Source organism: Paenibacillus sp. FSL R5-0914, assembly GCF_038004525.1.
GTDB lineage: Bacteria > Bacillota > Bacilli > Paenibacillales > Paenibacillaceae > Paenibacillus_AQ.
The window spans coordinates 519043-576713 of the sequence record NZ_JBBORH010000001.1; the positions used below are offsets into that span (position 1 = coordinate 519043).

General features: G+C 44.3%; 47 protein-coding genes and 1 pseudogene (2 of these 48 only partly in view). 10 read left to right on the plus strand and 38 right to left on the minus strand.

All coding sequences use genetic code 11. The features are described 5' to 3' along the window. From MKX60_RS02190 to MKX60_RS02230, 9 genes and pseudogenes are all read right to left on the minus strand, one after another. A protein-coding gene (locus MKX60_RS02190; RefSeq protein WP_042184258.1) for a tellurite resistance TerB family protein crosses the window boundary here: on the minus strand, nucleotides 1–29 show its start. It extends 418 nt beyond the left edge of the window; only the first 29 of its 447 coding nucleotides appear in the window; its start codon is at nucleotides 27–29; the stop codon falls past the left edge of the window. A gap of 157 nt (nucleotides 30–186) precedes the next feature. Next, nucleotides 187–357: pseudogene (locus MKX60_RS02195) on the minus strand (peptide ABC transporter ATP-binding protein); the annotation flags it as partial. 86 nt (nucleotides 358–443) lie between these two features. Continuing rightward, nucleotides 444–1319 (minus strand): N-carbamoylputrescine amidase, encoded by an 876-nt coding sequence (aguB, locus tag MKX60_RS02200; RefSeq protein ID WP_076285125.1) that lies wholly within the window; start codon nucleotides 1317–1319, stop codon nucleotides 444–446. A gap of 53 nt (nucleotides 1320–1372) precedes the next feature. Then, on the minus strand, nucleotides 1373–2401 hold the full coding sequence (locus MKX60_RS02205; protein WP_076299901.1) for an agmatine deiminase family protein: 1029 nt from the start codon (nucleotides 2399–2401) through the stop codon (nucleotides 1373–1375). A gap of 145 nt (nucleotides 2402–2546) precedes the next feature. After that, entirely contained in the window at nucleotides 2547–3095 is a 549-nt protein-coding gene (gene yfcE, locus MKX60_RS02210; protein WP_076299902.1) for a phosphodiesterase, read from the minus strand. 125 nt (nucleotides 3096–3220) lie between these two features. Beyond that, nucleotides 3221–4705, minus strand: coding sequence for a glutamate synthase subunit beta (locus MKX60_RS02215; protein ID WP_076299903.1), 1485 nt, complete (start codon nucleotides 4703–4705; stop codon nucleotides 3221–3223). A 295-nt stretch (nucleotides 4706–5000) separates the two neighbouring features. Beyond that, nucleotides 5001–6956, minus strand: coding sequence for a type I pullulanase (gene pulA, locus MKX60_RS02220; protein ID WP_076299904.1), 1956 nt, complete (start codon nucleotides 6954–6956; stop codon nucleotides 5001–5003). Nucleotides 6957–7077: 121 nt separating this feature from the next. Then, a complete protein-coding gene (locus MKX60_RS02225) occupies nucleotides 7078–7701 on the minus strand; it encodes a C39 family peptidase (RefSeq protein ID WP_076285120.1) in 624 nt (207 codons plus the stop codon). Beyond that, nucleotides 7701–9902 carry a PAS domain S-box protein gene (locus tag MKX60_RS02230; protein WP_341058998.1) on the minus strand — a complete coding sequence of 734 codons (2202 nt, stop codon included), beginning with the start codon at nucleotides 9900–9902 and terminating at the stop codon, nucleotides 7701–7703. Before MKX60_RS02230 ends, MKX60_RS02225 begins: the two co-directional genes overlap by 1 nt. 280 nt (nucleotides 9903–10182) lie before the next feature. Here MKX60_RS02230 and MKX60_RS02235 point away from each other — a divergent pair, with 280 nt between their 5' ends. Next, nucleotides 10183–10998 (plus strand): hypothetical protein, encoded by an 816-nt coding sequence (locus tag MKX60_RS02235; protein ID WP_076285118.1) that lies wholly within the window; start codon nucleotides 10183–10185, stop codon nucleotides 10996–10998. Here the strand turns inward: MKX60_RS02235 and MKX60_RS02240 are convergent. Then, on the minus strand, nucleotides 10991–11767 hold the full coding sequence (locus MKX60_RS02240) for a YheC/YheD family protein (protein WP_256716337.1): 777 nt from the start codon (nucleotides 11765–11767) through the stop codon (nucleotides 10991–10993). The genes MKX60_RS02235 and MKX60_RS02240 overlap by 8 nt on opposite strands. A gap of 182 nt (nucleotides 11768–11949) precedes the next feature. On the opposite strand from MKX60_RS02240, the gene MKX60_RS02245 reads away from it, so the two are divergent. Next, a complete protein-coding gene (locus MKX60_RS02245) occupies nucleotides 11950–13053 on the plus strand; it encodes a glycosyltransferase family 4 protein (RefSeq protein WP_076299906.1) in 1104 nt (367 codons plus the stop codon). 59 nt (nucleotides 13054–13112) lie between these two features. On the opposite strand, the gene MKX60_RS02250 is transcribed toward MKX60_RS02245, so the two are convergent. Continuing rightward, nucleotides 13113–14354 (minus strand): DUF445 domain-containing protein, encoded by a 1242-nt coding sequence (locus tag MKX60_RS02250; RefSeq protein WP_076285116.1) that lies wholly within the window; start codon nucleotides 14352–14354, stop codon nucleotides 13113–13115. A 273-nt stretch (nucleotides 14355–14627) separates the two neighbouring features. On the opposite strand from MKX60_RS02250, the gene MKX60_RS02255 reads away from it, so the two are divergent. Then, nucleotides 14628–15491, plus strand: coding sequence for a Cof-type HAD-IIB family hydrolase (locus MKX60_RS02255; protein WP_042184240.1), 864 nt, complete (start codon nucleotides 14628–14630; stop codon nucleotides 15489–15491). Nucleotides 15492–15592: 101 nt separating this feature from the next. Here the strand turns inward: MKX60_RS02255 and MKX60_RS02260 are convergent, their stop codons facing one another. From MKX60_RS02260 to MKX60_RS02275, 4 genes are all read right to left on the minus strand, one after another. After that, the gene (locus MKX60_RS02260) at nucleotides 15593–17821 is read right to left on the minus strand and encodes an amylo-alpha-1,6-glucosidase (protein ID WP_076299907.1); all 2229 of its coding nucleotides are present in this window, start codon (nucleotides 17819–17821) and stop codon (nucleotides 15593–15595) included. A 64-nt stretch (nucleotides 17822–17885) separates the two neighbouring features. Continuing rightward, entirely contained in the window at nucleotides 17886–18764 is an 879-nt protein-coding gene (locus MKX60_RS02265) for a carbohydrate ABC transporter permease (RefSeq protein ID WP_042184238.1), read from the minus strand. Nucleotides 18765–18782: 18 nt separating this feature from the next. Then, nucleotides 18783–19673, minus strand: a complete 891-nt coding sequence (locus MKX60_RS02270) for an ABC transporter permease (protein WP_042184236.1) — start codon at nucleotides 19671–19673, stop codon at nucleotides 18783–18785. 22 nt (nucleotides 19674–19695) lie between these two features. Then, a complete protein-coding gene (locus MKX60_RS02275; RefSeq protein ID WP_341059000.1) occupies nucleotides 19696–21408 on the minus strand; it encodes an ABC transporter substrate-binding protein in 1713 nt (570 codons plus the stop codon). Between the two features lie 253 nt (nucleotides 21409–21661). On the opposite strand from MKX60_RS02275, the gene MKX60_RS02280 reads away from it, so the two are divergent. Both MKX60_RS02280 and MKX60_RS02285 read left to right on the plus strand, forming a co-directional pair. Continuing rightward, nucleotides 21662–23230: a response regulator gene (locus MKX60_RS02280; RefSeq protein WP_341059001.1), complete on the plus strand. Its 1569-nt coding sequence runs from the start codon at nucleotides 21662–21664 to the stop codon at nucleotides 23228–23230. Further along, nucleotides 23208–24929: a sensor histidine kinase gene (locus MKX60_RS02285; protein WP_076299909.1), complete on the plus strand. Its 1722-nt coding sequence runs from the start codon at nucleotides 23208–23210 to the stop codon at nucleotides 24927–24929. The genes MKX60_RS02280 and MKX60_RS02285 overlap by 23 nt, the downstream gene beginning before the upstream one ends. A gap of 103 nt (nucleotides 24930–25032) precedes the next feature. On the opposite strand, the gene MKX60_RS02290 is transcribed toward MKX60_RS02285, so the two are convergent. From MKX60_RS02290 to MKX60_RS02300, 3 genes are all read right to left on the minus strand, one after another. Beyond that, a complete protein-coding gene (locus tag MKX60_RS02290; RefSeq protein ID WP_256716339.1) occupies nucleotides 25033–26394 on the minus strand; it encodes a sugar phosphate nucleotidyltransferase in 1362 nt (453 codons plus the stop codon). Nucleotides 26395–26405: 11 nt separating this feature from the next. After that, on the minus strand, nucleotides 26406–27242 hold the full coding sequence (locus MKX60_RS02295; RefSeq protein WP_076299911.1) for a DUF6492 family protein: 837 nt from the start codon (nucleotides 27240–27242) through the stop codon (nucleotides 26406–26408). A gap of 99 nt (nucleotides 27243–27341) precedes the next feature. Beyond that, nucleotides 27342–27728: a hypothetical protein gene (locus tag MKX60_RS02300; RefSeq protein WP_341059003.1), complete on the minus strand. Its 387-nt coding sequence runs from the start codon at nucleotides 27726–27728 to the stop codon at nucleotides 27342–27344. A 453-nt stretch (nucleotides 27729–28181) separates the two neighbouring features. Here MKX60_RS02300 and MKX60_RS02305 point away from each other — a divergent pair, with 453 nt between their 5' ends. Next, nucleotides 28182–30485, plus strand: a complete 2304-nt coding sequence (locus MKX60_RS02305; RefSeq protein ID WP_076285108.1) for a UvrD-helicase domain-containing protein — start codon at nucleotides 28182–28184, stop codon at nucleotides 30483–30485. A gap of 66 nt (nucleotides 30486–30551) precedes the next feature. Here MKX60_RS02305 and MKX60_RS02310 read toward each other — a convergent pair whose 3' ends face one another. The 14 genes from MKX60_RS02310 to MKX60_RS02375 all read right to left on the minus strand — a co-directional run bounded on the left by MKX60_RS02310 (nucleotide 30552) and on the right by MKX60_RS02375 (nucleotide 42059). Further along, nucleotides 30552–31133: a 50S ribosomal protein L25 gene (locus MKX60_RS02310; RefSeq protein ID WP_076285107.1), complete on the minus strand. Its 582-nt coding sequence runs from the start codon at nucleotides 31131–31133 to the stop codon at nucleotides 30552–30554. A 171-nt stretch (nucleotides 31134–31304) separates the two neighbouring features. Continuing rightward, nucleotides 31305–31577: a helix-turn-helix domain-containing protein gene (locus MKX60_RS02315; protein WP_076285106.1), complete on the minus strand. Its 273-nt coding sequence runs from the start codon at nucleotides 31575–31577 to the stop codon at nucleotides 31305–31307. Nucleotides 31578–31592: 15 nt separating this feature from the next. Next, complete coding sequence (locus MKX60_RS02320) at nucleotides 31593–31829, minus strand: DUF6953 family protein (RefSeq protein ID WP_042123499.1); 237 nt, start codon at nucleotides 31827–31829, stop codon at nucleotides 31593–31595. A gap of 109 nt (nucleotides 31830–31938) precedes the next feature. Continuing rightward, nucleotides 31939–32256: a hypothetical protein gene (locus MKX60_RS02325; RefSeq protein ID WP_042184217.1), complete on the minus strand. Its 318-nt coding sequence runs from the start codon at nucleotides 32254–32256 to the stop codon at nucleotides 31939–31941. A gap of 93 nt (nucleotides 32257–32349) precedes the next feature. Continuing rightward, complete coding sequence (locus MKX60_RS02330) at nucleotides 32350–33216, minus strand: alkaline phosphatase family protein (protein WP_341060261.1); 867 nt, start codon at nucleotides 33214–33216, stop codon at nucleotides 32350–32352. Between the two features lie 14 nt (nucleotides 33217–33230). Further along, a complete protein-coding gene (locus MKX60_RS02335; RefSeq protein WP_042184215.1) occupies nucleotides 33231–34274 on the minus strand; it encodes an ABC transporter ATP-binding protein in 1044 nt (347 codons plus the stop codon). Beyond that, nucleotides 34271–35074 (minus strand): ABC transporter permease, encoded by an 804-nt coding sequence (locus tag MKX60_RS02340; RefSeq protein ID WP_042184213.1) that lies wholly within the window; start codon nucleotides 35072–35074, stop codon nucleotides 34271–34273. The genes MKX60_RS02335 and MKX60_RS02340 overlap by 4 nt, the downstream gene beginning before the upstream one ends. Next, nucleotides 35071–35994, minus strand: coding sequence for an ABC transporter permease (locus MKX60_RS02345; protein ID WP_042184211.1), 924 nt, complete (start codon nucleotides 35992–35994; stop codon nucleotides 35071–35073). Before MKX60_RS02345 ends, MKX60_RS02340 begins: the two co-directional genes overlap by 4 nt. 92 nt (nucleotides 35995–36086) lie before the next feature. Next, the gene (locus MKX60_RS02350) at nucleotides 36087–37199 is read right to left on the minus strand and encodes an ABC transporter substrate-binding protein (protein ID WP_076299914.1); all 1113 of its coding nucleotides are present in this window, start codon (nucleotides 37197–37199) and stop codon (nucleotides 36087–36089) included. 194 nt (nucleotides 37200–37393) lie between these two features. Continuing rightward, nucleotides 37394–38170: an ABC transporter permease gene (locus MKX60_RS02355; RefSeq protein ID WP_042184207.1), complete on the minus strand. Its 777-nt coding sequence runs from the start codon at nucleotides 38168–38170 to the stop codon at nucleotides 37394–37396. 18 nt (nucleotides 38171–38188) lie between these two features. Beyond that, a complete protein-coding gene (locus MKX60_RS02360; RefSeq protein WP_341059004.1) occupies nucleotides 38189–38965 on the minus strand; it encodes an ABC transporter ATP-binding protein in 777 nt (258 codons plus the stop codon). A gap of 11 nt (nucleotides 38966–38976) precedes the next feature. Next, on the minus strand, nucleotides 38977–40008 hold the full coding sequence (locus MKX60_RS02365) for an ABC transporter substrate-binding protein (protein ID WP_341059005.1): 1032 nt from the start codon (nucleotides 40006–40008) through the stop codon (nucleotides 38977–38979). 22 nt (nucleotides 40009–40030) lie between these two features. Beyond that, nucleotides 40031–41485 (minus strand): aryl-sulfate sulfotransferase, encoded by a 1455-nt coding sequence (locus tag MKX60_RS02370; RefSeq protein ID WP_341059006.1) that lies wholly within the window; start codon nucleotides 41483–41485, stop codon nucleotides 40031–40033. 28 nt (nucleotides 41486–41513) lie between these two features. Then, the gene (locus MKX60_RS02375; RefSeq protein WP_042193136.1) at nucleotides 41514–42059 is read right to left on the minus strand and encodes a MarR family winged helix-turn-helix transcriptional regulator; all 546 of its coding nucleotides are present in this window, start codon (nucleotides 42057–42059) and stop codon (nucleotides 41514–41516) included. 406 nt (nucleotides 42060–42465) lie between these two features. Between MKX60_RS02375 and MKX60_RS02380 the strand changes: the two genes are divergently transcribed. Genes MKX60_RS02380 through MKX60_RS02390 form a run of 3 tightly spaced genes read left to right on the plus strand, consistent with a single transcriptional unit; the run spans nucleotide 42466 to nucleotide 44961 of the window. Next, nucleotides 42466–43209, plus strand: coding sequence for a metal ABC transporter ATP-binding protein (locus tag MKX60_RS02380; protein ID WP_218640868.1), 744 nt, complete (start codon nucleotides 42466–42468; stop codon nucleotides 43207–43209). After that, nucleotides 43202–44044: a metal ABC transporter permease gene (locus tag MKX60_RS02385; protein WP_042184200.1), complete on the plus strand. Its 843-nt coding sequence runs from the start codon at nucleotides 43202–43204 to the stop codon at nucleotides 44042–44044. Before MKX60_RS02380 ends, MKX60_RS02385 begins: the two co-directional genes overlap by 8 nt. Next, the gene (locus MKX60_RS02390; protein ID WP_076299916.1) at nucleotides 44041–44961 is read left to right on the plus strand and encodes a metal ABC transporter substrate-binding protein; all 921 of its coding nucleotides are present in this window, start codon (nucleotides 44041–44043) and stop codon (nucleotides 44959–44961) included. The genes MKX60_RS02385 and MKX60_RS02390 overlap by 4 nt, the downstream gene beginning before the upstream one ends. Before the next feature lie 54 nt (nucleotides 44962–45015). On the opposite strand, the gene MKX60_RS02395 is transcribed toward MKX60_RS02390, so the two are convergent. The 5 genes from MKX60_RS02395 to MKX60_RS02415 form a co-directional block, all read right to left on the minus strand. Continuing rightward, the gene (locus MKX60_RS02395; protein WP_341059007.1) at nucleotides 45016–46485 is read right to left on the minus strand and encodes a stalk domain-containing protein; all 1470 of its coding nucleotides are present in this window, start codon (nucleotides 46483–46485) and stop codon (nucleotides 45016–45018) included. A 34-nt stretch (nucleotides 46486–46519) separates the two neighbouring features. Next, nucleotides 46520–48337: a FecR family protein gene (locus MKX60_RS02400; RefSeq protein ID WP_341059008.1), complete on the minus strand. Its 1818-nt coding sequence runs from the start codon at nucleotides 48335–48337 to the stop codon at nucleotides 46520–46522. Further along, nucleotides 48334–50094 carry a CHASE2 domain-containing protein gene (locus tag MKX60_RS02405; protein WP_341059009.1) on the minus strand — a complete coding sequence of 587 codons (1761 nt, stop codon included), beginning with the start codon at nucleotides 50092–50094 and terminating at the stop codon, nucleotides 48334–48336. Before MKX60_RS02405 ends, MKX60_RS02400 begins: the two co-directional genes overlap by 4 nt. Before the next feature lie 16 nt (nucleotides 50095–50110). Beyond that, the gene (locus MKX60_RS02410; RefSeq protein ID WP_340973778.1) at nucleotides 50111–50329 is read right to left on the minus strand and encodes a hypothetical protein; all 219 of its coding nucleotides are present in this window, start codon (nucleotides 50327–50329) and stop codon (nucleotides 50111–50113) included. A 179-nt stretch (nucleotides 50330–50508) separates the two neighbouring features. Beyond that, nucleotides 50509–56307 (minus strand): S-layer homology domain-containing protein, encoded by a 5799-nt coding sequence (locus MKX60_RS02415; RefSeq protein WP_341059010.1) that lies wholly within the window; start codon nucleotides 56305–56307, stop codon nucleotides 50509–50511. Between the two features lie 255 nt (nucleotides 56308–56562). Between MKX60_RS02415 and MKX60_RS02420 the strand changes: the two genes are divergently transcribed. Continuing rightward, on the plus strand, nucleotides 56563–56952 hold the full coding sequence (locus MKX60_RS02420) for a hypothetical protein (protein ID WP_076299921.1): 390 nt from the start codon (nucleotides 56563–56565) through the stop codon (nucleotides 56950–56952). A gap of 122 nt (nucleotides 56953–57074) precedes the next feature. Here the strand turns inward: MKX60_RS02420 and MKX60_RS02425 are convergent, their stop codons facing one another. Further along, nucleotides 57075–57671, minus strand: the 3' portion of a protein-coding gene (locus MKX60_RS02425) for an AI-2E family transporter (protein ID WP_042184192.1). 420 nt of this gene lie beyond the right edge of the window; 597 of the gene's 1017 nt are visible here — the last part of the coding sequence; its start codon lies off the right edge, out of view — the gene reads right to left on this strand; it ends in the stop codon at nucleotides 57075–57077.

Here is a 57671-nt window from a genome sequence, read left to right on the forward strand (position 1 = left end):
GTGTTCAACCAGTTTTTAAATGTGCTCATCGTTTTCTCCTTCTATCACTGCAAGATTATGATAACAAAAGATATCCCAGAGCCTCCTCTCCACGTATCCGACAGAATTTTCATAGTAGATCCCTGAATCACGGTTTACTCTTCTAATATACCTGATAAAATAGCAATATTCTACTTTTCCAGACTTTTACAGTACTTTTGATAGAAAAGATTGTGTCCGATCTTGCACAGGAATTCCGAACAATTGCTCCGGACTGCCATCTTCCACGATTTCGCCCTGTTCCATGAACAGCATACGATCACCAACCTCACGCTCAAAGCCCATTTCATGGGTCACAACGATCATCGTCATTCCCTCACTTCTCGTTGAAACACCAAAAAAAGCATTGCCAGAGATTCTATCCTCTCTAGCAATGCCTTTAGCATATTTAACTGTGAAGTCTTTTAAAGAATGATGTCCCCATCATAAGAACCAATCATTTTGTACAGATCCGGTCGGCGATCACGGAAGACGCCCCACTCGATCCGTCCGACTTCCAAAGCATCCAGATCAAATTCGCTCACTATTACAGCTTGCTCGTCCCGGCCTGCTTCAACAATTTTATTGCCTTGCGGTCCCGCAATGAACGAAGAGCCGTAGAAATTAATGCTAGAATCTTCATCAATTTCTTCACCGATACGGTTGGAGGCAACGACTGGAATAAGGTTAGCCGCTGCATGCCCAAGCATACAAGTCTGCCAATGATCTTTAGAGTCGATCGATCCATCCTGCGGTTCTGATCCGATAGCGGTTGGATAGAAGAGAATTTCTGCTCCCATCAGGCTCATCACTCTAGCCGCTTCCGGGTACCACTGATCCCAGCAAATCCCTACACCAATCTTGGCATAGCGAGTGTTCCATACTTTAAAGCCAGTATCTCCCGGATTGAAGTAGAATTTCTCTTCATACCCTGGGCCATCTGGAATATGGCTCTTGCGGTATTTGCCCAGTATCGTTCCATCGGCATCGATTACAGCTAGTGAATTGTAACGTGCGTAGTTCTTTTTCTCATAAAAACTGATTGGCAGCACCACTTGCAGTTCCTTGGCTATTGCTGTGAAATGATTAATCGCTTTGTTATGCTCAAGCTCTGTTGCATATGCGTAATAATCAGCCTTCTCTTTCTGACAGAAATACGGAGTCTCGAACAGCTCCTGCAGCAAAATAATTTGTGCTCCCTGTGCCGCCGCTTCTCTGACCAATGTTTCAGCTTTGCTGATATTCTCATCAATATTGCTGGAACAGCTCATTTGCGTCGCAGCTACTTTTACATTTCTCAAGAATCTGTCCTCCTTATATATAAATGTCCCTTTGGACGTTTAGTTTCCTTCAATTATTGCTGAGCAGGCATTTGTTGCGTAGTGCAGTGAACGTTCCCGCCCTCGGTGATGACCGCCATACCGTTAACTGTACGAATCTTACGTTCCGGGAACAAACCAGCCAGTACTTCCTCGGCAAGTTTATCTGTTTCCACCGCTGTACCGCCAAACACAGGTAAAATAATTCCACCATTTACGAAATAGAAGTTCAAATAACTGAGCGTCAGACGGCTGCCGTCATGATCCATCCGTGGTGGTTGCTGAATCTTGATGATCTCCAGCTTACGCCCTTTGGCATCTTTGGCATTCTCCAAAATACGAAGATTCTCCTGTGTAATCTCAAAATTCTCGTCCTGCGGATCCTCACAGACCTGAATAATGACTTTACCTGGAGCAGCGAAGCAAGCGATATTATCCACATGACCATCGGTTTCATCACCACTTAGACCACGCTTAAGCCAGATAATAATTTCTGTACCTGTATAATTGCGCACGTACTCTTCAATATTCTCGCGCTTCAAATCCGGGTTGCGGTTCGTATTGAGCAGACATTCTTCTGTAGTAATCAAGGTGCCTTCTCCATCCGTATGAATCGAGCCGCCTTCCATCACAAGAGGCGCATCAAAGCGTGTCACTTGTGAGTGTTCGAGAATCTGTGGAGCTACCTCATCATCCAGATCCCAAGGTGAATATTTACCGCCCCAGGCATTAAACTTCCAGTTCACGCCTGCTAGAACGCCGTCTTTATTAACAACAAAGGTAGGCCCGTTATCACGCAACCAAGCATCGCTATGCTTTATAGGTAGTAGCGTTACATTCGGTCCGCTGACCAGACGTTCTACCTTTTCCACGTCCTCCGGGTTAACGATGACCGTAATCGGTTCAAACTCGGCAATAGCTGTAATAATGTCAGCATAACCTTGGCATACCGACTCGTGGTTGTCCGGGAAACACATAGATTCCTGCACCGGCCAGGAGATAAAAGTACGTTCATGCTTGCCCCATTCCGGTGGCATTGTATAGTTCAAATCTTTAGGATTCATGTGTTAACTACCTTTACTATTATATTTGGAGCCAGCCCTGCCCTAAAACTCCTACCTCATCATACAATAATATGTTCTAGTGCTCAATTCCCTAGAACACTAATAATGTTGGAAGGAATTCGGGCCACATGTGATCTGACTGAGCTTATAGTGTAATCCTTTTTACCACATCGCCCTCAAAATCCTTAACGATGAATTCTCCACCCTCAAGGATACCATAGGAATTCGGATTATTCTCTTTAGGCAGCGATATCGAACCGGGATTCAGCACGTATACGCCCTCTTTTACATCCGCAACGGGAAGATGGGTATGCCCCTGAATAAAGATATCCTTCTCAGATAATGCCGGTAAATTCTCAATGCTAAAGCCATGTCCGTGTGTAACATAGATTCGTCTGCCTTCATGCAGGAGCATGACATAATCACCCATCATCGGGAATTGAAGCAGCATCTGGTCCACCTCAGCATCGCAGTTACCACGTACTGCCGTTATAGGCTGCTTTTTGTTATATTCATTCAGTTTATTAGCAACACCCTGTGGGTCGTAACCCTTCGGCAGTGGATTTCTGGGACCGTGATATAAAAAGTCTCCTACGATAACAAGACTGTCTGGCTGTTCTTCCTCTACCTTTTCCAAAGCCCGTTCTAGCCAGAATAAAGATCCGTGAATATCGGAAATAAACATTAGCTTCATCATGTATTCTCCTTTTCGACTAAAGTAGATCATGTTCTTAGGTTACAATTTTAACCTTGAATAGGCCAACAACGCAAAAGCGGACGTCCCCCAAAAGGAACGCCCTGCTCTATATACCTCAATCCTTACGGTAAATTCGATGATCCCATCAAGAATCGGTCCACTTCGCGGGCTGTCTGACGCCCCTCATCAATGGCCCAAACTACAAGGCTTTGTCCGCGGCGCATATCACCTGCTGTGAATACCGCCTCTACATTGGTCGCTTGTGCTCCGAACTCCGCCTTGGCATTTCCGCGCTCATCACGTGCCACCCCAAGCTCACCTAGCACAATCTCTTCGGGCCCTGTGAATCCTAATGCGAGTAGTACCAGCTGTGCCTTTAGAACTTCTTCACTGCCTGGTACTTCAACCGGAACTATCCGTCCCTGTTCATTGCGAGTCCACTCAATGCGCACAGTATGCAGCTCCTGCACATGTCCACCATCGTCACCAACAAAACGTTTCGTCGAAACGAGATAACGACGTGGATCTTCCTTATACAGTGAAGCCGCTTCTTTTTGGCCATAGTCCACCTTAAGAACCTTTGGCCATTCTGGCCACGGATTGCTAGGCTGACGGGTCAGTGGAGCTTGTGGCATAATCTCAAGCTGGATCACACTACGACAGCCGTGGCGGATCGACGTAGCTACACAGTCTGTGCCAGTATCTCCGCCACCGATTACAACTACATCCTTATCTGCCGCAGACAAGTATTCACCATCAGCAAGCTCTGAATCCAGTAAGCTCTTAGTATTCAATGTCAGAAACTCCATCGCCTGATGAATGCCCCGCAGCTCACGGCCCTCTATAGGAAGCTCTCGTGCCTGCGTAGACCCGCCACACAAGACAACAGCATCGTGCTCCGCCTTGAGTTGTGACGCCGAGATATCTCTCCCAATCTCTGTACGAGTTACGAATGTAATGCCTTCAGCCGTCAGCAGGTCTACTCGGCGCTGAACCGTCTTCTTATCCAGCTTCATGTTCGGAATACCATACATCAACAAACCACCAATCCGATCTGCCCGTTCATACACGGTCACCGAATGCCCTGCCTTGTTAAGCTGAGCTGCACAGGCAAGACCTGCTGGACCCGAGCCCACTACAGCTACCTTTTTACCTGTGCGAGTAAGCGGGGGCTCAGGAACAATCCAACCTTCTTCAAAACCTCTATCTACAATCGACTTTTCAATCGACTTTATCGTTACGGGCTTGCCGTTCATCCCTACTGTACAAGAACCTTCACAAGGTGCCGGACACACACGTCCAGTAAATTCAGGGAAGTTATTGGTCTTATGCAGACGTTTCAGTGCAACCTCCCAGTTCCCACGATAAACCATATCATTCCATTCAGGAATCAAGTTGTGTAGAGGGCAGCCGGAAGCCATACCCGACAACAGACGTCCTACATGACAAAATGGCGTACCACAGTCCATACAACGTGCGCCTTGCTCGCGCAGATTCTCTTCATCCAGAGGAATCGAGAATTCATCCCAATTCTTAATCCGCTCCAGCGCCTCACACTCCGAAGGCGTCTGCCGTTCAAATTCCAAAAATCCGGTTGCTTTCCCCATCTCTCTCATCCTCTCTAAATATCCCCACAGATATATACTTCCTAAACCGTTAAAAAAGAAAAGTACGCGCTATGTTTGTCTGCTGCCAAGCCTATGCCACTCTAAAGCGCCAAAGTAAATGCCTTCATATTAACATCCAATATCATCATCGAAAATGAGTAATGTCACCTTTTTATGTAAAATGAAACAATCAAATTAAGAAAATGGAAAAACAAAAAAAAGCACACAGTGTACTGTACCTGATTAAAGTACGTTACTCCGCATGCTTTTCAATAATGATCTTGTAAAAGACTATTTATTTCGCCGTCAGGACTACTGTCCCAATTCCATTTACAGTTAGCTTATTTCCAGTCAGCTCCTGCGTAAGATCAGCCCCGAAGATGGTCTTCCATGCTCCAAGCTGCGGCAGAACCACAGTGGTCTGTTCAGCATTCGCATTAAAAAGAACATAAATATGCTTCGCTGCATCTCCTCCAGCATGGCCACGTAGCGTGTAAGCTACTGCACTTGCCGGTGCTTTTTCAAAAACCAAATGGTTCCGAATGTCCGCTGCTGTTCGCATACGGAAGGCCGGGTGAGCTTTACGCAGTTCGATTAACTGTTTCATATACGCCACATCTTCCTGATGCGCGGCGCACAATTCCCAGTCCATACGATTGATCTCGACCGAAGATTTATAGCTGTTCTCCACCCCGTCCTTCGTACGCATAAACTCCTGCCCTGCATGGATAAAAGGAATCCCCTGACTCATGAACACTATCGCAGAAGCTAGTCTGTGCATGGAACGGCGCTGAGTAATCGTCTCACCCTCGGTGGACAATACGATTTTATCCCATAAGGTATGATTATCATGACACTCCACATAATTAACGTTTTGCTGAGGCTCCTCGGCAAATTGCTTAATTCCTGGGCTGAAGTCAATTCCTCCCGCAATCCCCGCCTTGATCGCAGGCTCCAGACCCATCATTCCACTGATGAAGCCCGGCTGATCGTACAAAAAGATATTTCCTTTAATAGCATCCCTGAAATCATCATTAAAATGTCCGATTCCCGGCATAAGGGAGGCATTCTTCTGATGAGCGAGCCGTTCCATCGGTAGCTCAGTCCCCATCATCCAGCCTTCACCGATCGTCATGATAGACGGATCTATTCCATCCAGACGCCGCCGGGTTTCCCGCATCGTATCGACATCCATCAAGCCCATCAAATCAAAGCGGAAGCCGTCGATATGGTATTCTTTAGCCCAATAGACCACGGACTCCACAATGAAGCGGGACATCATCAAGCGTTCTGTAGCCACGTCATTGCCACAGCCTGAGCCATTCGACAGGCTTCCGTCTTGTTTATAACGCAAATAATAGCCAGGAACCAGTTTAGTGAAATTCACGCGATATCCGTCGTACACATGGTTGTAAACAACATCCATAATGACGCGGAGTCCACGATCATGAAGCGCTTGAATCATTGTTTTTAGTTCTTGAATGCGTAGTCCGGGCACATAAGGATCCGTAGCATAGGAGCCTTCAGGAGCATTGTAGTTCTTCGGATCATAACCCCAGTTAAAATGAGGCTCATCCAGCTTCGTCTCATCTACACTCTCTGTAGAATAATCATAAATAGGCAATAGCTGCACGTGGGTTACACCGAGATCTGCGATATGATCGAGTCCGGTGAGAATGCCCTCTGGTCCGCGGGTTCCTTCTTCCGCCAAAGCGAGATATTGACCCTTATGAGCCATACCGCTTGCTGGATGAATGGATAAGTCACGCAAATGAAGCTCATAAATAATAGCGTCTACAGGATCCTCAAACGACGGCTTATCTTCCGTCCACCGCTCAGGGTCCGTCTTGCGCAAATCTAGAATAGCACCTCTGTCCCCATTCACGCCGACAGCACGCGCGTAAGGATCAGCTGCTTCATTCCACTGTTCACCTAGACGCACTCGGTAGGTATAGAACTTGCCATCTAAATCACCGTCAACCGTAGCTCTCCACGTTCCCCGAATATCGCGAATCATAGCATATTTGGACCCCGCAGCTCCCTGCCATGAATCATAAATTACTAGCTCTGCCTCCTGAGCCGTAGGGGCCCACAAGCAAAATGATGAACAGGCCGATGAATATGTAAGTCCGAGATCATCCCCGTCATAACTAAACAACTGATCAAACTCCTGAGCGAATACGGAAATCCCTCTAGTAGTCGCAGGATCACCATAATAAATCGGTTCCTTCATTTCCTTTTGTACGGACAAAGCACCTATCCCCTTTTCCAGTTATTAACTGGATTATAGTATGATCCTCGAATTTGTGCAAACGTTTGGACTCAAAATAACCAGATCATTTTTCCAGGGTAATTGCATAGCTAAATCACGATTAACTAGGCGTTTCTATGATATTCATTCCCACCATTGTAATGATGTCTTTATTTGCATAATATGGGATGCGGTGTTCTTTACAAAGAGCAATCCTTCCATCCTTATACCTCACACCATTATCCTGAACGATGAGGATTGGAAGATCCCCGTTATCAGGTACTTCATATCCTATTCCTAATACCCAATGGTAATCGTAAGCAAAATTCCCTCTCCACCGAAAATTAAACCATTTATCAAATTTAACAGCTACTGGCCGACCTGCATCAATCTCCACTTTATACACATCAAAATCGTTAAAAGTAGAGACAGAAAGCTTATGTCCCCCTTTTGGCGAGGTTGAAGAGTGGATATAAGCTGTGATCCCCTTTACAAAACTACGTGTACTCATCCCCAAAGGGGTACCTCCGTGATGACTGTATATGTAATTAATATGAGCTGCTTTAGAGTGAAAATGACCTTTGCCACGAATAAAGTCCATTCCTAGCTGGGTATTCCAATACTCGGTTAAAGCTGCCAGCGTAGCTGGTCCACATGCAGAAGACGGGGATGAAACCCCAGCCTCCCACTGTGTGTATGGATCTACCGATAGTTTGTTACTGAGACTGGAGTTTCTATGCCTCATCAGGATGGTTCTCCCTTTGAAGAGTTCGGCTTAGAAGCTGAAAGGGCAGGGCCTTCCGGAAGTAAAATCACATTTTCACCGACATCCATAGATCCCTCTGAATTAGATCGTGATTCCATTTCCTGTGCGGGCTTCTGCTCTGCCTGGGCAATATCTTCCTCATCGCCCTCATATTTACTTTCAGGATTAATCTGTAGCGTGAAATAGAAATTAGAGCCGTTTCCTTCGCTACTCTCCACCGCAATGGCTCCGCCCATCAGCTCGACAAGCTTCTTGCAAATGGCTAGTCCTAAACCCGTCCCGGCATACTTACGATTAAACGAGGAGTGCAGCTGGTAGAATGATTGAAACAACTGATGCTGCTTTTCTAAAGGAATACCTATCCCCGTGTCTCTGACATTAAACTTCAAGGTCAATTTCTTTGAAACCACGGACAATTTTTGCTCCACATAAATACAGACTTTACCTCGGTCAGTAAATTTAATCGCATTACTGACCAGATTAACCAATACCTGACGTAATCGTCCCGCATCTCCCATAATGAACGTAGGAACTCCTGGTGCCATGCTGTAAGACAGCTCAAGATTTTTTTCCAAAGCCTTAGCCATAAATAGATCCGTTACACTGTCCATTACCTCTCGAAGATGTACGGGCTCATGTACGATCATCATTTTTCCGGCCTCAATTTTACTGTAATCGAGAATTTCATTCAGAATATATAGAAGAGAGCTACTGCTCTCCTTAATAATATTTGTGTACTCACGTTGTTCTTCATCTAGTTCTGTCTCGGCAAGCAGATCAGTCATCCCCACAATACCGTTCATCGGCGTGCGTATTTCATGACTCATAATGGCTAGAAACTCTGATTTAGCCTGGTCCGCTTTTTCCGCAGATTCCTTCGCCCGAATGATCTCCTTCTCATCTGTAATATCCCTGAACACGACTACAACACCCTTAGGTTCACCTTTATCAAAAAGAGGGGTTACTTGGTACTCCGCAAGAAAGCTTGTACCATCTTTACGCCATAAGACTGCATCCTTGCTCTGGTAAGATCCCCCTGACCTAATGGCTTTGATAAGTGGCGACTCCTCTGGCCGGTAATGGATCCCATCAAGCGCTGTCTGCTGAATATGATCTAGATAGGTATGACCCATGATCTCATCATGTTCATAGCCGAGCATATGCAAACCTGCAGGGTTGATGAAGGTCACCTTCTCCTCCATATCGAGTCCAAAAATACCCTCCGAAACTGCATTTAATATAAGGGTGTACTCATTGCTTAGCTTCTCAATTTGTTCTGTATATCTTATACGTTCCGTAATGTCACGGGAAATACCATATACACCAACCACTTGATCGTCTACAATGATCGGAATATTAGTGGTATTAATCTCTACAAGATGGCCTTCTTTATGAATAAGCGTCAGATCATAGCTTTGGGGATAGCCCTTAGCAGCTAAGTTAAAATGATACAGCGTCTTCTCCATGTCCTTCTCATGCACAACGGGACCAAAGTACATTCCGATCAGTTCTTCCAGCGAATACCCGGTCAGCTTCTCCAGATTCGCATTGGCTGTTAAATAATCCCCTTGCAAATTCATTGAGTACACAGCAGAGGGATTATATTCAAATAAGGATTTATAGCGCTGTTCATTCTCCTGAAGCTTGAATTCGAACTGTTTGCGCTCTTCAACTGCATGACGCGAGATTAAATCCAGCGAATTCTCGGACATCAATCTATAATTACGTTCACTTTGATAAATCTGTTCCTCTAGATCTCGTTGATCTGCCATTTGTTGATCTGCAATCTTTCGGTCCGTAATATCTTCGGCGTACACAATAATACACGAAGGGGCTTGTCCTGCTGTTCCAAATCCTGAGAATGTCAGGGAAAGCCATACCGGTTGATCCCCTTTGCGAAAGCATTCTTCCTTCTTCCAGCTCCCTGCTGGAGAATTCTGAAGCTCATCCATCACCAATCTATAGGAAAGCTCTTTCGAAGACGTCTGTCTATTTTCCATTTCTGCAAAAATAGCCCCAGCAAGAAACTCAGCTTCCGTAAAGCCAAGGAAATTGCAAAAAGCCGGATTGACCTTCAGCCAGTTACCCTTACCATCATTTAAAGACAGTACGGCTATTCCCTCTGGGGACCTCATAAATGCATGTTCCAACATTGTGCTATATTCTACCGCGTTATCCATCTACGCCAGACCTCCTTTGTTGCGAACGTTGCATCCTTTATTCCATCCTAAGTTCAGTATACGATAAGAGAAGTGAGTATAGAAATGCCCTCCGTATCATTTTGAATTGTGAATAGCTTAATTTTAAATATTGACTGGATGGCCTGGGGCAAACTATTATTAAACATAATAATATCGTTCGTGACCTATTACGCTGGAAGCACCCGTAATAAAGGCTTTTGCCTTTGCTACGGGTGCTTTTTTTTGTTGCCATTAGGTTACGACAATAGGAGGAGAATAAATGAAAATATTTAAGTCAGTGCCCTTACTACTGCTTACGATCCTGCTACTGCTAAGCACATCATCAGGAGCTATTGCTGCATCTACAACAGAATTAACCCCCTCTGTTAAAGCGGCTTTTGATCTGACGGCCGCAACGGCAGATGGTCCTGCCAGGGTTAAGCTGACTTCTCTTTACAATGATTTATCCACCTTAAAGCTGCAGTATGATCAGCGCGAGGAGCAAATCCGAATCCTTCACTACAATAATGAGCAATCGCTAGTTGGGGTTCGTCAACAAATTAAAGGGATTGATCTTGAAACAGTGACCCGATTGGAAGCCTCCGTTAAGAGTAGCAAGCAGCGCTATCAGCCTTTATTTGACCAGTATAGTACACTTAACAAGCGAATTAGTATCGCCAAGTCACTTAAGGACAAGACCTTGAATACCGTACTACGTGCCCAAGGTGATGCTATGAAGATCTTGGTTCAGTTGGCACGCCAAGAGATCAGTGACAAGCAGAATCAGCTGAACGCCGCGAAAAAGAAACGTTCCCAAAAGATAGCCGAAGCTCGTAAAACCTTGTCTGGCATTGAAAGTCCTCAAATCACGATCAAATCTAACAAGAGCGTGATCACCTCGTTAAACAAACGTGTCTCAGCAGATTGGACTGACTTTAAAGCAGCGATTCGCAAACAAAACCTTACTCTAACCACCCAGTCCTTAGCTGCACTGGTCTCCGGTTACCGTCAGATCGCAACCCATAAGCAAAAAATAATTGAGCTCGAACAAAAGGTTTCCCTTGTTATTGCGAATACGAAGAAGCAAATCAGTTAGCGGACTTCTTCTTCTCATTTGCTCTGCGGTAAGCCATCACTTTGCGGTACATGCTTTTATTAGAGAGATGTTTGAAAATATATGGATCTGGACTCGTATTCACTTCAATAATCCAAGGCGTCATGTGGTTATCTAATCCTACATCTACACCAATCTGTTTAAAGCCAGGATATTTCTTATGGTAGAAACGTCCGGTATCCTCACCTAGCTTTCGCAATATCTTAAGCATCTGAGCTTGTTGAGCATCGTTCAAATAAGGCGACAGCAGCTTCTCCATAGACATTAGCGTACCACCGTTATGATAATTGGTAACAATCTTGCCCTTCTCAGCTACTCGGCCAATCAATCCGGTAGTTTCCCATTTGCCACGCGGACTGAGCTGGACCATCACACGGATATCAAAACGATGCTTTCCGTGCTTTAGCAAAACAATCCCTCTCTGAATCAAGTAACTGCGTCCGCGTGTTGCTTTCTTAAGGGATGAATAAAAGGTGTCATAGGCTCCAAAGGTTTTTATCTTTGTTCCACTTTGGTATTTGTATTCTGTTCCATGAGAATCCTTACTCTGTTCAACCTTCATTACACCGTTACCATAGGTGCCATGTTCCGGCTTAACGTAAATCATCCCATATTTCAAGAGCATCGTTCTTAAGTTTGCTTTACTAAACTTCACTGTTTCTGGAATGAGCGGTGAAATCTCGGAACTTTGCATGAGCACCTTGGTTTTAATCCATTTGCTGGTCAACGCAGACTTTAACTTTGTTCCCAATTGCCCTCTCCCCTGTCACTCAAATAATGATCACAGCCTTGCTTAACCTTAGTATTTTATGCTCCGACTATATGAATGGAATGGGTTGAACGCCCTCTCCGCTCTCAGATGTATCTCTAGATACTCAAGCTGCATATGGTGGGAAGAGGATAACCATTAGCGGATCAGAGGAGGCATGAACCATGCATATTTGTATTATTGCGCCGGAACGTCTCCCGGTTCCGGGAGACGGGTCAGTAGAAATCTGCATTTGGGCCATTGCCAGAAGGCTGGCTGAGAAACATAAGGTTACCATTGTGAGCCGCAAAGTGCCGGGACTGCCCGATGCTTCCATATTGGAGCGGGTCAGAATCATTCGGTTGCCCGCAAGTACTCCCGTTCATTATCGTACTTCGGTATTAGACTACATTCAGAATGAGTCATTTGATATAGTTCAGGTCGATAATCGCCCTCATCTTATGTCTGCTGTAAAGAAACGGCTCCCTCATCTTCCGGTATTTCTATTTCTGCATTCTCTTACATTCACACCGGACACAGTTAAGACTGCTAGGGCCTTGGCTAGAGCAGATCTGATTATTGCGAATAGCCACTCTCTACAGCGAAGACTAACCCGTCGCTTCCCGCAATTGAACAATGAAATTCGTATCGTCCTGCTCGGAGCAGATCTTGATCGATTCACTCCTGTAGCGATACAGGAAAAATACCATCTTCGCAAACTTTACAGACTCCCGAGGATCTTTACCGTATTGTTCGTCGGTCGAGTCATTCCCCGCAAAGGCGTGCCCGTATTGATACGTGCTATGTACCATTTAAATAAACACCTTCCCGCTCATCTTGTAATTGCAGGCAAAGGGAAACCATCATATTTGCGACAGCTGAAGCTGCTTGCACGGCGACTAGGCGTATCCGTCTCCTTCCTTGGAAATGTAGCTCATGAGGATATCCATACCATTTATCAAGCAGCCGACTGCTTCGTATGTCCTTCTCAGAATCATGAATCCTTTGGGCTTGTTAATGTAGAGGCCATGGCCTCGGGACTACCGGTCATCGCTTCTAGCAATGGCGGTATCCGTGAGATTATCGACTCCGGCCATAACGGATATCTGGTGGAACGATATCGCGAGGCCTTGCCCTTTGCTAGAGATTTGCTGCGACTAGGCCGGAATCCGGAGGTAGCAGCAACCATTGGGAAACAAGGACGAGCGGATGCGCTTGAAACCTTCAATTGGCAACGTACAGCAACTGATTTGGAACGGCTTTATCAAGCTGCCTTCGTACAGCAATAGATCCCTACAATCATAAAAAAGTAGTCCGCCTCCATTCACTGGAGACGGACTACTTTGATTTAAATAAATTGAACAACTGTAAGTACAAGCCCTACAACAAAACCGCATAAGGCACCGTTCACACGAATCCACTGAAGATCTTTACCTACTTTATCCTCCAGCATATTCACTAGACTAGCATCGTCCATGCTATCCAGATTCTCCTTCACCAAAAGACCGATTCGGAAGTGGTTAGCCTCTACAAATGCAATCAATGAAGCGCGAATCCGCTCCTCCCAGCTACCGATCCACTCTTGTTCCTTACTAATACGGCGCATAAGAAGGGTGTATAGTGCAAATAGTTTTCGTCCGCCAGCTGCCCGGTCCTCTTCTAATAAGGAGAGTGCCTTACTACGTACGTTCTCCAATTGAGTATGCAGAAAAGCAGTTACTGCTTCTCCCTCAAGCTCTTGTAGTGCCCATTCTTTCACAGAAGTCATTCTAGCCTCATCATTAACAATCTGGAACAACGCCACCCGGATTTCCCGGATGATCTCTTCACGATAAGGGCTATCCTCTTCACGAAAATCGCGAATACCGGACTGCAGCATGCCTTGCAGCATTTCACCAAGCATATCCGCATCCATGAATCCAACGAAAGCCTGAAAAGCCATCCCTTTCAGTCCACCGAGCTTTACTTCAGCCAGTTTCTCGCTGGCGATCTTACCCAGCATAGCTTTCGTTTCAGGACGACCGCTCCAGTTAGATACCCCTTCCAGCGCATAATCCAGAGCCGCTACATCTTTTCCGTCGTTCATTAATTTAGTGACAATCTTATCAGCCGCAACTCCAAGCTCCGCTTCACGAATATAGTCAGAGGCTGCCTTTTGAAGAAAAGGTACAGCTTTCTCTACCGGAAGACGTGACACGAATTCGCTAAGTTGCTCTAGGATCTGGGCTCTCGCCTTCTTCTTGCTAAAGAACTTCGTCAGCAGCTTGGAACTCATAGACATAATGCCAAACTTGCGCAGCTTGTTCTCAATACTCTCTTTGTTCAGCAGCTCAGTCTCCATAGCGGTAATTAACGACTGAATAATCTTATCCCGATTCTTGAGCAGCAGTGAGGTATGTGGAATACGCAGCCCGAGCGGATGGCGGAATAACGCGGTTACCGCGAACCAGTCGGCAATCCCCCCAACCAGCCCAGCCTCAAAGCCACCTCTTAGTAGAATTACAGCGAGATTTTCAGGTAGAAATAGTGTAATCAGAAACCCACATGCCATAAAAGCTAGTGACATGGTGGCCAAGTTTTTGGATCTCACGATTAGTCCCCCTTACATACACAGCTGCCGATGTCCTTACGCAGGAAAAATACCGACGGATCACGTCCCACGAACATGAACTGACGATAAACTCGGCTAGTCGATTAGTTTAACAACTATTGTACCACGACTGAACTATATTCTAAAAATATACGATTAGACTAGGAATGAAAAGGTGTTTTTGGTTTTCAGAATATTAATGATAAGATACAATTAACGTTCTCACTAGCCCGCGAAGGGGACAACTATGACTGGATAAGGAGATCTTACATTATGCTGATTGCTTTAGATATGGATGGAACATTGCTGAACGAAGAAGGACAAATTAGCCCAAAGAACCGCGAGGCGATTATAAAGGCTCAAAATTTAGGTCATATCGTAATTATTGCTACGGGACGCTCTTTTATGGATGCGGAACGACAACTGCGGCTGGCAGATCTGGAATGCCCTGTAGTCAGTCTGAATGGCGCAGTGGTTACATTGTCTGACCACACGCTGGCAGCAAGTAAACCGCTGAAGAAGGAAGACATCATTCCTGCATTACGCTGGATGAACGAAATTCCGGATTTGTATTACGAGGTATACACAGAGGACAACGTATATGTGGAGCTCAATAAACGGGTACGATTAGAGAAACTATCTGCACTAAGTGAAGAAGAAGTACCTGAGGAAGTCAGCTGGCTGCTAAAAGCAATGATCGATCAGCAGTTTCAACAAGCGGCTGTAACTTACGTCGAAAGTATGGAAGAGATCTGGAGTAAAGAAGAAAACGTCATTTATAAAACATTAGCCTTTTCTCTAGACCGGGAACTGCTCAAAGAAGCCTCCACCCGCTTCGCCGCGATCCCTGGCCTTATTATTACAGCCTCCCATGTCAATAATATCGAAATTAACCATGAGGACGCCAACAAAGGCTCCGGTGTAGCTATGCTCGCCGCCCACTATGGCATCCCGCTAACAGATGTAGCCGTAATGGGTGACAGCTATAATGATCAACCGATGTTCGAGGTGGCAGGCTACCGGATTGCCATGGCTAACGCAGCACCGATTCTAAAGGAAATGGCTGAATTTGTTACAGTCAGTAATGCCGAAGATGGAGTGGCGACAGGACTTGAGCATCTTATGGCTAAATTCTGAACCAACATGCCTGGCTTAAATCATAAACTGCCAAAAAAACCTCTAACATCATCCTGAGGATGGGTTAGAGGTTTTTTTAAGATTGTCTTAACTAATTATAGCTACAGCTTTATACAAGGATGATTGTCCAAGCTCAATGGCTTGGCAAACTCAACGTCTTTTAATAACTCGTTATTCCGCTTATTGTGCATAACACGTGATTCGGATAGCACTGACTGAATCTCCTTGAGCATTTGACGATTCTCATCATATAAGGTAACTGCCAGTGTATGATCATCTTGTCTTACAACCAGCTCCATATTGGGCTTAACTTCAAGCGATACCGTTTCGAAAGGAGACATATCGATGATAACTTCCAGTCCCACATTCTTGAATGTATAGGCGTAAGTGATTTCAAGTCCACGGTTATACCTCGCTTCGATCTGTCCCTTTCCTATGTTCACATTATAAGTCAAGGATTCAAGCTCTTGCGGAATTCTTGGAGCAATTGTCAGTGTATTGTTAATCAGGTCTGGACGGATACCTAAGAAATATTGGTACCACACACGCAGGTGCTCAGCATTGGACCAAGCTTGCAGGTATGCACCCGTCAACTTCGCCCAGCTCTCACCTTCCTCTGGATAAGCATCCATATTCTCACAAAGTCCACCAACAACACCTAAATTCAAGGCCTGCCAGTTCATATTCTTGAATAGCTGATAGGCCGTTTCTTCCTGCCCTGCTTCAATCATACGCTGCATCGCAATACCATTAAGCCAAATCCAAACCGCACCGTTATGGTAAGCCTCGTCTTTCGGATAATGAGATGTTAAATGAAACGGACGAAACAATGGATGATGTCTATCTAGCGAAGCAACACCCCATGGATAGACCAACTCTTCCCACGCGGTACGAATCGCTCTAGCCTTAAAATCGTTATCATCAAACATTTCAAATGCAAATAACTGGTTTGGGCGCAGGGAGAATTCCGGCTTATCTTCTGCATCCAGTCTGTCTGCTAAATAAGGATGCGCTTGATCAATGAAATCGACCTCAAAATGGCGCTTCAAGGTTTCAGCAATGCCCTTCCATTTATCAGCATTCACCTTGTCATTCATATATTCAGCAAAGTAAACACCAGCAAGCAATTGGTTATACCAGAGTGCTTGAATATCGTTGGCACGGGTATCCCGAGGAGAATATGACTCCAAATTGCCATCCCGGGCATCCATCCAAGTTTCATTATCTGCGTGCTTCAAGTACCCTTTATCATCTACCCAATATTTTATGGAACCTTCAATACTATATTGTACATTGTGATACAGCTCTTTAATGATCGCTGTATCTCCTGAATACTTAACGTAATCCTGCAACTGGATAATGAATCGCGGCGTACCATCCGTTGTATGGTAATCCACTTTTCCAGGAGACAAGATATTTGGAATTCTACCAAAGTATTTAGAATCTTCGTCCGTATTCTGAAACTCTGCGAATGATAGCAAGATATTTCTAGCCGTTTCGAATTGCCCTGTAACGAGCACAGCGCCTGGAAGAGCTATGAATTGATCCCGTCCCCAATATTCGTTAAACCATGGTAGTCCTGCATAGATACCATCACCCTGCTGTCTAGTAACCAACTGATCCATTGTGATGTTCAACCAATTCATGGCTAAAGTAAACGTATCATCACTGCTGGTTAGATGGGCATTATGGTGTAAGAAATCTTCCATCCGCTTAACACGTTCATCTTTCAAAGTACTAATATCTTGTCTAGCTTTAAGGATTAAGCTTGCTGCTTCTTCGGATGTCTTACCTGCAGCGATATAATAACCCCCAGCGTTTGCATCGGCAATTAGAACTTCATTATCCATATGCAAAGGTGAAAGGTTGATAGCACTAACTGCAATCACCCAATCTCCCTCGATAGCGCTAAAGAACGCGAGATGATCCTGTTGGTTTATATAGCTAACATTCTCTCCCCTTAAAACGATGCCTATGTCTTCCTTAGCATTAGCGAGACTAATTTCTAATAGATTATGATAATCCAACAACCACAGCTCTTCTGTAAGATCGGCGTGCTTACGCACCATTTTATAAGGATAGGCCCAAACTTCAGCTTGTCGATTGTCTAGCTTCTGTTCACCTACGAATAAGGTGTATCCACCGAAAATTCTATTCTTAGCAATATTAAGTCCCTCAAAAAATGCATGTTCCACATGATCCGTATGATGGGATTGCGTAAAATAAAATGCTGCCTCTTTATTCGTAAATGAAATACTCCGATTGGCTTCTTGAGAGACAAATGTCTTCATGTCATCCAGAATTGATGTATGAACTTGATTACTATTCATTGTAAGCCTCCTACTTGAAAATAGTAGGCCGCTATGAAGCTTCATAGCGGCTGTCTACTAATATTTATTCTTTAACCGAACCAACGACAATCCCTGATACGAAATACTTTTGCATAAACGGATAAATCAACAACAATGGTAGCGTAGAAACTACGATTTTAGCAGCGTTCAAAGTCTTATTCGAAACTTTTGCTAATTCCAATAATTTTTCAGGATCCGTAATGTTTTGAACCTCAACGCTAAGCTGTTGGATATAGGTTTGCAATGGATAATTCGCCGTCTTATTAATATAAACCAGGGCACCAAAGTAATCATTCCAATGGCCCACAATAGTAAAGAGCGTAACGGTGGCAAGCGTAGGCAATACTATTGGGAGATAAATTGTCCCTAATATTCTCCACTGTGAAGCTCCATCTATATTCGCTGCTTCCTCTAGAGATTTCGGTACAGCGCGGAAAGCATTCATCAGCAAGATAACATTCCCTATCGGTACTGCACCCGGCAAGATCAATGACCAGATGGAGTCTAGAAGATTAAGCTCTTTGACTACCATAAAGGTTGGAATCAATCCGCCTGAGAATAACATCGCGAAGATAACGAGATTCATATAAACCTTCTGACCCGTGAATACTCGTGAACTTTTAGACAATGGATAGGCTGTAAGAATCATCAGTACCATATTCACAAGCAGACCTAACACTACCCGTTCTACAGAGATCATGAATGAACGCCAAAACTGGCTGTCAGACAATAATTTTTCATAGGAGCTAAACGTCGGATTAACCGGGAATATACTTACTAGATTTGCGGAAGCCGCCGCATTATCACTGAAAGAGATGGCTACTAAATTGACTAACGGTATGAGACAGGACAAGGCGAACGCTAGAACAAATACCCAGATAATAACATCTGCAATACGACCCTTGATGTTAGATGCGTAAATGGGAGAACCCCCCTTTCTTTAGAAAATACGATAATCCGTAAGTTTTTGGGCCAATTTATTCGCAGAAAGAATCAGTACGATACCAACGACCGACCGTAATAGGCCAACTGCTGTACCTAAGCTGTATTGTCTTTCTACCAGACCCACCCGATAAACGTAGGTATCAATAATATCCGAAGATTCATACACCAAAGGATTATACAGATTGAAGATCTGATCAAAACCAGCATTCAATACATTCGGCAAGTTCAAGGTTGTAACCAGCAAAATAGTTGGCATTAAGCCTGGCAACGTGATGTGCCACAGTTTCTTAAACCGGTTGGCTCCATCAATGGAGCCCGCCTCATAAAGTCCGGGATCAATGGATGTCAGGGAAGCTAGGTAGATGATTGAACCGTACCCAAAACCCTTCCAGACATCTGTTAATACTAGCATCGGTCTAAACCAGGTATTGCTGGCCATAAACAAGACCGGGTCAATCCCAAACCAACTTAACATGGCATTAACAGGACCTTCATAAGAGAAGATATTCATGACTACAGTAGCTAAGATCGCCCATGACAAGAAGTTCGGCAGATAAACAACCGTCTGTATGAATCGCTTAGCAAACTTTACCCGAATTTCATTTAATAACAGGGCAAACACGATGGATGTAAAAGTACCCACGATAATTTTCCATAACGCGATAACGATCGTATTACTGAAAATCTGTTTGCTGTCCGGAATTTGGAGCATAAATTTGAAATTATCAAGACCTACCCAGGATGAACCACTCATTCCCTTAGCCGGAACATAATTTTGAAAAGCCATTATAATACCGAACATTGGAATAAACGAAAAGATAATTAGGAAAATCATGCCTGGCGCCATCATGAGATGGAATGCTGTCTGATCTTTTTTATTTTTCATTTACGGATCATCTCTTTCAACATCATTTGGTTGCTATCGCTTCGTTAACTTCCTTAGTAATTACTTCGCCGCCAGTTTTATTCCAGCTTTCTACAAACTTATCAAATGCGTCAGGTGTTTGCTCACCTGTAATGATCTTCAAGTACATTTCAAGTTCCATTTTAGTAAGTGTCGGCCATTTCAACGTCATGGATGATGTACTTCCAAAGAATAATGGATTCACTTCTTTAATATTAGAGGCTTTCACCAAACTAGCTGTCGTAATACTGGAAGTATATCCAGCCCATGCATTGGAGTCTGGTGTTTCTCCATTCTTCTTACTATCAAGAAATTTCTTATAGGAGTTATAAGCCGTTAAATCCTCATTGCTAGTTAATTTACTTGTATCGCCTGTTTCTAATGCTTCTTTCATGATGTCAACGTTACGATAGAAAGCGTCATAATAATCGATATTAATGGCGAGCGGAGATCCGCCAACATTCATGCTCTTATAATCTTCAAATTCTTTCAAAGCTTTTTCATCTTTTTCTTGGTAACGCTGATAGTCATATTGAGCACTCACAAGCTTGGCTGCAAGTTCAGGATGTTCAAAGCCTTTGCGAACAACCAAATAACTGCTGGAAGGATTTCCAGTGAACATTGTAAGCGAGCCATCCTCTGATTGTGGGGCAACATAAGATACCCATTCCGCTTCTGGATTCAGCTTAAGTGTGTCAGCCACAGTCCAGCTTCCCCACCAGTTATCCATGAACGACCCACTTTTTCCGCTTGTAAGTAGCGCCTTGCGGTCATCACCAGTACGTACTGCAAACTGACGATCAATCAAGTTATTCTTGTACATTTCAGACAACTTGGTCAGTGCTGGCTTCATCTCTGGTTGAACAGATCCGTATACAGCCTTTCCACTTCCATCATCAATCCACTGTTTTGGATACGCACCATATAGTGAAAAGATATTATTAAATGAGAATTGTCCACCAGAGACACCGGCAACGTTTTCATTATCGACAACAAGACCTAGCGTCTTACCCGCTCCGTTACCACCTGGATCTTTTTCTACAAATTGCTTAATAATGTTCTCGACATCAGCCATTGATTTCGGCTCAGCAAGTCCCAATTTGTCCATCCAGTCTTTGCGAAGCCAGAGGATACCAGGACCATGTGAGATTTCAGTAGTTGGTATGGCCATCAGCTTGCCATCGAACTTTGCGCTATCCAGAACACGACCACCGTAGGAATCATAAATTTCCTTAATTCGATCGCTGGCAGTATTTTCATAAACCTCGGTCAGATCTGCAATCAGATCGTTCTCATAAAGCTGTTGCAATGTCGCGTAGTCAGGAACCACCATTAGATCAGGGATTTCACCGCTTACAATCGCCATCGAAACTTTCTGACTATAGTCTGTACCATCATTGGACTCAAACGAGGTCGTATTTTGAATGTTCAGCTTATCCTTGAAATATCTTGTCCACACATTGTTTGTGGCATTATCTTTCTCATAAGGCGTTCCTGCAAGTGCTGAATAGCTCGTTGCCACTTGTCCAACAGAATAAGTAACTGTTTCAGGATAGGCGCCAAATGGAGTCGTCTGTGCTTCTTTCCATGCAGGATCACTCGCATCTGTCTTTGGGGTAGATGCTGAAGAATTATTAGAACTTGAACAACCTACCATAGCAACAGCTAATAGTGATGCTAATATTATGGAGCTTGATTTTCTCAATTTATGTTTCATTATAAGAGCCTCCCTTTTTCTATAAAAAAACTCGTATTAGAAAACGATTTCAAAGCGCCGGCCAGCTTCAAAAAAAATTTATATTGTTACTTCCTTAAGTTTATAGATTATTGCTATCCATCGTAAACGCAAAAAAATTATGTTTTACACAAATAAATACTCATCATTAACGATAATATCGAGGAATAATTGCTACGGTCGAAGATGTTATACTACAATATCAATGTCACTACATGTCGAAAGGTGGTAAATAATGTTATCCATATTGGTGGTAGATGATCATAAGGAGGAGCGAGAGGGGATTGCTTTCCTCATTAAGGAGCTTGGCTTCCCCCTCCAATTGCATGTTGCAGAAAACGGTCGTAAAGCACTTGAATATGTAAGCGCACACTCTGTCGATATTCTATTTACCGATGTGCGGATGCCTATAATGGATGGATTACAGCTAACAAAGGAAGCATTAAAGTTGCACCCCAAATTAAAGGTGATTTTATTCAGTGGATTCGCTGAATTTGAGTATGCCAAAACAGCCCTCTCCCTGGGCGTATCCGAGTATCTTTTGAAACCGGTTAACATTGAAGCATTCCAAACTACTTTAGAAAAAGTTATTCAGGAATTAAAGAGCCAGCAACAAAAAGAAGAAGCGTCACAAAGAAAGCTAAGCTATGTGAGAAAACATCTACTCTTCTCTCTAGTCAATGGCATCGGAAGCCCGCCTCCTCTTCAAGAGCTGTCTATTGAATTACCCAGCCATTACAATAAAATGCTTTTGTTAGAATTCGATAAGCCATTTTTTGAATCTGTGGATTCGGAGTTCGAAGAGTTTGTTCTTGGTTTAGTAGACACATCTGCTGATTACTTAAATCTAAACGGATGTCAAAGTCTACTACTGTTTCCCGAGCAAGAGTCCCCTTCTTCCCAGTTTGATAATAATTCAGCGATGCACCTGCATCATTGTATCCTTGATAAATATAAAGTGAATTGTTATCTCGCTATGAAAGAGGAACTAACCTCAATACTAGATTTAGGTTCACTTTTGACTTCATTAGAAGAATTGATGGAATATCGTTTTTTTCTCCCAGATACCTTTGTGTTTAATACACAAAATGACTTACATTTCTCTGAGGCCTTGTATCCAGACCTTACAGATAGCCATCTACTAGATCAGATTCGAAATAATCTGAAGGATCAAGATATTTTTAGCTTACGAGCAAATACTGAGATTTTATATCAAAAATACGTACATCAAGTACAGTATTCACATTTATATGTAAAGTATATGTTTTCCACAATCTATCAAGAGATCATGACACAAGCTGCACCTATATCAGAAATGGAGCTGCAGACTGCCGTCGAGACCATATATGGATCTGAAGATTTGCGGGATATCAAAGATATCATATTTGAAGGTATCGCTCGGATTGATCAGAACTCCACCAACCATGAGCCTACTCAGAACCGTGATGTCGACGCCGTCAAACAATATATTGAACAATATTATGCAGATGATCTCAGTCTGGAAATGCTTGCTGCTAAAGTGTATTTGTCTCCACATTATCTTAGCTCCATATTCAAGAAGCAGACAGGCTGTGGGCTTAATAAATATATTAAGAATGTCCGCATGCAAAACGCAAAAGAGTTGTTAACAAATACGCATCAAAAAATATCAAATATTTGCACCGCAGTGGGCTATCGCAATATTTCATACTTCTGCCAAAATTTCAGGGATTTTTATGGGTACACACCAGAAAAATATAGACAGTATAATCAGAAGTCCTCTGTATATCGGGAGGAGCATTATGCAACTTTGGCGGACACTTAAGCAAAATATTCGCGACTTGAAGTTTCAAACCAAGATCATGCTTTCATTTATGTTAATCAGTATGATTCCTGTGATTGTATTGGGCAGCTTCTGCTATCAAGAAGCCAAATCATCCCTCATTAAGCAATCCAAATCTGATTTGAAAGCAGCCTTAAATCAAGGGGCTTTAGCTTTAAATAGTCATCTGGATGTCTACAATAAACTCATGAATTTCTTGAGTTTTAATCAGGAAATTATTAATTCAGCTAATCATACCTATACAAGTATGTATGAAATGTATGATCAGTTAACCCATGTGATTGACCAAAATTTCAATACGGCACGGTATCTAAATACAGGTGTAGAACAAATCACTCTGTATACAGGAACCAATCTTTTGGCACATGGCAATACCGTCCGAGCCCTAAATGATATTAAACAGGAACATTGGTACCCGCCGTTGATGAAGTCAGTCGATGTCCTGTGGTTTACAGATAATAAGGAGATTTTTGCTGTTCGACGCATTATTAATACGAAACAGAAAGATCCAAAAGAAAATGTGCTGTATGCACGTGTGAATTACGATTCGTTATTCACACCTTTTGACTCCCTACTCTCTCAAGGTTCAGAGATTCTCGTCAAAGATGCTTATGGAAAGTCGATCTATGCCTCGCCTGGTATAGAAGGATATATTCCTTCCAATAGCACAGATAACTTGGATACGCTGCAATGGAAAAATACAAAGTACACTGTACTGCAATCTGAAGTTCCTATATCAGGATGGACAGTGATGTTGTGCAAACCTACGAAGATGATTACGAATTCTGCTTGGAAAATCCTTTCGACAGTTGGGCTTGTTATTGTTGCCTGTATTGCTGCCGTTGCTATAACCGCCAATCTATTCTCTCGAAAGTTCAATTCACAAATTAAGCGTCTGCGCAATAATATGCGCACCGTAGAAGAGGGATCCCTGGAAGTCACCGTCACCAGCACATCCAAAGATGAAATTGGGGATTTAATCAGAGGCTTTGGCAATATGGTTGACAAAACAAAAGTGTTAATCGATAAAGTCTACATTGAGGAAATTTCACGAAAAGAATATGAAATGAAAGCCCTACAGGCTCAGATTAATCCTCATTTTCTATATAATGCTCTTTCGCTCATCAATTGGAGAGCCATTCGAATCCATGCAACAGATATAAGTGAAATGGCGCAGCTTCTATCCACGTTCTATCGGACTACGCTGAATAAAGGGAATAATATTATTTTGGTTTCAGATGAACTATTGAATGTACAATCTTATATACAGATTCAGCTTAACATGCATAGCAACAGCTTTGAGATAGAATATCAGATCGACGAGGCTATTCTCTCTTATTACATGCCTAACCTGATGCTTCAGCCTCTAATTGAGAATGCTATTATTCATGGTATTGAGAATAGAGAAGAAGAAGGAAGCAAAATTATTCTATCCGGAGAACTGGTGGAGGAGTGTATCATCTTCAAAGTAAAGGATAATGGCGTTGGCATCCCACAAGAACGACTCAATCTTCTGCTTAAATCCCAGTCTATAGGCTATGGGCTCAAAAATGTAAATGACCGGGCTATGCTAATGTACGGACCAGAATACGGCTTGTCCATTACCAGTATTCTAGGACTGGGAACGGAGGTCACATTTCGATTTCCATCCAAAAGATACGAAGGTGGCTCAGATCTATAACTCTTTTAAATGCAGTGATGTTAATTAGCTACACTCTAAAATTAAATTCAACCGGGACATGTACGCTGGATTAAACCCGGTTGATTTTTTTCAATCTATTGAATTACAAATGATCAGGAGCGCTTTCCTCCTCCACCCATTCGGCAGAAACACGTACATAATCCCCCACATCAGAAGATGTCACCAGTTCAATAATGATCAATTCGAGCGGCGTAATCGCCCGTAAACCATGTCTCGCACCGGCAGGTACTATAACTGTGTCTCCGGCTGCAACTGCGTGAAGAACGCCGTTCATACGGTACTCTCCATTCCCCGAAAGAAAAGACCATATTTCTTTGGTATGCCTGTGAAAATGATAGCTGGTGTGCTTCCCTGCCAACATCGTGATTTTGGAAGTCGTAACCTCAACTCCTGCTGCTGTTCGTGAGAAATCCAGAATGCGTGAGCTCCCCCACCGCTTTTCTTCAATCATCGGCTTCGCGGCATGACCCTCCAACTTCTGCTTAATCCGTTTCGCCTGCTCGATCCCAGCAACCAAAATACCATCCGCACCCGCCGCCACAATCAAACCTGGGGCACCGATGACATGTACGGGACAAGAGAGTTCGTTCACTAAATAGGTTCCTTTTGAATCCTCAGAAATGCTCCCCCTGCCAATTACCTTTTCCTGCAAATGAGGGGTAAGCGCATCCCAACTACCAATATCCGCCCAAACTCCGGTGTAAGGAATAACTACCGCTCGCTGCGTATGCTCAAGCACTTCATAGTCAAAACTTCGTTCTGGCAATTCGTCATAATGCTCCACTAGCTCCATGTAATCTGCTGAAAGATTCCGTTCCATCATAGTTGAGAGCAAGTATCCTAATGAGCAAGAGAACACCCCACAGTTCCATAGTCCTCCACAGGTAATGAACTCGGCCGCCGCCAGTTCGTCTGGCTTCTCTGCAAATTGCTTCACATTTAGAAAAGACGTCCCCTCTGAACCTTCACTCGGCAATATATACCCGAACTGTGTGGATGGGAATTCAGGCGTAACACCGATCAGGGCAATATCCGCTTGTGATTCGGACAGCACGCTGGGAAACTGCCGAAGCTGACTGAAAAAAGAAGCCTCCACATATGAATCCACCGGAATGACCACAACGATCTCTTCTAAGTTTATTTTCTTCACGGAATGTAAATAGCTCGCCGCCAATGCAACTGCAGTAAAAGTTCCCCTCTTCTGTGGCTCCGCCAGTAAAGCAACCTGATTGCCAACAGATTTGCGGGTAATTTCCACCTGACTGCGATGGGTTACAATGCAGCTTGAATCTAACAATCCTGCCTCATCCAGTCCTCTGCATACTCGCTCGATCATCGACTCCATGCCGCCATTTTCTGTTGGAAGAAGTCTTAAAAATGCCTTTGACCTGATCTCATTCGACAGCGGCCACAGCCTCTTCCCCGATCCCCCTGAAAGGAGCACGATCTGCAACGCTATCGCCCCCCTGCGCTGGACTTACTACTCGGTGTTCTCACATACCCCTTCCGTTTATGAAAAGACAATGATCTATACTTTTCCGCCAGCTCATTCAGCTTCTGCTTGGACAGCTGACCTGCATTCATATGGAGGCCTTTATTGCGTGCTTTTTGGATCTTCATGCCCCCACGATCCTTCGAATACAGGTAATTCCCATAAGTTTCGAATTCAGAAAAAGCAAATTGCTTAGTTCGGTTCATACTGTGTATAATCGCCGAATACCAAGGCTTCTGATGCTTTGCTTCAATCTCTCTTTTCATCTGAGTCAATTGGCTGCGTTCAAACAGCATATAATGCGTCACAAAAGAAGAAGCAGATGCCGCCTTCTTACCCATTAGCTTCCTATAGGTTGTAAAGTACTGAGGCTGACTCCAATTACGACTGTAAAAAATCGTCTTTCCCTTTTCACGGAATCGATGAGGAGCGATTAAGACCGTATCTGCATCGATGACTAAAAAATAGTCAGCCGTACACAGCTTGTCACCATTCAGCTTCAACAATTGCTGGAACAACCAACCGGATCTTTCCCATTTCCGTGAACGGTAATGGATATCTTTTTTTGTAATCGGGAGGACTGTATTCTCATCGACAAAGGTACAGCCTTTTTTTCGGCAGAAATCCAGTATACGTGTCTTTTTTGGAGCAACAATCAGTATTCGACCTATCGGATGCTTAACATGTGTTCGGACAGCGTCAATAACATAGGGGAGTGTAGCCAAATCTTTCTCGATAGCCGGAATCAGTACATCTATGGTAACGGCATGTCTTATGCGGACCTTATTGGCTGAGGGCATACGGTCATCTCCATATCATGATTTTGCTTTAGGATATGAGGATAATAAGGAAAGGGAATGGGCTTTACTGTAAACTTAAGAGAGGACAAGGGGGGGGATTTATACCCTTCTTTTCGCCCAGAAAGCCAAATCCGCTCCTTTCTGGGGTATTTTTACCTTCTTTTCGCCCGCAGGGCCAAATCCGCTCACTTCTGGGGCATTTTTACCCTTCTTTTCGCCCACAGAGCCAAATCCGCTCACTTCTGGGGGATTTATACCCCTCTTTTCGCCCATAAAGCCAAATCCGCTCACTTCTGGGGTATTTATACCCCTCTTTTCGCTCACAGAGCCAAATCCGCTCACTTCTGGGGGATTTATACCCTTCTTTTCGCCCATAAGGCCAAATCCGCTCCATTCTGGGGTATTTATACCCTTCTTTTCGCTCACAGAGCCAAATCCGCTCACTTCTGGGGGATTTATACCCCTCTTTTCGCTCGCAGAGCCCAAATCCGCTCACTTCTGGGGCATTTATACCCTTCTTTTCGCCGCCGGAGCCAAATTCCCGCATTTATACGGGATTTATACCGCACATTTCACCCCCAGAGCCCAATTCCCTCTTTTCTACGGGATTTATACCGTACATTCCGCCCACAGAGCCCAATTCCCACTTTTCTACGGGATTTATACCGTACATTCCGCCCACAGAGCCCAATTCCCACTTTTCTACGGGATTTATACCGTACATTCCGCCACCTAAGCTTCACTCACACAACCAAGCTCCACACTCCCCCATACTATATCCAGCATTTTTTTCTGTGCAGTAAAAAGGCTGGGATGGTATATTGTAGATTGGCTAAATCTTCGGCGTATTTTAATCGGCACATTTTAAGATGAACTCAACCATTCTCCAACTAGTTTTGTTGAGCTCACTCTATACAGAAATATATGAAGGTGAATCTATTGAATAAGCTCTTATTTCATAATATTCCGCTGGGAGCAACCGGCGAACGCATCCCGCAAGCGGCTGTAGCTTCAGCGCAGACCAGCAAGGAGCTAGTGAAGCGGGAGGAGGGGGACTCCGCTTATTTCCGCAGGCTGGAGGAAGGCGGCATCCTGCTCAACCGCCCGCAGATTGCTGCGGTGCGGCATCATAAAGGGCCGCTGCTGACACTGGCCGGTGCTGGCTCCGGCAAAACCTCGGTTCTGATCTGCAGAACCGGTTATTTGTTGTCCGTGCGCGGCGTCTCGCCTAGTCAGCTGCTATTGCTGACTTTTTCGAGTAAAGCCGCGGCAGAAATGCGCGAACGAATCGCCCTGCTCCCTGGAGTCAGCACAGCGGACGTTGCAAGGCTTCAGGCCCGTACGTTCCATTCTTTTTTCTTATTTTTCTTGCGCAGACAAGGATTGCAACAGGAAATTTTCAGTGAGACACGGCGCCAGCACATCCTATTGAAGCAGATCATGCGTGAGCTCGGACTGCCGAAGGATGCTTATCCACCGGAAACCCTACTCTCTCTGCTCTCTTCCTGCAAAATGAACATGGGCACGGTGGAAGATCTACCAGAAGGCACCACCGCCGAAAAAGAAATGAAGTCCGTTCTGGAAATATACGAACAATGGAAACTAGACAATTTCAAAATCGATTTCGATGATGTCCTCTTAATTGCTTATCGGATGCTGAAGGAGCGTCCGGAGCTTTTGCAAGAGTTGCAGATGAGATATCTGTACGTGATGGTGGATGAGTTCCAGGATACAAACGCCTTGCAGTACGAACTTGTCAAAATGGTCGCTCACCCACAGCATAATCTAATGGTGGTTGGTGATGATGACCAAACGATTTATTCCTTCAACGGAGCGCGCAGTGAGTTCATTCTAGAGTTCGAGAAGCTCTATCCGGGAGCAAGGGTTATTACGCTCGATATTAATTACCGCTCAGGCCCAGCTATCGTTGGACTTGGCAACGGCATTATCAAGCACAATACACGTCGGCGTTCCAAAACCCTGCAAGCCGCAAAAGGTAGTGGAAGTCAGCCACGATATATGCGTCCGCAAACTGCAGATGAAGAAGCCGAGCAGATGATCGAGCATATTTTAAACGAGGTCTCTAGCGGCAAAAGAGAATATAGCGACTTCGCCATGTTGTACCGGGCGTCGAGCAGTAATCGGGCCGTTCTCGAACTGCTCCTTTTACGCGATATTCCCTATATTGATTACGGAGAAGGGCAATTATTGTACGAGCACTGGCTGATCTCTCCGGTAGTTGATCATTTGCGACTCTCCGTGAATCGGCGAAATTTTGCGGCGATGGAGAATATCCTGCCGACGCTATATATGAACCGTGAAAAAGGCATGAATCACATCCGCCAGATGGAAGCTAGACAGCCCAAGCAAGGACCGTTAATCCACTTATTGTCTATGCCTGGCATGGAAGACTTCAAAGGGACTAAACTAAGAGATCGGCTCGATCTAATCCGAAATATACGCGAACTGACCCCAATACAAGCAATCCGGCAGATTCGTACCCAATTCTATGATTATTTCATCGAAGCGAATGAACGGCATCAAGCGACGCTGCATCGAGAGACGTTAAAAGAAATGCTAGATGAGCTAGAATCCTCCGCGGCGCGTTTCGACAGCATCCCTGCCTTTCTTGATTTCATAGATAATGTCACGGAGCGTAACGAGCATAATCGCCAACCAGGTACTAAAGAGCAAGGCAATCGGATTGCATTAATGACCATTCATAAATCAAAGGGGCTAGAGTTTCCTGTAGTCTTTTTAATTGGAGCGTCTGAGGGAATTCTTCCGCATAGCTCTGCACTGGAGGGCGACCGGTTAAAAGACCGCAAGCTTGCGGCCGGAAGCAGCGGAGCCTCAAGCTTAGCAGCACTGGAGGAGGAACGGAGACTGGCGTATGTAGCCGTTACGAGAGCCCGAGAGGAGCTATTCATCAGCTCACCTGCACAGCATCGGGGTAAAAAAGCGGAGGTCTCCCGCTTCATGTTATCCGCCTTCCGTTCAGCGGTTTCTTCCACAGCAGCAACTACGGTGAGTAGAACCGTGACAACAAGATCCTTGCCGACCAGCCGAGCGACCACGACAAAAACAAAAACCCATGTCGTTCCGGTATGGAACTGCACGGGCAACAGTTGTCCTGGTTGGACACGCATGAAAGCTGGCGGAGCTGAGGATCATCTAACCTCAAAGCCCTGCCCCTTATGTAGCTCACCTATGGCAAAGGATCAGCGAGAAGTTCCCGTATGATCTAAACGCAAAAAAAGCAAGTTTCCTCTTCCCTGGAAACTTGCTTTTTTTAATATAAATATATATTTAAGCTGTAGTTACTACTGCTTCTTCAACTTCTTCATGTACAGTCTTAATCTGAATCATTACTGCATTCGGATCGGTCAGCACTTCGATTCCATCTTGGAAAATCAGGTCAGAAACTAGCAGCTGATCGCCAATATCAAGTTTACTAATATCTACTTCCATAGAAGTAGGCAAAACGCCCGGCATACAACGAACTTCTACTTCATACAATTCCACTTGCAATACGCCACCGGCTTTCACGCCGATTGCTTCCCCTGCAAAATGAATCGTAACTTTACTATCCATATTTACAGACATGTTCACATGCTGGAAATCAATATGCAAGATCTTACCTGACAGAGAATCCTTTTGAATATGCTGAACAATGATCGGCATTGCTTCATCGTCCGTTGTTTTTGCTTGCAGAATAGCCCGTGGATTTTTTCTCAAAGTACCCAACAGCTCTTTTTCATCCACTTCTACGTTCAGAGTATCTTTACCCACTCCATACAATACAGCCGGGATACGTCCCTGTTTTCTCGCTAATTTCTTTTGGGACTTTGTTTCGCCAGTACGCTTGTTTAATTGAATAAATTTACTCATTTTTTATTTCCTGCTCTCTTTGACCATAAATTCTTGTCATCCTAAGTATAACATGACCATATAATCTAGTCAAATTTAGCAGAAATCTCCCTTTTCCACACAAAAAAGAAGACTTGAGTGAATTCAACTTCCCATTCCTCAACTCTTCCCAACTGCACTTCCTCAATTTATTTAACTCTTACTTAATTCATCTTCACCTATCACTTCTTCTATTGTACAATCACTTTCATTCAACTCTTCGATTCCGATGAGTTCCCCAGGCTGTACATTAAAATATAAACAAAGCTTTAAGAGCAAGTCTCTGGGATACTGTACCATCTCATCCTTATACATACGGCGAACCGAATCAAAGTGATAATTAATATCCTTAGCAAGCTTTCGTATAGAGAGTTTGGGATCATGATTCTCCATGACCACACTTAATTTACTTCGGATAACCGGCATACATTCACCTCCAGCTTAAGTCCACGCCCACAAAAATCCATCGCGATCCCACGCGATTTTGCCGCCGTGCAGCTTCCGGAAAGCTTTCTTTACTTCCTTGGACAGTGAGGCATTGCCATTCTCATTCACAAATACAAATTGTTCCCCAAAATTCTCTTTCACATATTCAATCGCCGCGGTCTGATACAAGGTACCCGTAAACCGAATTTCCTTAACCATCCATTCCGCTACATCTTGTGCTGTTACTTCCATATGGATGTGCCTCCTTTCATGTACTTCATGCTAAAATGTGCCCTCATTATAACATGAATACAGCCCGACCGGACAAACGTCCGAATCGGGCTGTATTAGGATGTCTGAATTAATGTGGATATGTATGATTCGAAGAATGACGAGTCTTCTGTCCACCGCTTACCATCAACAAAATCCCTGTGATCAAGTGTAGTACCCATCCCACGAATGGAATCCAAGCGAGTAAAGAAGTTACAATTCCGAGTACTGAACCATAAATAGATTCTTGGTTCTTTGAAGATAAAATCAAAGTAACCAGGTGAAGAATAAACATCAATCCCAGTGCGGAGTACCCAGTGCCAATTACAATAGCAGCACCCAGAATTGGAATTGCTAAAATAATTTCAAATGAGCCTGTAATCCATTTCAAAGCTCTAGAAGCGCTCAAAAGACAACCTCCCAATAGGTAAAATATACTATTTATTATACAAAAAACCATCGTTCCCGTATATGATTTTTATCGTGATTTACTATTTTATTTTCATCCTAAAATCACAGGTTCATTCACCTCATGAAGTGGTTGATTTTGCACAAAAGGAGGCAGTCCTTCCTTGCTCATTGCAGCCGAAGGTGCAAGCCCTAAGCAATGGCACATTAGCGGAGCTAGCCGTAACTGGGGAATTGCTTGATCCTCTTTTTCTAGTGGTAATACATCTACTCCGAACGTATATAACGGCACATCCCGCTCGGAAGAGGTTACCCCACCATGGTACCCATTTGCGTTCATTCCATGATCTGCCGTAATCAGAATCTTATACCCCTGCTCCATCCAAATAGGCAAAACAGTGGCTAGCAGACCGTCAGCATTACGCACGGAAAGCTCATATTCCTTACTCTCCCCCCCATAACGATGCCCGGCGTCGTCTATATTCATGGAGTGAATGTATAGAAGATGCGGATCATAAGCACTCCGTAAATACACGGCATCGGCAAACACATGACTGTCAGGATAGTGATCCTCGAAATAAAAGCTGCCATGCTGAATTGGCTTCATCACATTATGCTGATGGCGATCAGCCAGTGGATCAAAGGGGGCCGAATTATAAAGCTCACTGACCCAATGATAGGCGACAGCAGCTGTACGCAAATTAGCGGCTACTGCCAAATGAAATACACTTTCTTCATGGCTAGGTCTCACAATATGGTTAGCCGTAATTCCATTTTTGGACACGGGTGTACCCGTTAAGAGCACTTCATAAAGCGGACGTGATAGACTGGGTAATTCCGACTGTACTCGATAACAAGATAAGGATCCTTGCTCCACAAGATGCTCCAGATAGCCCATGTATTTGCGAGCAGCATCATATCTAAGTCCGTCCAAGACAACCACAATGAGTTTATTGGTCATTTCCGTCAATCTACTCACGCTCCTTCTCGCTCTAAATGTAAAAGCTCGGAAGGGTTCAACGCCAATGTGACTTTGTCCCCTTCTCCAACCCGCAGCCAGCGTCCATCATTTAAAAGATCAACCGTTAATCGGATTCCTTCAGCCTCAACCGTACATCGAATAATATTGCCTAGCACAGACACAGATTTAATCACTCCATTCACCAGTTGTGCTCCGGCAGCAGCCTCCTGCTGACCCGCCCCATCATGCAGTAACGTTACGGCTTCGGGGCGAATAGCAAAGCTGTCCATCCCACTATCTATTCCGTGGAACAGCGCCATCACCTCTGGCCGAGTCAATACGTTATAACTGCCCATGAACCGGGCAACGAACTCTGTGCGCGGCGCGGTGTACAGTCCTTCCGGTGTTCCATCTTGGACGATGCGTCCACCATTCATAATGCAGATGCGGTCGGATAGAATCAGCGCTTCTTCCTGATCATGCGTAACGAATAGAGTCGTCATGTTAAAGCGCTTCTGAATATCACGAATTTCAGCACGTAGATTCTTGCGGATCTTGGCATCGAGTGCACTCAGGGGTTCATCCAGCAGTAATACTTTGGGCTGCACGGCTAGAGAACGGGCCAGCGCTACCCGCTGCTGCTGTCCACCGGAGAGTGACTGCGGATAGACGTCCCGCTTCTCCTCTAGATCGACTAAAACCAGCAGTTCCTCGCAGCGGCTACGTCGGGCGGCTTTGGACAAACCACGCATCTTCATTCCATACTCAATATTTTGGCTCACCGTCAGATTAGGGAATAGAGCATAAGACTGGAACACCATCCCCACCTCGCGTTTACGGGGCGGCAGATTTGCCAGATCTTTATTCTCTAGAAGGATTCTGCCGCCATCCAGCTCCGAAAGGCCAGCTATGCAGCGAAGTAACGTACTTTTCCCGCAACCGGAAGGTCCTAGCAGCGTCACAAGCTCCCCTTCACGTATCTCCAAATCTATATTGTCTAGCACACAGGTCTCACCAAACATTTTGAGTATTCCCTGCAGCTTCAGATAATCGTTCATCCCTTAACGCCTCCTCCCATCTTTTTGCCAAGCTTCATTAGTACCATCGAAAGAACTAGAATAAACAGAAAATACGAGATGGCAATCGCACTGGCTAAATGTCCGCTTTCGCCCATTCTTTGATATAGATACACCTGAATCGTCTGAATATGCCCGCCAACTAGCATGTTTGTAAGAACAAATTCACCGAACAGAACGGAAAATGATAATAAGGTAGAGACGATAACGCCAGGCCAGATATTTGGCAAAATCACATTCATAAAAGCCGTTCTACGGCGAGCTCCAAGCAATTCTGCGGCATGCAGCAGTTCTACGGCGTTAACGGTCAACAGACTATTGCGAATGCCCTGATACATATAGGGAAGAATGACCACAAAATACGCCCCCACCAATAAATAAGCTGTTCCAGCGATATCAAAGAGGCCAGAGGAATAGGTACGAATAAGTCCCACCGCAGCCACTACACCAGGCACCGCATAAGGCAGAACAACAATCACTTTCATAAAGCTCTCCCAGCGCGGAAAATAAATGGTGATGACAAAAACAGCTGGCAGCATCACGGCCAGACTCAGCACCACGCTAATCAGGCATAAATACAGCGAGGTCCAAAGCGCCTCCAAAAAACGAATATCCTTAAACATTTCTCCAAACCAATTCAGTGTCCAAGCTTGAGGCAACAAGGTATTCTGCCAGTCCTGCGCGAAGGCATAAATACCGGTTGCTAACAGTGGAAGTAATAAATACACCATGAGCATTAGCATGAAAGTGCGCGGAGCGAAGCCTGCTTTACGTATATTCATTGCCCCACCTCCTCACTAGCTGCCGTCCACAAGCGCCGAGAAGATTTGGTTTTCACATCCGGTTTACTGAGCGCTTTAGCTCCAAATCTCTCCGTTCGCCGAACCATCAGATGATTCAAATAGACGGCCAAAATCGTAGTCAGACCCAGCAGAACAGCAAGCGTACTCCCCATTTCTGGCTGAGTAACCACATCTCCAGCAACCAGTGAACCGATACGTACCGCCAGCAGATTATAATTCCCGCCAACCAAAGCATATGCCGTTGCATAAGCACCCATCGCATTGGCAAACAGTATTCCCAGTGTGCCGAAGATCGCCGGAGTTAGAATTGGCAGCCCAATCGTCTTCCAGAACTGCCACGGTCCTGCTCCCAGCAAGGACGCCGCCTCTCTCCACTGCTCACGAATTCCGTAAAAGGATGGATACAAGAGCAGTAAGGCTAAGGGAACCTGAAAATATACATACACCAGAATCAGACCAGACCAGCTATATAAATCAAAATCGGTAAAAACACTCCAGCCCCACTGTTTGAATAAGAGCGTAAACACTCCATTGTTACCAAGCAAAATAATATACGCAAAAGCCAGCGGAACCCCTGCGAAGTTAGAGGTCATATTCGACAGCATTAAGAGTCTGTCTCTTACTCTCGGAGTGAACCGAGTAATACAATATGCACAAAAAAGTCCGACAATGATCCCTATCAGACTTGAGGTTAAAGAGATCAGCAAGCTGTTCTTGATTGCCTGCATGTAATAGGCACTTTGCAGTGCATGCAGATAATTGCCTAGCGTAAGCCCAGTTCCATCTGCCTTTTGGAAACTTCCCGTCAGCATGGACAATACAGGTACCAGCTGAAATGCCAACACCATCAGTGCAAACGGAATGAGTGCCAGGATCACACCGCGGCTTTTCTGTTTCAACTTCCTCACTCCTTGTCGCGGGAATAGAACAAGGGCACCTTACGGCATCGTAACGAAGGCGCCCTGTTTCTTTTTTTGGGGGAAGAACAATTCTAGTTCAAATGCACAAGCACACGTTCCTGCCATAACTGTGGAATGGTCTTCGCCGTTTCTTCCCATACCTTGTAATCACCAACAGGCTTAGCGTTAACATACTCCTCTTTTGGCAGCAGCTTAGCCGCAACATCATCCGGCAGTGTTACACTGTCACGAATCGGACGAGCGTACCCTTTGGCAAGATTAATCTGTCCTTCATCACTAAGGATGTATTGACGTGTCAGCTTCGCAGCGTTAGGATGCGGCGCATATTTGTTAATGATCGTTGCATATCCACTCACCACACTGCCTTCCTTCGGAATGGCTACCGCGAAGCCATCTTTGTTGATCTGATCTCTATAGTTCAAAGCGTTGAAATCCCACAGCAGGGTAACTTCTACTTCCCCTTTTTCAATGTTGGCAAGAGAAGCCTCTGCATTGGAGAGACGTCCTTTTTTAGCTAAATCCTCGAAAAAAGCAATCCCTGGCTCAATGTTCGACTCATCGCCACCAAAAGCAATCGCTGCGGCCAATACAGCCATCTGCGCTTGAGCAGCTTTGGTTACATCACCAACGATGATTTTGTAATTGCCGTTCTTCAGATCTTCCCAGCTCTTCGGTGGATTAGCCACGAGCTTGGTGTTTGTCAGAAACGAAATCGTCCCTTGATAGCCGACAATCCAATTTCCGTCCTTATCCTTAGCCCAATTAGGGATCTCATCCCAGTAGGTCGTTTTATAAGGCTGTGTTACTCCTTTTTCCACGGCAACCGATCCAAAAGCGATCCCTACATCTCCGATATCAGCCGTTGGCTTATCTTTTTCCGCATCAAACTTGGCAATTTCCTCCGCGCTCGACATATCCGTATCTGAATGTGTAAGACCATACTTACTACTCATATCACTCCATGTATCTTTCCAGTTCGCCCAGGAATCCGGCATTCCCACGCTGATAACACTGCCCTCTTCTTTAGCTTTACTCTCGATCTCGGTCAGACTTAATTCTTTGGTGCCAGCATTTCCATTCGTTGATTCGTCAGCCTTAGCCGAATTTCCACAAGCAGCAAGCAACAGGACGAGCAAGGATAACATTAGACCCATCGATAATTGATTTTTGATCCCTTTTTTCATGATTTCCCCTTCACTCCTATTTCTTATTTGCGGGCTTCTCTATGCTCCAACTGTTAGGCACCCAATTGCAGTATAGGCGTGTACTATTTTCGCGGCATTAAGGAGGATAGGAATATTTGTAAATAAAAAGTAAGACATACCCAAAAACCACCTGATTCACTCAGGCGGTTCTCGTGTTTATGCTTAAAGCTATACTACCTTCTACGCGCCGCCACACTTACCACGCCGTATCTATAGAGCACTTTCTTGCCGAACCATCCAAATAACCGATCCGTGAAAAAGCCCATAAAGCCAAGACAGAATAACCCTACAAAGATCCAATCTGTCCGGAAAAACAACCTGGAATTCCAAATCAGATAACCTACACCTTCGTTCGAAGCAATCATTTCCGCACCGATAATCGCCATATACGAGGTTCCCATCGCTAATCGGATGCCTGTAAAAATATACGGTATCGTCGCCGGGACGATCACATGAATCAGAATTTGCCACTCACTGGCGCCCATACTACGGGCTGAGCGGATTTTATCCTCCTCTACGGACATCACACCGGTCAAGGTATTCAGCACCACAATAAAAAAGGTAGCGTACATAATCAACGCAATCTTCGACTGCTCCCCAATGCCAAACCACACTAGAAACAATGTAATGAATGCAATCGGCGGGATAAAGCGAATAAAGTTCAGAAAAGGCTCTGCAAAGATACGAATCACATTCACCTTTCCAATAATCAGACCTACGGGAATCGCCATTAAACTGCCGAGTACCCAGCCAATTAGCACCCGGTAAAAGCTAATCCCGATATATTGCATCAAAGTTCCGTCTTCCAGCAGTTCCCGTCCACCCTTAAGCGTACTCCAGGGTCCAGGGATCACATCAGGACCGTAGATCACTGCCCCAAGCTGCCAGACGCAAAGTGCGGCAATCCATAGTATGGATACAGAAACCCATTTCTTTTCCACCCATTTCATCATCTGTCCCACCCTATCCTATTCTTCGAAATGGCTCTGAATCTGGTTGTATAGCGAGTAAAATTCCGCTGAGCCTACGTCCCGTGGATAAGGCAGCGTATTGTCATAAATATCTGTGATGTTAGAGGAAGGGCCTACAGACATAATGCCGATCCGTTCCCCCAACAGCAAGGCTTCCTGAATATCATGGGTTACAAAAATCACCGTCTTATGCGTCTGTTGCCAGATGTTGACCAGTTCTTTCTGCATCGTCCTCCGGGTCATCGCATCAAGTGCACCAAAGGGTTCATCCATCAGCAGGATCGCTGGATCATTGGCAAGCACCCGTGCCAGCTGAACACGCTGCTTCATGCCTCCCGATAGCTCCTTCGGGAACTTCTCCTCATGCCCGTTCAGTCCTACAAGTCCGATGAACCTATCCGATATCGTGCGCCGTTCAGCCTTTGCGATTTTCTTCATTCGCAGTCCAAACTCCACATTCTCTCGAACCGTTAGCCAAGGGAATAAAGAGGAATCTGCTTGCTGAAATACAACTGCCCGATCTCTGCCAGGCTTATTCACCTCTTCGTTATCCACCCGAAGGTTACCGCCAGATTTGGAAACAAATCCGGCGATCATATTCAGCAGCGTCGACTTTCCGCAGCCACTTGGACCGAGTAGAACGAAGAACTCTCCGCCTTTGATTACGAGATCCACATCTTTAATAATATAATGAACATCTCCAGCGGCTGGCTCACTGTAGCTCTTGCGTAGCCGCTCAATATGAATGGTGTGCTGCTTAGCAGGTAATGACATGCTGAACCCTCCTATTTCTTATACGTGACTTCTTCCGGCAAAGCTTTGGTAAGCGGTTCAAGATTCAGCTTGCTATCCAGATCGAAATCCTTCTCAATGATTCCAGTGTCGACCATATATTTCTTCTGCTTCGTCAGACTGTCATACGCCGCCTGTGTGAATCCGAGCGCCCATGGATTGTTCGGAAGATCTTTGATCGTCGATTCCTTAGGCTGCTTCACTTCCTCGTACATCAAATCAGCAACCTCATCTGGATGGGCCTGGGCATAGCCCCCTGCTTCATCCACTGCTGCGAGAAAGTTCGAGATCCCCTCTGGATTTTTTGTTACAAAATCATTCCCTGCTACAATGCCCATCCCTAACCGTACGGTTGTTTTGGACATATCCGTCAGCTCATGTACGCCTGAAAGGGCACCCAGCTTATCATTAAGAACTGAACCATAGAACCATGCACCATCCACAGCCCCCTGCTTCAAAGCGATATAAGATTCGTCAAAGGCTCCCTGCCCTATCAATTCCACATCACTGAGCGCGATGTTATGCTCTTTTAAATATTCATCCCAAAGGTACGGAATGAAGGTTCCACGAATAAAGCTCAGCTTCTTGCTTTTCAATTCCTCAGCTGTCTTGATATCATCCTGTACGAATAGCTTCCATTCTGTAGAAGCTTCATCTGTCGCCAGACCCGCAGAGGCGATGATAGCGTAATCTCCCTTCGACACTGCGTTCAGCAGGGGAAAATCCGCCCCGAAAGCCACATCTACCTGTTTAATGAAGAGTGCATTTACACCTTCTGCCGGGGAACCAAAGTTGACTAGTTCGGCGTCTATCCCGTGTTTGGCAAAGATACCTTTATCTAATGCCACACGAAAGGTTGGATTCGTATTGATGTCAGCGATTTTAATCTTCAATGTCTCTTTTTTGCCGTTCAATGCTCCATCTTTAGAGGACGACGCATCACCTTTGGAGCTGCAACCTGATAATAGGATAACAACGGATAAGGATAAGAGCAGAAAGCTTGAGCTGATCCATGACTTTTTCACAACGACATCCCCCTCAAATGTATTAGTTGGCTTTGCGGCTACTACCTTCATCAGTCGTCGCCACACAAGCAGCCCCCTCAACAAACGGCAAGGTGGTCGCCACGCTTACTACAGAATCCGAACCTTTAGGAGCGGCCCCTGGCACTCTGAACTGCGTGACATCTATCGGCTCAATCGCTTGTTCTTCCGGCTTCTCCAGCTGTGGTACCCACGCATAAGGCACACGATAGGAACGGTAAACCATGTTTGTATTTCTGGAATCGTTATACGGTGAGATATATTCCCAGACCAGTTCATGCTCTGGCGTAACCTCGAAAAGTCTACCGTTAGATCCTTCCGTTATTAAGGTGTTGCCATTCGGAAGCCGCTGGGCGGAGCTAATATAAGGACTATAGAATTTATAAGAATCCGTCGGAACAGAGAAGCCTGCTTCTGCCGCGGTATACTGCCATTCAATTTCGAGTGTCACTGGATTAATCTCTAGAATTCGAGAGTAGTCGCGGAGTGCATTTTTTTGCCCAAAGGGTGAAGATGGATTGGGAAGACCATAACCGCCCCAACCTCCGTTATCAAATACGAGTAGGTTTCCTTCTCCCGGCAAGCCCTTCGGAATGATGTGCGCATGATGCTGGCCAATGATCCAATCGATATGCTTCAATTCTGGCAGTGAGTAGTCTGGACCGATTCTCCACACGATAGCCCCGGTACGCTTATCTGTAATTGCGATAATATTCGCTTCCCGTGCATCCCAGATCACGTTATCTGGATGGAAACGCTCATCGCCTGCATCGTAAAACTTATTAGGTCCTACATACGAAGCTGAATTGATATGCAACCAGTCACCCACACCGCCCCCCAGATTCCCGAAGGAGCGTGAGTTAGGATCACGGAATAAGACGTTTTTCGCCGCTTCATCAAAGCCTAGCTCTGCAAAATGTTCATTCGGAGCCCACTCCCAAACGATATTCCCTTCCCAATCCACTTCGATAATCGTGTCATCCAGCAGCTGCTTGTCGGAGATTTGGTGGTTGTAGATATTTTTGTGAGCGAGGATTAGGGTTTTGCCACCGTCAACCTTAGGCTCTAGCCCTGGTGCAAAATAACCTACTGGATTGCCCTCGCGCTGATAGTCATGATGCTGGCGGGCATACCAGAGCGGTTCATAACCCGGATCTTCTATATGTTCATAGCTGTTATATTTCCATACGATGTTACCGTCCCAATCGACCTGCACCAGATCTACATTATCCTGAATGCCAAATTTGGGATCTCTCCTTCCTGTACTGCCTAGCACATAACCACCAGGGAAGATTTTAGCCGGAAACCCAAGCAGCCCCTTCCACAGATGCACTTCTTTACCGTTCATATCAATCAGTACAACACCTTCTTCACCCGCTTGAAATACGGTATAGCCACTCCACGCTTTGCTCGGATTAAATACGGTTGCTCCAGTTGGAAATATGGTTGAATGTCCCATCGTTCATCTCTCCTACATTTAATTTATTTTAATAGCTAAGATAATTACTTTTCTTTGTGACTGCACGTGGCTTCTGTTCAAGGTTTGGAGAAGCTTCAGCCTCAGCATTCTCCTTCACCAGCTTCAGCAAGATGTCTGAGAATCCTTCGAGATTACTAATGATCCGCTGATAAAAGTGACTTTGCTGCACCAATTCCTCTTCCGTGAACCCCTCAAACAGAAGCGAAATACATCGTTCCCCAATGTTGCTGTTAAGCTCTGCCATCTTCCGGCCTTTGTCTGTGATGTCCAGCATCACCGTCCTGCGGTCCCCTTCCTTACGTCTGCGTACAGTAAATCCGCCTGCCTCAAGCTTATCGCTCAAAGCTGTGATCGCACCTGACGTAAAGTCCAGTTCATCTGCTAAATCCCCAAGCCGCTGTTCACCCTCGCGAATGATTTTATGTAGAATCAGCATGCCGGGTAAAGAGATGCCTGCTACTGCAACCTTATCCCGTTCCTTAACAAATCTGCGGACCATCTTGCGGAATACCCAATCCGTCTCCTCCAGCTGTCTCCAATACGTATCGCTCATTCTTACCTCATCTCTCTCCATAGCCAACAAAAAAAGACTCCCAGCACAACTCCCAGGCAAGGGAAAAGTGCGGGAGCCTTTGGCGGTCCAATCGGCTCAGATAAATTATTTCACTGTTCATTTAATTAGTGTTTAAGTATTGTTGATATCATATAACCCTTTATTCCTACCTGTCAAGTATGCATTTTTAATTCTAAAAAAATCACCCCAGTACCGGTGCAGATCGCATGCTTGTACTAATTCAAAATCAAATAAATTTTAAGCTTTTTCATTGACATTTTGCCCATTGTTAAATATATTGTACCTAAGAATAAATGTTTACCTAGGGAAACAAATTAGATAATAAAAATAAATGTTTCCAATAGGAAACAAATCAATAAATTTCATGACGAGGAGCTTTTTAATGATTGAGATTAGAAACCTAAACGTGGATTATTTCGGTAATTCAGCGCTAGAAAATGTAAATATCGATATCCCCTTTGGGTACACCATCGGAATTATCGGGCCAAATGGTGCAGGAAAATCGACATTCATTAAGTCATTGTTAGAAGTAATCAAGAAAAGAAGCGGGACGGTGAGGGTAGAGGGAAAAGACATTTCTGAGTATAAACGGAAGATCGCATATGTACCGCAAAAAAATGATATTGACCTTACTTTTCCAATCACAGTGAACGATACAGTGCTAACTGGAACCTATCCAAACTTAAGAATCTTCCAGCGCCCCGGGAAAAAAGAGCGGCAACGCGTCGAGGAATGTATGGCCATGGTAGATATAAGTGATCTTGCAAATAAACAAATTAGTAATTTGTCTGGAGGACAACTACAAAGAGTTTTTATTGCCAGAGCGCTTGCCCAAAAAGCAGATGTATTTTTTTTAGACGAACCTTTTGTCGGCATAGATCTAGTCAGTGAGAAAATTATTGTAAAACTGCTTAAACAGCTTCGCGAAGAAGGGAAAACCATATTGATCGTTCATCATGATTTACATGAAGTCGAAGAATACTTTGACAAAGTAATCATTCTCAATAAAAAGCTTATTGCTTTTGGCGATGTGAAAGACACCTTTACAGCCGACAATATCCTCAATGCTTACGGGGCTTCCTTAGGTAATCTTGTAATCAAAGGAATGGGGGGCACCGAAAATGATTGACTATTTCTCATCATTATTAAACATTCCGATCTATGCGCTTAACGCCGGATTGTCTGCTATCATTCTTGGCATTGTTTCAGGGGTTTTAGGAAGTTTTATTGTACTCAGAAAGATGTCATTAATGGGCGATGCTTTGTCTCATGCTGTATTACCAGGTGTGGCGTTATCTTATATTTTAGGGATTAACATTCTTGTGGGAGCTTCATTGTTTGGACTTTTAGCGGCCATCCTCATTCAATTCATAACAAGTCGCAGCAATATCAAAAGTGATACCTCGATCGGAATTATTCTCAGCTCATTTTTCGCTCTAGGAATTGTCTTAATCACTTTCGCCAAGAGCGGGCTTGATTTAACTCACATTTTATTCGGCAACATCTTAGCCGTCCCGCAGTCCGAGTTAATGCAATCATTTATTATCATGCTTGTTGTTATTGCCATCATTTCATTGTTGTATAAAGAGCTTTTAATTAGCTCGTTTGATCCTGTCGTCTCTAAGGCATTTGGTTTAAAAACGGGATTCTATCATTATTTATTGATGATGCTGTTATCCGTGGTTACTGTGTCCTCATTATCTCAAGTTGGAATTGTGCTTGTTATTGCAATGCTAGTTATTCCAGCAGCTACATCATATCTTTGGACAAATAAGCTGATCCATATGATTATCCTGGCTTCCACCATCGGCGCTGTATCTGGAATTATAGGTGTGATCATTAGCTTCAGATTCAATTTACCTACAAGTGCCACCATTGTTCTAGTAGGGGTAAGTTTGTTCGCTATATCATTTATTATCTCGCCCAAAAATAATTTTCTAAGAAAAGGGGTTAAACAAGGATGAAAAAAACAATAAAGATGCTCTCTTTGACAATGTTCATCTTACTATTTACCGCATGTTCAAACGTTAGTGAGGGAGAAGCAGACAATGACAAGTTGAAGATTGTTGCAACCTACTCCATTATCGCGGATATGACCGAAAACATTGTAGGGGAAAAAGCTGAGGTCTATAGCATGGTTCCCATCGGAACAGACCCGCATATGTACGATCCATTACCTAAGGATACAAGTAAAGTATCTAGTGCAGATTTAGTTTTTTATAACGGATTGAACCTGGAAACAGGTAAGGGGTGGTTCCAAGACCTTCTTGATGTCACTAATAAAAAGGATGTCGCTTTTGCCGTCTCAGATGAAGTAACTCCAATGTACCTAACAGAAAAGGGCAAAGAAACTCAAGAAGATCCTCATGCCTGGCTTGATGTTCAGAATGCTATTAAATATGTAGATATCATCACTAAACATGTAATCGAAAAAGATCCGGACAACAAAGAATTTTATCTGAATAACCAATCAGAATATGTTAAGAAACTTAATGAATTGGATCAATATGCAAAAGAAGCGGTAGAAAAAGTCCCGCAGGAGAAACGTATTTTGGTTACAAGCGAAGGGGCATTTAAATATTTTTCAAAAGCCTACGGATTTGAATCCGCATTTATTTGGGAAATCAATACCGATAGTCAAGGAACGCCAGAACAAATGAAAAATATAATTAAAATCATTGATGAAAATCAAGTGCCGGCTTTATTTTTGGAAACGAGCGTTAATCCGAAAACAATGGAAACCATCTCCAATGAAACGGGTGTACCGATACATTCTAAGATTTTCACCGATTCTTTAGCTAAGAAAGGCGAAGAAGGCGACACATACATTAAGATGATTAAATGGAATATTGATAAAGTCGTTGAAGGATTGTCGTCATAAAAAAAGGCTGTCGAGATTTTTCTCGACAGCCTTAACTTTTATAATAACGAACCATTATTGGCCACTTTCCAGCACAATTGCGTGACTGTCCTCATCATAAACCTGCATAAAAGCTGAAACCGTCGGCAAATATTCAGCTGCCACATACAAAGTGCCCTTTATGTTTTGCACATTAAGACTTGCATCTGGCTTTAGGGAAAGTATCCACTCCCCTTTGCTAATCATCGTCTCTTTGCTTGCCGAATCCCAACGAATGTCCGCTCCCCATGCGCTAAATAGCGCTCTAACCGGCAAATAAATTTTGCCGGATTGCTCAAGTGGTAGATTGTTAGTATTCAATTTCACCTGTACTCCGTCCAACCATACTTGCATCTCCTTACCCACTGGTAGTAGCGAGACTGCATCGAGCAGATCACCCTCGCTACGCAGTGGCTTAAGGGCTTGCAAATCGAGACTCAATACCTTCAGCTTGTTATTCAGCGTATCCGTCACATACAATTTCCCGGAAGCAAACGCAACACCGGAAGGCTGATTAAACATCACTTTATCCAATGCTCCAACTTGATCTCCCAAGGTGCCCTGCCCTGCAACTGTGATGACTCTTCCATCTTTCTGAATGGCCCGAACCCTATGGTTCAGACTATCAGCAATCAGCAAGACTCCATCGGCATAGGCGAGTCCACGAGGACGATTGAACAGCGCAGACAGACGATCTCCATTGTGGAACCCTCCAGCCATATATCCAGTCACTGGATCAACTGTCGTTGCTTTGCCCGCAAAGGTCTCAACCATATTGCCTTTAATCAATCGAATCATCTGATTCCCACTGTCAGCCACATAGAGATTACCGGTTTCATCGAACACAAGACCCACGGGCTCATTAAATTTGGCCGAAGCTACCGAACCATCTAAATAAGCACCAATATTACCCTGCTGACCTGCAAAAGTAGTCACAATACCTTCCGGTGTAACTTTGCGAATCACATGATTCAGCGTATCGGCTACATATACATTGTCATTACTGTCTATTGCCAATCCACCCGGCGCGTTAAACTGCGCGGTATTGGGTTGTCCATCTTTATAGCCAGCCGCTCCCGTTCCTGCGAAGGTATATACTTCTCCATTCTTAATTTTACGGATGACATGATTGTCGGTATCACTGATATAGATAATGCCTTTACTGTCAGCAGCGGTATACGTCGGATGATTAAACAAGGCCTTTGCACTCTTCCCATCGATATATCCTTCTGCACCTTGTCCAGCCACTGTCTGCAGCTCACCATTACTCCACTTGCTGATAGTACCGCTTCCGGACTGTACGATAATGAGATCATTGCTGCCAGATACAGCAGTCAATCCCCATGGCTGTTTAAGAGAGAGTACAGCGTTAGAAGAGATATTCTGATTTATACTCCCTTGAACATTGCCGCTTACGGGTTGTACTGCCTCTGCGGTAACGATGCTAGATGATACTGCGCTTATGAGCATAAATCCACAAACGATGGAGATGAGTTCCTTTTTCATTATGTTTGTTCTCCTCTCGAAGGTTATTGCGCCTTTAAAATAACAAAGATAATCTAATCTGGAGGTTGTCTACTACTACCTCTACAGGGCCGTTTTCTGTATCTTCAATCCTCACGAGAGGAATGGTAACGATATAAGGTTCGGGAAATAATCCATTCAAGAACTCCGGAGTAAGTTTAAGCACAAAAGTATTCTCACCGTTCCGCTCCAGTACATAATCTGTATCTTCTAGTGGAGATGGATCTCCTAGATCATATTCATAACGATATCTAATCTCCCCTACATCATAACCCAGCGAATGGATGATAAATTCTGGTGCTTCACCTTCACCTATAGGGCCAGTATGGTTAAAATAACTCGGAGTGATCATTCCCTTGTAGGTAAAACCGCCATCTGCTATCAGTTGATCCTCTTCCTGTACATCACCCCCGGAAAGGGCATTCTTTAACAAACCGCCGTTCACCTTGATTTGAACGAAAGAGCTATAAGGAAGTGATTCACGCAGCTGAATGTGAAGCTTATTCTCTCGAATATATACCTCACCTAAATCGAGCTTGTCCTCACTTTGATTCAAAGTAACACTCACCCCATCCCTCGCAGCATTAGGATTAGTGTCATCTGCGATATTAAAGAATAACGGTGCTGTAAACGGCAAAACAATCTTATTATCACGGACGAGATAGTCATAGATATGTTCTCTAAATTCCTGCTGGTCTAGCTCAGGCGCACCTAGGGGATTTGGTGTTGGCTCCGGTGTTGGTACCGGCGATGGTGTTGGCGTTGCCGTTGGTGTTGGTGTTGGTGTTGGTGTTGGTGTTGGTGTTGGTGTTGGTGTTGGTGTTGGTGTTGGTGTTGGTGTTGGTGTTGGTGTTGGTGTTGGTGTTGGTGTTGGTGTTGGTTCCAGCGTCGGCGTCGCTGTTGGCTCCGGCGTCGGTGTTGACGTCGGTTCCGGTGTCGGCGTTGGTGTAGGTCTCGTCGGCGGTGTTGGTCTCGTCGGCGGTGTTGGTCTCGTCATATCTAAGGGAGCTGAACTAGATAGATCATAGTTAATCTGAGGTGGAATTGTTGGAATAGGCGGACTTGAGTGAACGGGAATAGCGGCTTTGATTTGCTCGAGTAGTTGCTCGATTTTTTTCTTAGCCGATTCGAATTCCAATACCTCTTCTTCGTTCAGATATTTCAAATGCTGCTCTAGCGCAAATTGTGGTAATGCATTTAGGGACAACTGCGACTCTATCCATTGTTGATTCTCCATAATTAACTGCTGGGAGGCTGTTATCATACGCTCAATCAGCGTGGGATCAATAGTCGAAACTACATGAACTGTTCCTTCCAGAACTCCCAGATAATCGCCGTTATTCCCTACCCCATTATTAAGGACTACGTTACCTTGGCTATTAACGCTAACAAAAAACTCTGTACCCATAACGCCCATAATAGCCGTTGGTGTCTCAATCTCAAAGCGAGAATCGCCATCCAGTTTCTTTTTTACCTTGATCAAGACTTGTCCGTTTTGCAGCTTTAGACTTGTCTTACCGCCCAATGCCTTTGCGCTTTCTACTAATTGGCTAATGGTAAGCGTAGTACTGGCTCCGATCGTAACTTCTTTGTTAGCATCAAGATCGAGGCTAATTTGCCCATCATTGCCTGTTATAATCGTATCACCTTGGGTAATCGCCATTCCTTTAAAAGCGTTGAATTTCTTCGTTCCACCGCTCTTTTTCACTTCAGACTTGCCCGAGACCGCAGTTATTTTCCCAACTTTGACGCTATCCTTCGCCTCTGTGACAACTGCTGGCCAAAGAATACTGAACAACAGCATAAACGACAGTGTAAGCTTTAACGACCTCATCTCAATCCCTCCAGTTCATAGACACTGATTCCTTGTTCCTTGCCCTTTAACTTGATCTCTCCTAATGAAACGGCTGATACTCTATCTTTTACAAAAGCGTAGGTAGCCTCACTGATGAGGATTTGTCCAGGCTTCGCATTGCTTTCCAGACGGGCTGCCGTGTTGACGGTGTCGCCAATCGCTGTATAATCCATCCGGGTCTTGGAGCCGATATTCCCGAATACAGCTGGACCAGTATGCACCCCGATACCGAATTTCACTACAAGACCAAACCGTTCGAACAGCTTTTGTTCCACCGCAGCCGAGCCTTCCTTCATCGCCCACGCCGCCTTCACCGCTTGCATTGGATGATCCTCCAGCAGCAATGGAGCATTAAAGATCGCCATCGTGGCATCCCCGATAAACTTGTCCAGCGTGCCATCATACTTAAAAATACAACCCGCAGTCAGATCCAGATACTCATTCAGAATCTCAACAATCTCCTCTGGTTCAGCAGCCTCCGATAACGGAGTGAACCCGCGAATATCAACGAATAACAGGGTTAGCTCTCTGCGGCTTCCTCCCAGCTTCAGCCCTTCTTGACCGTTCTTGAGAATTTGATCGACAACCTGCGGAGCAACATATCGACCAAAAATATCCGTTACTCTACGTTTCTCCATCAGTTCTTCTAAATATTGAAAAGCTATTACGATAATACAACTAACGATTAGAAAGGGAATCACATAACCCAGTGAAATTACTATACCTTGGTCATAGAAAAAACGACCTGCAAAGATAAGAAGTGCAATGATGACCACAATGACTGCGTAGGAATATAGCATCTTCACTTTACGGAATAGTAGATAGGCTAGGAGCGCAACAAAAAGCAACACTACCTCGTTCCACTTCCAATCCAGTACCCGCTTATAATTATCGTCCAGTAGAGATTGAATGATATTTGCATGAATTTCCACACCATATAACGTATTTTTTCCGCTAATTGGTGTTAGGAAGTCATCCTTAAACCCTGTAGCATAGGGCCCTATAAGCACAATTCTATTCTCAAAATAAGATGGTGGAACCTCTCCGCTAAGAACCGCCGAATAAGGAATCTCCTCAAAGTCGCCCTTGCCACCTGAATAAGGGATATAAAAGCGCCCAAAGTCATCCAGTGGGAGTTTCTGCGGATCAGCACTGCCCCCCATCGCCTCTCGATATTTCTGGTAGACCGTCCATGACAAGCTGTGAATAGACTCCCCTTCATAGTCAAAAGAATAAAGAGCCTTACGCACCACTCGATCAGTATCGGTAATAGTATTGATATGGGCGGTTGTAGCCGCGGCCTTCCGCAAAGCCTCAAACGGCTGGGATAGCTCCAGCGCTTCGATCTTTCCCTGCTCGGTATTTGGCGCAAATGTGCCATATACCGGCAAAACAACATTCTCCGCACGGGCCACAGCCGCAGCGAATTCTGTATCCGCCTCCGGGTCCTCCGAGCCTACAGGGAACGTAAGGTCAAAACCGATCACTGCTGGATGTCCCTCGGAGAGCGTATCTAACAGCTGTGCATGAACATTTCTGCTCCACGGCCAGCTGCCAAAGTCCTCCAAGCTCTGATCGTCTATCCCGATGATAGCAATCGTTGTATCCACAGACCGCTCGTGCTGCATCACGCGGTCTTGTAACAGATGATCAATGGAGTCAAGACTCCCTCTATACAGTAGAACCGCAAAAATTACCGTAAGTAGAAGCAAAATATGTGCTAACTTTACTCTCAAGGTTCGTTTCTCCAATCTATGTATTATGCAATGAGTCCGAGCCAGCGCTATAATAAGCGTTCAAATACGTTGGTAATTGATAAGCAAAGAAGAAGGGGGCAGTGGATAACAGAATAAGGAATACAAGCAATCGTGGATGAATACCCATTCCTGCGCCAATTGGAAGAAGTGCCGTAACAAGGAGAATAACTGCCGGATCATCGTGAATAACTAGTGTAACAACGAAAGATATCATTATGACTGCCAGCAGGAAGCTAGATTATGTCTATTAAAAATTTATTCAAAAATATTATATATGAAAAATCATATGAATAGTAAGAATTTCCTGCTTTGCTAGAAGAAAAGGAATATTGAGTGCAAAAAATGACAAAAAACAGGCCAGAGTTACCTCTGCCTGCCTTTGCCATACTATTCTTATAAATTGATTATTCCATATAACAGTTTTGCAATTTCAGCACGGGTTACTTTGCCACGAGGATCGAAATGATTGTCGCCCTTACCGTCAAGGATTCCCTTAGCTTGCAATTCACTTACCGCTTGCTTCGCCCACTCTGATACGTTGTTTATATCCTTAAAGCTTGCAGTAGCAGCAATGGAAGACTGCACTCCAGCTTTGTATTGTATCAATTTCTGCAGGACAACAGCCGCTTCTTCACGTGTAATTGCATCTTTAGGACGGAACTTGCCATCACTGCCTTGGATAAGTCCAAGCTGGACAGCTTTGTCTATCGATGATGCATAATAAGCATCTTTTGATACATCTGCAAAAGCACTATTCCCCGTAGTTTCACTTGTCTCATTCAATCCGAGTGAACGAATGGCTAGTGTAACAAAATCTGCACGGGTTACATTCGCTTGTGGACCATAGTGCGTATCGTCGATACCCTTAATCACATGCTTAGCCGTCAGCTTGGAAATGTACAGTTCTGCCCAGTGACCAGCGGTATCACTAAATTGCTTATGGTATTCCAGTACCGCGAAGGAAGAGAAATGATCTGTTGTAAAGGTAACGGTATTGCCTTTAAACACTCCACCCAAATATTCCAAGGTACTGCCATTTACATAATAGACACCCGCAAAATCTGTATCGAGCTTAGCAAGCTGTTCCTTCGTCAGCGTCAGGGTAATCGTAACAGCACCATTAAGCTGGTGGATAGCCGTTTCTTTGCCTCCTGCTGATGTACTGAGGTTCAGCGTAACGTTAGCTCTGGATGGGCTCATTCCAGAGACATTGGCCTGTACAGAAATCATACTCATATCAATGCTTAGTAGCAGCATATCACTGCCTGCCGGGATAGCTGGTAAAGAGCTTGTTGGTACGCTTAATGTAACGCTGGAAGACACAATATTCAGATTCAGCTTCTTGTCGGCAGCCTGTTCGATGCTCGTTGCATCAAGTGCAATTCTAATCTGATCTTGAGCCGAGGTTGCTCCGCCTACGCTAATCTTTAGGCTTCCCCCTGTAGCAGCTTCCTCTATCAGCTTCTTCAAGGCTGCAGAGTCAGCGGTATAAGTACCGTCACTTCCCAAGGTCAGTTCAATGCTTCCTTTTTCCGCTCCAGGTGTTGCTGTAGGACTCGGGGTCACTGTAGGCACTGAAGGTGCCGTTCCCCCTGGTGTTGGTGTTGGTGTTACATCCTCTTTTCCAGTGTAGAAGCCCCAAATGTCTGAAAGCACACTGCCAGAGTTATCATCCACGACTTTTGTATACCACTGGTAGTAGCTTTCTGGATTAAGCTTACTCCAAGTGACCTGAGTCTCCGCACCGCTCTCTACTTGCTGCTGGGTCGCGATTGTCTGATCACTGTAAACCTTAACTCCAATGTAATCGGTAGCTACACGTTTTGTTACAGGCTGCAGATCGAGATCTAGTACGAACTCATCTTTGCCCGGGAACTCATTTTCATCATAATAATTATAATCATCCAAGTAAGGCGAATAAGTCTTCACACGAAGCTTGTTGTTAGCTACATCGAACTGAAGCAGACGAATATAACCAAGTCCACCCTCTTCGGCACCTTGATAATCTGCCAGCATTTGATATACACTGCGGTCCGCAATGCCATCTCCATTGTCATCCAACTCATCTACTTTAAGCTCCGCATCATGATAATGACCGGACAAAGCTGCGATTACGTTCTTGTTAGGTTTTACAACCTTTTCAAAGATCGTATCGGCAATCGGTGCGCGGTTATTAGATACGAGCAGGTATTCATGAAGACAAAGAATCGCTTTACGTTCTGGATAACGAGCAACGATCTCATTCATCCATTCAATTTCTTCTTCAGCCAGTCCCCAGCCCATATATACGATAATGAAGTCATTTCCATTCGCAGATACTAAATCATAATGGCCTCGGTTGTTGTCATAGGATCCGCCAAAGGTTGGCATGTCCTTAAATCTCCATTCCCCAAAGTATTGCCAGAATTTCGTGTAATCTCCGGTTTGATGGCCTACATCATGATTACCCGCAAGAACACCATATGGAATACCTGCATCCTCGAGTACCTTCATATCCCGATCGGCTTCTTCCCATTCATATTCCTGATAGGATTTGTCCACTACATCTCCGGTATGAATTACATATTTCAAGTTCAAATTATCCTTATTGTCGGCAATCCACTTTACATTTTTCTGATAAATGTAAGGGTAACTTTGAGAATAATATTGCGTATCAGACATCCATACAAAAGAAAAATCATAGGTATCCTGCGTAACTGTAGGTGCAGTCTTAGTCGCGGACGCAATCTCATCCTGAACCATGACAGCAATGCTATCTCCGCTAGCGAATTCTCCAACAGTCACCGTAGATTTCAGTTCAAAATCCTCAGTACCAGCAATCAAATGATCCAGCTGTATCCACTTCTCTTCAGCAGGACTCCACGCGTAGAGACTTACTTTACGACCTGGAAGTGAATTACCCTTCCATTCAATATCCACACGATCTGAAGCCTTCACCGATTCATCCAGCTTAATTTCATAGCGCTGATATGGGAATTGCTCAACAGCATCGTTAATTAAGTACTGTCCGTCAACTGCACTTATTTTGCTGTATTCGTCACTGCTAAGGGCTTCTTCGCCCGCAGGAACGGATTGCTTCGGCGGTTCTGTATCGGATGCGTTCTTAAATCCAGTAAATCCTTGCTCTGGATGGTTACCATCGTACTTGAAGCCTCTATAGAAGGTAACATCCATCTTATCCTGGTTAGGATCTTCAACCTTAACCTTCAAGGTCGGATTCGTACCCACACCAATCTCCCAGTTCTGAGGTGAGATCAGGAGTGGTGCAAATGGATTTTCATTCGGTACATGGAATGTAATTACCTGTTCCACCTGATTACCTATCTTATCCAATGCGGTGATAGAAAGCGTATGGTCTCCACCGGACAGCTTTCCGGATGTAGTAGCATAAGGCAGTTCAATAACATTGCCGTCCAGCTTCACGCTAACTTTATCTACACCTGCGTAAGTATCCTTGATCTCAGCAGTAATTACGAAATTACCACGATAAGTTTTTCCATCTTCAATCGATGCTTTAATAGATGGTGGCGTGTTGTCTACAACTACGTTTGACGATACCTTGGATCCACCTTCGGTCACTGTTACTTTATGTTCTCCGTCCGTTACTTCTGTAGTATTCCAGTTATAAGCCTTCGAACGGAACAAATCAGATTTCAGATCGAACCGGAAGCCGATGGATTCATGCTTACCTGCGCTGTCCCCCATCTTAATTTCTTTATCACGTTCTGCATAAGCAGGGTCCCAAACTTCAGTACCGTCTGCAAGTAATAGGCGCACATTCTTTACTTCAAAATCATCTTTATTCTCCTCGGGACGAGGGTCAAAAGGCGATGATTTAGAGCCCGCCCGAATGTAGATCACATTATCCTTGCCCACTTGCAAAGCGGCAGAGGAGATCGGGAAGGTCAATGTCGTATACGTAGTAATCGGGTCCATAAAGGTGTATAGAATACTCGCATCCCCTAATTCTTCTGGTCCCATGGTGATACCGTTTTTGAAATAATAATCTACATTCTTCGCATCAAATACAAAGTAAACATCATTCTCAAGCGCGGCATATACCTCGTTATTGCCAAGTACCTTATTGTCGATGCTCAGGCCCACTTCATCAGCCTTTGCGGTAGCAGAGGTTCCTTTTACCGTCATAGAGCCATTAATGAATTGCCCATCCTTCACATTCAAACGAAGTGATGATTGATCTGGGCCACCTGTAATTTTCACTTTCATTACCGGAGATTCGGTCTCATTCGTGCCATCAGAAACGACGAAATAATACTGTATTTCATTTCTGCCGATCAAATCAGCAGACGACAATTTATAATGATACAAGCTATCGTTAAAGTCTTGAGATAGATTATGGCTGACAAAATCAGGCTGCTTATCCGAAGCTACCCTTACTTCTACAGACGTAACGGCTTTATTGTCATCCGCGAAAGCCTTCAAATCCAGACTCATCGACTGATCAATCTCCGTTACAGCAGTCAGATCATTTACCGTCGGATTTTCGGTATCCGGATCCACATGGATCGGTGTGTTAGGAAGCAGTGCAACATCTACCTGCCCTGGTGACGGAACCGCTGATCCTGTGCTAATCTTGAGCATTTTACTTTGCCCATTCACAGGATACTTGTATAGAAGGGCTTTATTTTCTTTGGTGTCGTCACCTTTAGCCCCACCATCATAGGTAAGATCAGCATCATAATACGCAGAGGAGATTTCTTTCTCGGTATTACTTTTGATTACGACGGCCCGGCGGCCAGAGTTCGCCATCCCATCGCTTTTGATTTGAAAGAGATTTGTGCCATCCATCAGATTAGTGTTGAATTCTGCATTAAAATCACTAGCGGTGTATGTACTGTTAGCACTATTAATAACCCAGAACACTACGGACTGCTGTGCAGGAATTACAAAACTCTCTTTCGTAGAGGGCCACTTCACATCGGAAGCATTGCCTTTATCAGGATAGCGATAATAGATCTTGTAGTTTTTAAAATCAATCGGTGCATCAGTATTGTTATATACCTCAATGAATTCAAAAGCATCGCTGCTCGTTCCTTTTACATTCGTCGAATTGGGCAGCAGCTCTGTAATTAACAGCGGTGGCACATTATTCGAATCAAATGCAGGCAGGTTCACATGAACAGAATAGCTCTCTGTTACATTGTTTACACGAATGCTGTAGTGCAGTTCTGGTTCTTCCAGTGCAGCCGCAGGAATCACGGCCGTGTATTCCCCCTCACCTTTTGAGGTCATGGTGATTACCGTATCTTTCACCTGAGAAGGAGAGCCGTATTGCAACTTCACTACCGGTAGCGTTCCGTCTGGTCCAATCTCTAGGTTCGTAATCTTCGCGGTGACGGGAAGATCCGCTGGATCCACACTGCTCTGCGAGTGGTGTTCAATTACCGGTTGCTTGTCTCCAGGTACTAGCTCAGGCAGTTGCTCTGGATCTACGGTTCCTGGTGTAGCCGCAACCGTTCCCGAAATCGCCATGAGACTCATCATAGAGCTGTCGGATTGCGAATACTTATAGAAAATCCCGTTGTTTTCCTTCACCTGTTCTTTTCCATAAGAAGCAGAGACAATAAGAGCATCTCCTGCTTTACTTTTAATTTGTAAGTTGCGCGGAGAAGTGTTTGCCATACCACCGCCACCGTTAATACGGAACAGGTTTACACCTTCCTGCAGAGATGCTGAAGGATTAAAGTTTTTGATGAAATCTTCGGCAGGAACACTCAGATTATTGCCGTTCATAATCCAGAAGACGATATTTCCATGCGCCGGTATGACCGCATCGCCATTTGGTGTCCAAGTATCTTTGTCATTATAAAAGAAATAATAATCCTTAAAGTTAACCGGCTCGTCCGTATTATTGTAAACCTCAACAAATTCGTAACCATCTACAGAACTACCATCCGCGCCTTTTACATTTTTAGTATCTGGAACAACCTCTGTAATAAGTAAAGAGCCTGGATTGGTTGGTGTCGCGTATACATCTGTCATTACAGTCGGTTGACTTAAAAGCGTGTTGAGCTCAACCTGTTCATCAAAATGTGCTCCTAATTCGGAAGATGTCTGCTCTGTATCCGGCCGCTGTTCTTCCGCATATCCTGCTGGAACCATGATCCCCAACATCAAACTACTTGCAATTACGCTGGATAGAAAACGTTTAGCTTTTGCTGTTATTCTCAAAACTCCGAACACTCCCCGTAAGTTTGATTGTGACCCTTCTGCATAAATATGCAATTTAGATCATCTGGAAATTATACTAGGGGTATATTATCGCTATATCATTTCAATGTTAAATCTTTAGGTTATCTTAAATATTGTTTAAGCTTCAGCTCAGCTTTCCGGGTTATAATAGAAATAAGTTAAACCACAACCATCACAGACACTTTCAACAGAAACCATAGAACGTTATTCGTAAAATAAGAAAAGAGGACTCTAATGGATATAAAAAGAGTGATTATAGTAGGAACCGTAGTTATAGTAATGTCTTTCGGAAATGCTTGGAGTAGCCTTACTGCTAACGCAAGCTCGTCAACTCAATGGTCCACCACAAGTGTTGCGGATAAAGACGAATTATTATTGAAAGCCCTTAACCAACCCACAGATGATGATCTGTACGATGCCTTATATGACGGCAAATCACTTCAAGATATTGCAATAGAACAAAACACAGATATTGAAGATGTGATCGATCTACAGGTAACCCAGCTAACGGAACAGCTAGATTCACGACTAGCCTCTGGAAGCATTACAGCCGAGCAGTATGCAGCACACAAAGCGGAGCTGAGGGACATCGTTACGGAGAGTGTTCTCACTTCTTTCGGCTAAGAAAGATACATATAGTGGCCGTATAACATTTCTCCGCGCCAAAATAAAGAGGGTGATCCGAAAGCCATTGAATGGCTATCGGATCACCCTCTTCGTATATTCAACGCTATTTAACTGAATTCCTAAGTCTCTATCTTGTTATCTCTATTGATCTCCAGTATATCCAGGAAGAATACAAAAATTGGAATGCCGAGAATTAGACCCCATACACCCATATAGTGCTCAGAGAAGAGAAGTACGATAAAGGTGTAGAACATAGGCAGGTTCATTTTGGATGACATCAGTTTTGGATTTAAGAAGTAACCCTCGACAAAATGTAGTATGGCGATCATAACCAATACATATATCGTCATTGCTATGCCACCAATGTTGTAACCAATAATACAAAGTGGTATTAAGGAGATCACAAAACCTACAACTGGAATCAAACTAAGCAGGAAGATCATAATCGATAAGGCGAATAAATACGGAAAACCTAAGATCCAGAGTCCGATCACCGTAAAGCATGTATTAAACAGCGCGATCAGAATTTGCGCTTCGATCACTTTACCAAACGATGAGATGAATTTTCTACCGAAATACTCAAGCTCAACATAGAACCAAGAAATCTTGCTCTCTTTAAGACGGGCAGTGAAACTGACAATTCTGTTCTTCTCAAGGATAAAGACAAAGCTCAGAATGGTGGATAATACGAAGCTTGTGCCCCAATTACTTATTTT

Bases quoted from the DNA above. Each gene is read 5' to 3' on its own strand.
- MKX60_RS02285 (WP_076299909.1), top strand. From the start codon at position 23,208: ATGCAACTTTGGCGGACACTTAAGCAAAATATTCGCGACTTGAAGTTT.
- MKX60_RS02315 (WP_076285106.1), bottom strand. From the start codon at position 31,577: ATGCCGGTTATCCGAAGTAAATTAAGTGTGGTCATGGAGAATCATGAT.
- MKX60_RS02350 (WP_076299914.1), bottom strand. From the start codon at position 37,199: ATGAAAAAAGGGATCAAAAATCAATTATCGATGGGTCTAATGTTATCC.
- MKX60_RS02375 (WP_042193136.1), bottom strand. From the start codon at position 42,059: ATGAGCGATACGTATTGGAGACAGCTGGAGGAGACGGATTGGGTATTC.
- MKX60_RS02385 (WP_042184200.1), top strand. From the start codon at position 43,202: ATGATTGACTATTTCTCATCATTATTAAACATTCCGATCTATGCGCTT.
- MKX60_RS02260 (WP_076299907.1), bottom strand. From the start codon at position 17,821: ATGAATAGTAATCAAGTTCATACATCAATTCTGGATGACATGAAGACA.
- MKX60_RS02215 (WP_076299903.1), bottom strand. From the start codon at position 4,705: ATGGGGAAAGCAACCGGATTTTTGGAATTTGAACGGCAGACGCCTTCG.
- MKX60_RS02340 (WP_042184213.1), bottom strand. From the start codon at position 35,074: ATGAATATACGTAAAGCAGGCTTCGCTCCGCGCACTTTCATGCTAATG.
- MKX60_RS02205 (WP_076299901.1), bottom strand. From the start codon at position 2,401: ATGAATCCTAAAGATTTGAACTATACAATGCCACCGGAATGGGGCAAG.
- MKX60_RS02395 (WP_341059007.1), bottom strand. From the start codon at position 46,485: ATGAAAAAGGAACTCATCTCCATCGTTTGTGGATTTATGCTCATAAGC.
- MKX60_RS02235 (WP_076285118.1), top strand. From the start codon at position 10,183: ATGAAAATATTTAAGTCAGTGCCCTTACTACTGCTTACGATCCTGCTA.
- MKX60_RS02255 (WP_042184240.1), top strand. From the start codon at position 14,628: ATGCTGATTGCTTTAGATATGGATGGAACATTGCTGAACGAAGAAGGA.
- MKX60_RS02335 (WP_042184215.1), bottom strand. From the start codon at position 34,274: ATGAACGATTATCTGAAGCTGCAGGGAATACTCAAAATGTTTGGTGAG.
- MKX60_RS02400 (WP_341059008.1), bottom strand. From the start codon at position 48,337: ATGAGGTCGTTAAAGCTTACACTGTCGTTTATGCTGTTGTTCAGTATT.
- MKX60_RS02310 (WP_076285107.1), bottom strand. From the start codon at position 31,133: ATGAGTAAATTTATTCAATTAAACAAGCGTACTGGCGAAACAAAGTCC.
- MKX60_RS02270 (WP_042184236.1), bottom strand. From the start codon at position 19,673: ATGAAAAATAAAAAAGATCAGACAGCATTCCATCTCATGATGGCGCCA.
- MKX60_RS02410 (WP_340973778.1), bottom strand. From the start codon at position 50,329: ATGATATCTTTCGTTGTTACACTAGTTATTCACGATGATCCGGCAGTT.
- MKX60_RS02245 (WP_076299906.1), top strand. From the start codon at position 11,950: ATGCATATTTGTATTATTGCGCCGGAACGTCTCCCGGTTCCGGGAGAC.
- MKX60_RS02370 (WP_341059006.1), bottom strand. From the start codon at position 41,485: ATGGGACATTCAACCATATTTCCAACTGGAGCAACCGTATTTAATCCG.
- MKX60_RS02320 (WP_042123499.1), bottom strand. From the start codon at position 31,829: ATGGAAGTAACAGCACAAGATGTAGCGGAATGGATGGTTAAGGAAATT.
- yfcE (WP_076299902.1), bottom strand. From the start codon at position 3,095: ATGAAGCTAATGTTTATTTCCGATATTCACGGATCTTTATTCTGGCTA.
- MKX60_RS02390 (WP_076299916.1), top strand. From the start codon at position 44,041: ATGAAAAAAACAATAAAGATGCTCTCTTTGACAATGTTCATCTTACTA.
- MKX60_RS02275 (WP_341059000.1), bottom strand. From the start codon at position 21,408: ATGAAACATAAATTGAGAAAATCAAGCTCCATAATATTAGCATCACTA.
- MKX60_RS02420 (WP_076299921.1), top strand. From the start codon at position 56,563: ATGGATATAAAAAGAGTGATTATAGTAGGAACCGTAGTTATAGTAATG.
- MKX60_RS02280 (WP_341059001.1), top strand. From the start codon at position 21,662: ATGTTATCCATATTGGTGGTAGATGATCATAAGGAGGAGCGAGAGGGG.
- MKX60_RS02295 (WP_076299911.1), bottom strand. From the start codon at position 27,242: ATGCCCTCAGCCAATAAGGTCCGCATAAGACATGCCGTTACCATAGAT.
- MKX60_RS02330 (WP_341060261.1), bottom strand. From the start codon at position 33,216: ATGACCAATAAACTCATTGTGGTTGTCTTGGACGGACTTAGATATGAT.
- MKX60_RS02225 (WP_076285120.1), bottom strand. From the start codon at position 7,701: ATGAGGCATAGAAACTCCAGTCTCAGTAACAAACTATCGGTAGATCCA.
- MKX60_RS02360 (WP_341059004.1), bottom strand. From the start codon at position 38,965: ATGTCATTACCTGCTAAGCAGCACACCATTCATATTGAGCGGCTACGC.
- MKX60_RS02355 (WP_042184207.1), bottom strand. From the start codon at position 38,170: ATGAAATGGGTGGAAAAGAAATGGGTTTCTGTATCCATACTATGGATT.
- MKX60_RS02230 (WP_341058998.1), bottom strand. From the start codon at position 9,902: ATGGATAACGCGGTAGAATATAGCACAATGTTGGAACATGCATTTATG.